The 55,892-nt window shown below is 62.3% G+C and carries 56 protein-coding genes, 1 tRNA gene, 2 rRNA genes and 2 pseudogenes (2 of these 61 only partly in view); 15 read left to right on the top strand and 46 right to left on the bottom strand.

Features of this window, described 5'->3' with window-relative positions:
• From F8A10_RS04050 to F8A10_RS04040, 3 genes are all read right to left on the bottom strand, one after another.
• A protein-coding gene (locus tag F8A10_RS04050) for an ABC transporter permease (RefSeq protein WP_152366759.1) crosses the window boundary here: on the bottom strand, positions 1-635 show its 5' portion. 373 nt of this gene lie to the left of the window's left edge; 635 of the gene's 1,008 nt are visible here — the first part of the coding sequence; it begins with the start codon at positions 633-635; its stop codon lies off the left edge, out of view.
• Entirely contained in the window at positions 632-2,116 is a 1,485-nt protein-coding gene (locus F8A10_RS04045; RefSeq protein WP_152366758.1) for an ATP-binding cassette domain-containing protein, read from the bottom strand. Before F8A10_RS04045 ends, F8A10_RS04050 begins: the two co-directional genes overlap by 4 nt.
• Before the next feature lie 71 nt (positions 2,117-2,187).
• On the bottom strand, positions 2,188-3,309 hold the full coding sequence (locus F8A10_RS04040) for a substrate-binding domain-containing protein (RefSeq protein WP_193668152.1): 1,122 nt from the start codon (positions 3,307-3,309) through the stop codon (positions 2,188-2,190).
• A gap of 676 nt (positions 3,310-3,985) precedes the next feature.
• Between F8A10_RS04040 and F8A10_RS04030 the strand changes: the two genes are divergently transcribed.
• Together F8A10_RS04030 and F8A10_RS04025 are read left to right on the top strand one after the other, a co-directional pair.
• Positions 3,986-4,375, top strand: coding sequence for an ABZJ_00895 family protein (locus F8A10_RS04030; protein WP_227493412.1), 390 nt, complete (start codon positions 3,986-3,988; stop codon positions 4,373-4,375).
• A gap of 149 nt (positions 4,376-4,524) precedes the next feature.
• Positions 4,525-4,740, top strand: a pseudogene (locus tag F8A10_RS04025) (transposase); the annotation flags it as partial.
• A 113-nt stretch (positions 4,741-4,853) separates the two neighbouring features.
• Here the strand turns inward: F8A10_RS04025 and F8A10_RS21325 are convergent.
• From F8A10_RS21325 to F8A10_RS03995, 7 genes and pseudogenes are all read right to left on the bottom strand, one after another.
• A pseudogene (locus F8A10_RS21325) lies at positions 4,854-5,063 on the bottom strand (hypothetical protein); the annotation flags it as partial.
• Between the two features lie 72 nt (positions 5,064-5,135).
• Positions 5,136-5,291, bottom strand: a complete 156-nt coding sequence (locus tag F8A10_RS21320) for a hypothetical protein (protein WP_227493411.1) — start codon at positions 5,289-5,291, stop codon at positions 5,136-5,138.
• Between the two features lie 156 nt (positions 5,292-5,447).
• Entirely contained in the window at positions 5,448-8,627 is a 3,180-nt protein-coding gene (locus F8A10_RS04015; protein WP_152366754.1) for an efflux RND transporter permease subunit, read from the bottom strand.
• A complete protein-coding gene (locus tag F8A10_RS04010; protein ID WP_152366753.1) occupies positions 8,624-9,883 on the bottom strand; it encodes an efflux RND transporter periplasmic adaptor subunit in 1,260 nt (419 codons plus the stop codon). Before F8A10_RS04010 ends, F8A10_RS04015 begins: the two co-directional genes overlap by 4 nt.
• A 478-nt stretch (positions 9,884-10,361) precedes the next feature.
• Complete coding sequence (locus F8A10_RS04005; RefSeq protein ID WP_152366752.1) at positions 10,362-11,900, bottom strand: multicopper oxidase family protein; 1,539 nt, start codon at positions 11,898-11,900, stop codon at positions 10,362-10,364.
• Positions 11,901-12,006: 106 nt separating this feature from the next.
• Complete coding sequence (copM, locus tag F8A10_RS04000; RefSeq protein WP_152366751.1) at positions 12,007-12,411, bottom strand: CopM family metallochaperone; 405 nt, start codon at positions 12,409-12,411, stop codon at positions 12,007-12,009.
• Between the two features lie 13 nt (positions 12,412-12,424).
• Positions 12,425-12,646: a heavy-metal-associated domain-containing protein gene (locus tag F8A10_RS03995; RefSeq protein ID WP_152366750.1), complete on the bottom strand. Its 222-nt coding sequence runs from the start codon at positions 12,644-12,646 to the stop codon at positions 12,425-12,427.
• Positions 12,647-12,806: 160 nt separating this feature from the next.
• On the opposite strand from F8A10_RS03995, the gene F8A10_RS03990 reads away from it, so the two are divergent.
• The 6 genes from F8A10_RS03990 (at position 12,807) to F8A10_RS03965 (ending at position 17,959) form a co-directional block, all read left to right on the top strand.
• On the top strand, positions 12,807-15,365 hold the full coding sequence (locus F8A10_RS03990; protein ID WP_152366749.1) for a heavy metal translocating P-type ATPase: 2,559 nt from the start codon (positions 12,807-12,809) through the stop codon (positions 15,363-15,365).
• A gap of 54 nt (positions 15,366-15,419) precedes the next feature.
• Positions 15,420-15,683: a glutaredoxin family protein gene (locus tag F8A10_RS03985; RefSeq protein WP_021586649.1), complete on the top strand. Its 264-nt coding sequence runs from the start codon at positions 15,420-15,422 to the stop codon at positions 15,681-15,683.
• An 11-nt stretch (positions 15,684-15,694) separates the two neighbouring features.
• The gene (locus F8A10_RS03980) at positions 15,695-16,711 is read left to right on the top strand and encodes a 2Fe-2S iron-sulfur cluster-binding protein (RefSeq protein ID WP_152366748.1); all 1,017 of its coding nucleotides are present in this window, start codon (positions 15,695-15,697) and stop codon (positions 16,709-16,711) included.
• A gap of 22 nt (positions 16,712-16,733) precedes the next feature.
• Positions 16,734-17,246: a Cu(I)-responsive transcriptional regulator gene (gene cueR, locus F8A10_RS03975; protein WP_152366747.1), complete on the top strand. Its 513-nt coding sequence runs from the start codon at positions 16,734-16,736 to the stop codon at positions 17,244-17,246.
• A gap of 2 nt (positions 17,247-17,248) precedes the next feature.
• Positions 17,249-17,455 carry a hypothetical protein gene (locus F8A10_RS03970; protein WP_152366746.1) on the top strand — a complete coding sequence of 69 codons (207 nt, stop codon included), beginning with the start codon at positions 17,249-17,251 and terminating at the stop codon, positions 17,453-17,455.
• Positions 17,456-17,557: 102 nt separating this feature from the next.
• Positions 17,558-17,959: a hypothetical protein gene (locus F8A10_RS03965; RefSeq protein WP_227493410.1), complete on the top strand. Its 402-nt coding sequence runs from the start codon at positions 17,558-17,560 to the stop codon at positions 17,957-17,959.
• A 140-nt stretch (positions 17,960-18,099) separates the two neighbouring features.
• On the opposite strand, the gene F8A10_RS03960 is transcribed toward F8A10_RS03965, so the two are convergent.
• From F8A10_RS03960 to F8A10_RS03870, 19 genes are all read right to left on the bottom strand, one after another.
• Entirely contained in the window at positions 18,100-21,390 is a 3,291-nt protein-coding gene (locus tag F8A10_RS03960; RefSeq protein ID WP_152366745.1) for a DEAD/DEAH box helicase, read from the bottom strand.
• A complete protein-coding gene (locus tag F8A10_RS03955) occupies positions 21,383-22,237 on the bottom strand; it encodes a hypothetical protein (protein ID WP_152366744.1) in 855 nt (284 codons plus the stop codon). The genes F8A10_RS03960 and F8A10_RS03955 overlap by 8 nt, the downstream gene beginning before the upstream one ends.
• Before the next feature lie 40 nt (positions 22,238-22,277).
• Complete coding sequence (locus F8A10_RS03950; protein ID WP_152366743.1) at positions 22,278-24,161, bottom strand: ATP-binding protein; 1,884 nt, start codon at positions 24,159-24,161, stop codon at positions 22,278-22,280.
• A gap of 102 nt (positions 24,162-24,263) precedes the next feature.
• Positions 24,264-24,386: a hypothetical protein gene (locus F8A10_RS03945; RefSeq protein ID WP_264675551.1), complete on the bottom strand. Its 123-nt coding sequence runs from the start codon at positions 24,384-24,386 to the stop codon at positions 24,264-24,266.
• 177 nt (positions 24,387-24,563) lie between these two features.
• Entirely contained in the window at positions 24,564-24,800 is a 237-nt protein-coding gene (locus F8A10_RS03940) for a DUF2274 domain-containing protein (protein WP_152366742.1), read from the bottom strand.
• A gap of 2 nt (positions 24,801-24,802) precedes the next feature.
• Positions 24,803-25,930, bottom strand: a complete 1,128-nt coding sequence (locus F8A10_RS03935) for a TrbI/VirB10 family protein (RefSeq protein WP_152366741.1) — start codon at positions 25,928-25,930, stop codon at positions 24,803-24,805.
• Complete coding sequence (gene trbG, locus F8A10_RS03930) at positions 25,927-26,925, bottom strand: P-type conjugative transfer protein TrbG (protein ID WP_193668150.1); 999 nt, start codon at positions 26,923-26,925, stop codon at positions 25,927-25,929. The genes F8A10_RS03935 and trbG overlap by 4 nt, the downstream gene beginning before the upstream one ends.
• The gene (gene trbF / locus F8A10_RS03925) at positions 26,922-27,611 is read right to left on the bottom strand and encodes a conjugal transfer protein TrbF (RefSeq protein WP_152366739.1); all 690 of its coding nucleotides are present in this window, start codon (positions 27,609-27,611) and stop codon (positions 26,922-26,924) included. The genes trbG and trbF overlap by 4 nt, the downstream gene beginning before the upstream one ends.
• Positions 27,608-28,969, bottom strand: a complete 1,362-nt coding sequence (gene trbL / locus F8A10_RS03920; protein WP_152366738.1) for a P-type conjugative transfer protein TrbL — start codon at positions 28,967-28,969, stop codon at positions 27,608-27,610. The genes trbF and trbL overlap by 4 nt, the downstream gene beginning before the upstream one ends.
• A 2-nt stretch (positions 28,970-28,971) precedes the next feature.
• On the bottom strand, positions 28,972-29,238 hold the full coding sequence (trbK-alt, locus tag F8A10_RS03915; RefSeq protein WP_152366737.1) for a putative entry exclusion protein TrbK-alt: 267 nt from the start codon (positions 29,236-29,238) through the stop codon (positions 28,972-28,974).
• A 14-nt stretch (positions 29,239-29,252) separates the two neighbouring features.
• Positions 29,253-30,035 carry a P-type conjugative transfer protein TrbJ gene (gene trbJ, locus F8A10_RS03910; protein WP_152366736.1) on the bottom strand — a complete coding sequence of 261 codons (783 nt, stop codon included), beginning with the start codon at positions 30,033-30,035 and terminating at the stop codon, positions 29,253-29,255.
• Positions 30,032-32,488 carry a conjugal transfer protein TrbE gene (trbE, locus tag F8A10_RS03905; protein ID WP_152366735.1) on the bottom strand — a complete coding sequence of 819 codons (2,457 nt, stop codon included), beginning with the start codon at positions 32,486-32,488 and terminating at the stop codon, positions 30,032-30,034. Before trbE ends, trbJ begins: the two co-directional genes overlap by 4 nt.
• 10 nt (positions 32,489-32,498) lie before the next feature.
• Complete coding sequence (locus F8A10_RS03900; RefSeq protein WP_152366734.1) at positions 32,499-32,780, bottom strand: VirB3 family type IV secretion system protein; 282 nt, start codon at positions 32,778-32,780, stop codon at positions 32,499-32,501.
• Positions 32,780-33,112, bottom strand: coding sequence for a TrbC/VirB2 family protein (locus F8A10_RS03895; protein ID WP_152366733.1), 333 nt, complete (start codon positions 33,110-33,112; stop codon positions 32,780-32,782). The genes F8A10_RS03900 and F8A10_RS03895 overlap by 1 nt, the downstream gene beginning before the upstream one ends.
• On the bottom strand, positions 33,109-34,041 hold the full coding sequence (gene trbB / locus F8A10_RS03890) for a P-type conjugative transfer ATPase TrbB (protein WP_454557384.1): 933 nt from the start codon (positions 34,039-34,041) through the stop codon (positions 33,109-33,111). Before trbB ends, F8A10_RS03895 begins: the two co-directional genes overlap by 4 nt.
• A gap of 194 nt (positions 34,042-34,235) precedes the next feature.
• The gene (locus tag F8A10_RS03885) at positions 34,236-34,679 is read right to left on the bottom strand and encodes a ribbon-helix-helix domain-containing protein (protein WP_454557371.1); all 444 of its coding nucleotides are present in this window, start codon (positions 34,677-34,679) and stop codon (positions 34,236-34,238) included.
• 28 nt (positions 34,680-34,707) lie between these two features.
• Positions 34,708-36,693: a conjugal transfer protein TraG gene (locus F8A10_RS03880; protein WP_152366731.1), complete on the bottom strand. Its 1,986-nt coding sequence runs from the start codon at positions 36,691-36,693 to the stop codon at positions 34,708-34,710.
• Positions 36,694-36,837: 144 nt separating this feature from the next.
• A complete protein-coding gene (locus tag F8A10_RS03875) occupies positions 36,838-37,728 on the bottom strand; it encodes a LysR family transcriptional regulator (protein WP_227493409.1) in 891 nt (296 codons plus the stop codon).
• Between the two features lie 92 nt (positions 37,729-37,820).
• Positions 37,821-39,287, bottom strand: coding sequence for an MFS transporter (locus F8A10_RS03870; protein WP_152366729.1), 1,467 nt, complete (start codon positions 39,285-39,287; stop codon positions 37,821-37,823).
• A 178-nt stretch (positions 39,288-39,465) separates the two neighbouring features.
• Here F8A10_RS03870 and F8A10_RS03865 point away from each other — a divergent pair, with 178 nt between their 5' ends.
• A complete protein-coding gene (locus tag F8A10_RS03865) occupies positions 39,466-40,032 on the top strand; it encodes a TetR/AcrR family transcriptional regulator (protein WP_227493408.1) in 567 nt (188 codons plus the stop codon).
• A 41-nt stretch (positions 40,033-40,073) separates the two neighbouring features.
• Here F8A10_RS03865 and F8A10_RS03860 read toward each other — a convergent pair whose 3' ends face one another.
• A complete protein-coding gene (locus F8A10_RS03860; protein ID WP_264675553.1) occupies positions 40,074-41,195 on the bottom strand; it encodes a DUF3363 domain-containing protein in 1,122 nt (373 codons plus the stop codon).
• A gap of 454 nt (positions 41,196-41,649) precedes the next feature.
• Between F8A10_RS03860 and F8A10_RS03855 the strand changes: the two genes are divergently transcribed.
• Positions 41,650-42,036, top strand: a complete 387-nt coding sequence (locus tag F8A10_RS03855; RefSeq protein WP_152366727.1) for a hypothetical protein — start codon at positions 41,650-41,652, stop codon at positions 42,034-42,036.
• Positions 42,037-42,364: 328 nt separating this feature from the next.
• On the opposite strand, the gene F8A10_RS03850 is transcribed toward F8A10_RS03855, so the two are convergent.
• The 12 genes from F8A10_RS03850 to F8A10_RS03795 all read right to left on the bottom strand — a co-directional run bounded on the left by F8A10_RS03850 (position 42,365) and on the right by F8A10_RS03795 (position 49,942).
• Positions 42,365-42,940 carry a hypothetical protein gene (locus F8A10_RS03850; protein ID WP_152366726.1) on the bottom strand — a complete coding sequence of 192 codons (576 nt, stop codon included), beginning with the start codon at positions 42,938-42,940 and terminating at the stop codon, positions 42,365-42,367.
• Positions 42,937-43,650: a lytic transglycosylase domain-containing protein gene (locus F8A10_RS03845; protein ID WP_264675550.1), complete on the bottom strand. Its 714-nt coding sequence runs from the start codon at positions 43,648-43,650 to the stop codon at positions 42,937-42,939. The genes F8A10_RS03850 and F8A10_RS03845 overlap by 4 nt, the downstream gene beginning before the upstream one ends.
• Before the next feature lie 132 nt (positions 43,651-43,782).
• A complete protein-coding gene (locus tag F8A10_RS03840; RefSeq protein WP_152366725.1) occupies positions 43,783-44,115 on the bottom strand; it encodes a DUF736 domain-containing protein in 333 nt (110 codons plus the stop codon).
• Positions 44,116-44,117: 2 nt separating this feature from the next.
• Positions 44,118-44,687 (bottom strand): S26 family signal peptidase, encoded by a 570-nt coding sequence (locus tag F8A10_RS03835; RefSeq protein WP_152366724.1) that lies wholly within the window; start codon positions 44,685-44,687, stop codon positions 44,118-44,120.
• Positions 44,684-45,202 (bottom strand): DUF2840 domain-containing protein, encoded by a 519-nt coding sequence (locus F8A10_RS03830; protein WP_152366723.1) that lies wholly within the window; start codon positions 45,200-45,202, stop codon positions 44,684-44,686. Before F8A10_RS03830 ends, F8A10_RS03835 begins: the two co-directional genes overlap by 4 nt.
• Positions 45,199-46,461, bottom strand: a complete 1,263-nt coding sequence (locus F8A10_RS03825; protein WP_152366722.1) for a DNA cytosine methyltransferase — start codon at positions 46,459-46,461, stop codon at positions 45,199-45,201. Before F8A10_RS03825 ends, F8A10_RS03830 begins: the two co-directional genes overlap by 4 nt.
• Complete coding sequence (locus F8A10_RS03820) at positions 46,458-47,486, bottom strand: replication initiator protein A (protein ID WP_152366721.1); 1,029 nt, start codon at positions 47,484-47,486, stop codon at positions 46,458-46,460. The genes F8A10_RS03825 and F8A10_RS03820 overlap by 4 nt, the downstream gene beginning before the upstream one ends.
• The gene (locus F8A10_RS03815) at positions 47,487-47,756 is read right to left on the bottom strand and encodes a helix-turn-helix transcriptional regulator (protein ID WP_152366720.1); all 270 of its coding nucleotides are present in this window, start codon (positions 47,754-47,756) and stop codon (positions 47,487-47,489) included.
• Positions 47,757-47,901: 145 nt separating this feature from the next.
• Positions 47,902-48,528, bottom strand: a complete 627-nt coding sequence (locus F8A10_RS03810; RefSeq protein WP_193668147.1) for a DUF2285 domain-containing protein — start codon at positions 48,526-48,528, stop codon at positions 47,902-47,904.
• Complete coding sequence (locus F8A10_RS21875) at positions 48,482-48,688, bottom strand: transcriptional regulator domain-containing protein (protein ID WP_152366719.1); 207 nt, start codon at positions 48,686-48,688, stop codon at positions 48,482-48,484. Before F8A10_RS21875 ends, F8A10_RS03810 begins: the two co-directional genes overlap by 47 nt.
• 265 nt (positions 48,689-48,953) lie before the next feature.
• Positions 48,954-49,244: a hypothetical protein gene (locus tag F8A10_RS03800; protein WP_152366718.1), complete on the bottom strand. Its 291-nt coding sequence runs from the start codon at positions 49,242-49,244 to the stop codon at positions 48,954-48,956.
• Between the two features lie 80 nt (positions 49,245-49,324).
• Positions 49,325-49,942 (bottom strand): DNA methyltransferase, encoded by a 618-nt coding sequence (locus F8A10_RS03795; protein WP_406611650.1) that lies wholly within the window; start codon positions 49,940-49,942, stop codon positions 49,325-49,327.
• A gap of 557 nt (positions 49,943-50,499) precedes the next feature.
• Between F8A10_RS03795 and F8A10_RS03790 the strand changes: the two genes are divergently transcribed.
• Entirely contained in the window at positions 50,500-50,802 is a 303-nt protein-coding gene (locus F8A10_RS03790; RefSeq protein WP_152366716.1) for a DNA -binding domain-containing protein, read from the top strand.
• Positions 50,803-50,814: 12 nt separating this feature from the next.
• On the opposite strand, the gene F8A10_RS03785 is transcribed toward F8A10_RS03790, so the two are convergent.
• Positions 50,815-51,045: a DUF6429 family protein gene (locus F8A10_RS03785; protein WP_152366715.1), complete on the bottom strand. Its 231-nt coding sequence runs from the start codon at positions 51,043-51,045 to the stop codon at positions 50,815-50,817.
• Positions 51,046-51,193: 148 nt separating this feature from the next.
• Here F8A10_RS03785 and F8A10_RS03780 point away from each other — a divergent pair, with 148 nt between their 5' ends.
• The 4 genes from F8A10_RS03780 to F8A10_RS03765 all read left to right on the top strand — a co-directional run bounded on the left by F8A10_RS03780 (position 51,194) and on the right by F8A10_RS03765 (position 53,872).
• Positions 51,194-51,391 (top strand): hypothetical protein, encoded by a 198-nt coding sequence (locus tag F8A10_RS03780; protein WP_152366714.1) that lies wholly within the window; start codon positions 51,194-51,196, stop codon positions 51,389-51,391.
• Between the two features lie 66 nt (positions 51,392-51,457).
• On the top strand, positions 51,458-51,712 hold the full coding sequence (locus F8A10_RS03775) for a type II toxin-antitoxin system prevent-host-death family antitoxin (RefSeq protein ID WP_036703366.1): 255 nt from the start codon (positions 51,458-51,460) through the stop codon (positions 51,710-51,712).
• 10 nt (positions 51,713-51,722) lie between these two features.
• Positions 51,723-52,148 carry a hypothetical protein gene (locus tag F8A10_RS03770; protein ID WP_152366713.1) on the top strand — a complete coding sequence of 142 codons (426 nt, stop codon included), beginning with the start codon at positions 51,723-51,725 and terminating at the stop codon, positions 52,146-52,148.
• Positions 52,149-52,174: 26 nt separating this feature from the next.
• Positions 52,175-53,872 (top strand): recombinase family protein, encoded by a 1,698-nt coding sequence (locus tag F8A10_RS03765; protein ID WP_152367322.1) that lies wholly within the window; start codon positions 52,175-52,177, stop codon positions 53,870-53,872.
• Here the strand turns inward: F8A10_RS03765 and F8A10_RS03760 are convergent.
• From F8A10_RS03760 to F8A10_RS03750, 3 genes are all read right to left on the bottom strand, one after another.
• Positions 53,829-53,905 (bottom strand) — tRNA-Met (locus F8A10_RS03760). The genes F8A10_RS03765 and F8A10_RS03760 overlap by 44 nt on opposite strands.
• A 33-nt stretch (positions 53,906-53,938) precedes the next feature.
• Positions 53,939-54,053, bottom strand: a 5S ribosomal RNA gene (gene rrf, locus F8A10_RS03755).
• Positions 54,054-54,158: 105 nt separating this feature from the next.
• Positions 54,159-55,892, bottom strand: a 23S ribosomal RNA gene (locus F8A10_RS03750); it runs 1,112 nt beyond the window's last position.

The following is a 55,892-nucleotide window of genomic DNA, read 5'->3' as shown; positions in this document are numbered from 1 at the left end:
CGCACTCTGCCAACGGGCACACCAGAATTGAATGCCCGAGCTGGATCAGAGCCGACGGCCCGCAAAAGCAACATGAAGCGACTAGCCGTCAGCACGCGCCACAACAGCAGCATCAGCCCCAGCGCGACAAGTGCGTTCGGGCAGCCCCAAGTGGCGCCATTCATCACCGCGACGGCTTCAAAAGCGACCGATCCTCCGGGAGCGGGCTGGATCTGCAAGGCCAGCCCCAGCAGGACAAACGACATGCTGAAAGTGGCAAGCAACGGATTCAGTCGCAGATATCCTACCAGCAGTCCATTTACCGTCCCGACGGCCAGTCCCGCCAACAGCACCAGCGCGATCACCGCAAGTGTCGAACAACCCAGCCCGGCCAATGTAACAGCGACCACATTCAAAAGGCTGATCGCGGCACCAACGGACAGATCAATGCTGCGCCCGATGATAACCATTGCCTGCGCCAGCACCGCGATCCACAGACCGATCTGCGATGCCGACCAGCCGATCAGCCCGAAAGGGGACAGAAGACCAGGATTCAGAACCAGCGCCAGTCCCATACTGATCGTCACCAGAACCAGTGCAGGAAAGGCGGAGTGCGCCCAGATGGGTGTCGGACGGATTGTCTCGGCGGGGATCATGCCGCTTGCTCCTGCGTCATATAGGCGGCGACAAGGTTGTCGACGCTGAGGTTGCCTTTGCGGCGGCTCAGCTCGGCCCGAACCGACTGTCCCTCCATGACCAGCACCCGGTCGCAAAGCTCGACCAGCTCCAGATCGTCCGAGGAGGTGACCAGAACTGCCGTTCCCCACTCTTGCGCCATCTCGCGCAGCAGGCGATGAACATCGGCACGCGCGGCCACATCAATGCCTTTCGTGGCATCCTCGGCGACCAAGAGGGCTGGCTGAGCCAGGAGGCAGCGCGCGACCAGAACCTTTTGCTGATTCCCGCCGGAAAGCGAGTTGATCGGGCGATCAAGGCCGGCATAACGCGTCGAGAGCCGGGCCAGCGCCCGCGTCAGAGCATCTCTGTTCGGGATGGAGGCGCCAGGACGGGCAAGGAATGGAGCAATCATATTCTCACGAATGCTGCGTATGCCCATCGCAGCCTCATCCCGATCGCCGGTGACAAAGGCCACACCTGCGGCCGCGCTGGCCACTGGCGACGCCAGCGGCAAATCCCTGCCATTTAGCTTTAGCTCAACAGGACCAGCGGGATTGCCAAGTCCGGCCAAAACACGCAGCAGCGCCTTTTGCCCCTGCCCCGGCAAACCGCCCAAGCCCAGAATCTCACCCTTGCCACAGTGCAGGTTCAACGGCGGGGAAACAGGATCCAGGCGCAGGTTCAGGACCTTCAGCGCCGTTTCTGCTTCGCGATCCTGTGTGACCGGAACCGGAGATGCTTGCTCTGCCCCTCCGGCCCATTCGATGAGCTGCCGGTCAGAGGCATCAGCCAAGGCCCCCTCAGCGACCAGTTCACCGTTTCGCAAAACCGAGATGGTCGAGCAAAACCGCCGCAGTTCATCCAAGCGGTGCGACACGAACAGCGCGCCGCCGCCCTGAACCAGATGCCAGCTCAGCAGACGAGAAAACAGCTCGACCTCAGAGGCATGCAGCGTCGTCGTCAACTCGTCAATGATTATGTATTTCGGGCGCAAATACAGAGCCTTGGCCAATTCCAACAGGTATTTCTGCCCGGTCTGCAACAGATCGACACGCAACGCTGCAAGACGATCCAGCCCGATAGGGGCAAGCTGCTCTGCCGCCCGTGCGCGCATCTTATCCTGATTGAGCAGCAGGCCCGCCCGAACCGGCAGATCACCCAACAAGGCGTTTTCGGCCCCGCTAAGCGCGGGCATCAGGCTAAGTTCCTGAAAGGTGATGCCAATCCCTAACGCCCGCGCGTATCGGGGAGTGACGGATTCTAGCGGCCTGCCGTCGATCTCGATTCGACCGCTGTCTGGTGCCACCACCCCGGCAACCATATTCGCAATCGTGCTTTTCCCCGAACCGTTGCCACCATATAGCGCCCGACACTCACCCGGCGCGACGGACAGGGACACCTCATTGACGGCGGTGACCGGGCCGTAAGTTTTGGTAACCTTCTGGATAATCAGCGACATGTCTCCTCCCTGTCGCAGCGGTTCACGATGCCGGTGCCGGAACAGAACTGCCCGTCACAGGCATCGGGCAATCAATTCTGGAAGTAGCGCGCGCGAATCTCCTCAGCCGACATGTAGCTGTCGAGAGAATGGCTGTCGGATTTGCCCTTGAGCAGCTCCAGCGCCTCGTCCAGCGAGATGCATTTCGTCGCCTCGCTACACCAGGACCGCTGGGTATTCGCCTCGCGCTCGATCACGTAGGGTTCAGAGATGACAAGCGCATTGGGCAGATCGGGATTCAGCGGATTGGGTTCAAGCACCCCATCCTTCAACTTGTTGCCGCGCAATAGCTCGGCTGTAATACGCACCGCATCGGCACCTACACCGGGTGGGTTCGCCACGACAATACTTTGCAGCTCCGGTGTTTCCTTCCACAGCTTTAGGAACGAATGGACATAGTCACCCGTCAGCGGCACCAAAGGCTTTCCGGCAACGGTAAAGGCGCGCAAAGCTCCTTCGTTCATCACCTCCTGGATCAGCACGCCATCAATGGCATCGCCATGCGCGGCCAGCAGGCCCGCCATCGCCTCACGCGCCTGCGCCTGATCCCAGCCCCCCGAAACCGAGGCCAAAAGCTTCACGTCGGGATGCCGCTCCAACACGGCATCACGCGCGCGCACACGCCAGTCGCTGGCTGTGGCTCCGGGCAGACCTTCGATAGCAACGATGTTGCCCTTGTCGCCAATGGTCTCGACCAGCCATTCCGTCTCGATCTGCCAATATTGCGTATGGTTCAGCGGCACGTTCAGCACCTGAGGCAAATCAATGGGGTTATCCACGACCACGACTAACACCCCCGCCGCAGCGGCGCGCGCCAGGATCGGCTTCAGCGGTTCGCCGGATACTGGATTGACGACCAGCGCATCGACCCCTTGAGCGATCAGCGAGTTGATCTGCGCGATCTGACCGCTGGTGCCGCTGGTCGAGTTCACGATCACTACACCCTCGAAGTCACCGTCAGCCTTGAGCTCACGCGAGACCTCCTCAATGTCGCTGATATGCTGCGCTCGCCAGGCATTGCCGATGAAGCCATTGGAATAGCCAATCCTGAACGGTGCCTCATGCCCGGCAGCTTGCGCAAGGAACGCGGCCTCTTGCGCAAAGGCTGGCAGCGTCGTGCACACCGCAAGCGCCAAGATAGAAATAAGCTTCATGATCTCTCCTCCCACCCCATATGATATATGATGCATCATAAATGTCTGGCAAGCCCTTTTTGAACGGCGAGCTGAATAGACCCAGCACGATCTGCCCCGGCTGAAGGGCACCCTGGCGGATCGCAAGCCCGGTGCCCTACGCGACGGCGCTCACTTGGTGGACCGGCAATTGCCTGAGGCCATGGACCGGATCAGGGCGCATTACGCAGCTGGCAAAGGCAGGGGAGGTAGCCGATCTGCGTCTGCCGGTCCAAGATCACGGGATCAAGGTGGTCGAAACGGCTTGTGCACTGGCAGAGGAACAAAATACCCTGCGCCTGCACACCATCTTTGAACCAAACCCCTTCATCACGGCCAGATCCAGCATTTGTTCGCCTGCGAATCTCGTTCGCTTCATTGTCCGTCTTCAAGCATGCCGAACTCTCCTCAACAGCAGAGAAAAGGTCCGGGACGGGCCACATCCACCTGCCCCAGATTCGCCTGCGCAAAATCATTCAGTATCTTGATCGAAGACGCATCTTGGCTTTGCCACAAATTTGTGCGCGTAGTTTTTACAGGTTTTCCCTCGTGAGGTTTTTCATGGCAACTGCTTCTGTGCCGCGCCCTACTTCCCTGTTAATGCTACTGGTCGTCTATCTGGGCACATTCATCGGGGGGGGTCAGCCTTTTTTATATCTTGGCCTATGTAGTCGAGGCCTATTTCGACACACCATTCCCGGACAACAATTCAATGGGAATTATCCTGATGGTGGTTTCGGCCGTCATCACCGGGACGTTCTGGTATAATCGGGAAAAGGCCGATCCTTCATCCGCACGAAAATGGAAGCTGGCTCTGCTGCTGACGATTGCAACCGTAGCCATTCAGCTTGGCATCGTCGCGCTGCTGGTATCGGCCCTGGAACAGGTGCAGCAACTCACCCGAGAGTTTAACGGAGGTGATCGTCCGATTATTATCGGGGCGGTTGTCGGTATCATCCTGCTTGAGTTCCTGCTCCTACGGGCCGGGATCTGGTGGGGGGTGCGCAACGGAATCAAGAGCCAGGCACGTATCATTGGGAAGGCTTAGGCACATATCAGTCAACCCGAAGCCGCGGCCCTCTTCCTGAAGGCATTACGCCAGCACGGGCAGGCACCAAGGCACTGACAAAGGGCGTTGTCTGAGAAGTCGCGCCCGATCAGGCTTCACAGGAGTAATCCACGGGTTAACGGTCTGAGATGACGGGACCTGCCCCTGCCCGCTCTCGAACGACGGACTGGAGGAGTTGCAACGAGGCCCTGAAGCGGCGCGGTTCCCTGCTGATCTGGCTGGACCGGGACATGACGTGGCCCGCGCCGAAGGTCGGTCGCAACGGCCGACCGCCGGTGTTGAGCGATGCCGCGACCCAATTCTGCCTGATGGTGCGGGTTCTGTTGGGGCTGCCACTTCGCCAGATCGAGCCAGGTTCCGCCACTGGTTCGGGGAACCCTGGCGAGGCGGGATTGCGAAATGCCAGGCGCTGGATATCAACGCTCGCATAGGCCGCATCGAGCGACGCGGAAGCACTTTCTTTTGCGCGACGATATTGCCCGAAGAAGTCGACAAGCCAACTGACGCCAAGTCCGCCGGCAGTGACGTTCTTCATGGGTTGATCGGCGTTGAACAGACTGCCCTCCTGCTCGCTGGTGGTGTTGCTGGCGGATGCTATCAGGCTGGGAAGAGATCCAGAGCCAGCAACAATGACATCGGCCTGTGCCTGATTGATCCTCTCGATCACCTGCTTCACCGTTAAATTCTGTTTCAGTCCCGGGGCGACGTAGCGATCGAGGCGCGTATCGCCGAATGCATTCTACCATGCAGCCAGCGCGACTTCGTCATTGCTGACCGTAGAGCCTTCCCCGAACGTTCCCGGCCAGGCAATCTGTGGTGTTTTATGATCGGGGCCGGTGACGCAGCCCGCAAGAAGTAACAATGCGAACGGCGCAGCATAGTTGATGGTTTTCACAAAGTTTCTCACTAGATCTACGCTAGGTTGAATATGGGCAGCGTGGCGTGTTCCGCTGTGATTAGTCTTCCAGCGCATCTGAATTGATTTTGATCCTGGGAGCGATCGCACTCGGTCATCCGGTCATGTGACCCGACTGAATGCGATCGCTGTTGTTTATTGTTGCTGTTCCAGGACCGCCCCGTCGCCGCTTTGGCCTTTCTCGCGTCGCTGCCCGAGTTTCCGCACGGCGACGTAGAAGACTGGCGTCAGGAGCAGGCCGAAGAGTGTGACGCCGAGCATGCCGGCGAATACGGCAATGCCCATGACATGCCGCATTTCGGCGCCGGCGCCGGTTGCGATGACAAGTGGAACGACACCGGCGATGAATGCGAGTGATGTCATCAGGATCGGCCGCAGGCGAAGCCGGGCTGCTTCAAGCACGGCATTCAATGGATCGACGCCTTCATCTTCCTTCGCTCGCGCGAACTCCACGATCAGGATAGCGTTCTTGGCGGCTAAGCCAACCAGCACCACAAAGCCGATCTGCGTGAAGATGTTGTTGTCGCCGCCAGTGAACCAGACCCCGGCGATTGCCGAAAGCAATGCCATTGGCGCGATCAGCAACACAGCGAACGGCAACGACCAGCTGTTGTACTGCGCCGCGAGAATGAGAAACGCGAGCAGAACCGACAGCGGGAAGATGTACATTGCAGTGTTTCCAGCCTGCTTCTCCTGATAGGCAAGCTCGGTCCACTCGAAGGCCATGCCGGGCGGCAACGTTTCCGACGCGATCCGTTCTATGGCTGCAGTCGCTTGCCCAAACGAGTAGCCGGGCGCCGGGCCACCGCTGATATCAGCCGACGGGAAGCTGTTGTAATGCATGACGCGATCAGGCCCCGAACTGTGCTTGATCGTCAGCAGGGTCGACAATGGGATCATTTCTCCCGCCGCGTTGCGCACCTTCAGTCGGCCAATGTCTTCCGGCTGCATGCGGAATGGCGCATCCGCCTGGACCACCACGCGATAGGTCCGGCCAAAGCGATTGAAGTCATTCACGTAAAGAGAGCCAAGGTTGACCTGCAACGTTTCGAAGATGGTGTTGAGCGGCACCCCCTGCGATTTGGCTTTCACCCGGTCGATATCCACCTGCACCTGTGGCGCATTCACCTGAAAGCTTGCAAGCATGCCAGCGAGTTCCGGTGTTTGCATCGCTTTGCCCATGATCGCGCCCTGCGCCGCGGCAAGTGCCTCGAAGCCAAGCCCCGCCCGATCCTCGATCTGGATCTTGAACCCACCGGTCGAGCCGAGGCCTGGAACCGGTGGCGGCGGGAAGATGCCGGCGAAACCATCAGGTATCTGGCTGAACTTGCCCATCAGGCGGCCTGCGATGGCGAAAGCAGACATCGAGGGGTCCTTGCGTTCGTCAAAGGGCTTGAGCATCGTGAACATAACGGCGGCATTGGGAATATTGACCATGCCGTTGACCGAAAGACCCGGGAAAGCGACGACACTTTCCACGCCCGGTTCGGCGAGCGCGATCTCCGACATTTCCTTGACGACCGCCTCGGTCCGGTCGAGGGATGCTCCGGTAGGCAGTTGGGCTATGCCGACGAGGTAGTATTTATCCTGGGCTGGGACAAATCCGCTGGGTACGGACTGGAACCCCATCCATGTCGTGCCCAGCAGACCAGCATAGACGAGCAGGACGAGCGCGCTCAGCCTCACAACACGTCGCACCGACCAGACATAGGCATTCGAAGCCATGTCGAAGAAGCGGTTGAACAGCCTGAAGAACCAGCCGAACAGACCATCAATAACCCGGGTCAGGAGATCACGCTTCACCTCTCCGTGGTGCGGTTTTAGGAGCACGCCTGCAAGCGCCGGAGAGAGAGTGAGGGAGTTGACCGCCGACAGGATGGTCGAGATTGCAATTGTGAGAGCAAACTGGCGATAGAACTCGCCTTGCAGGCCGGACAGGAATGCAGACGGAATGAACACCGCCGACAGAACGGACGTAATGGCAATGATTGGCCCGGTCACTTCGTCCATGGCCTTGCGCGCCGCTTCCTTCGGCGTTTCGCCAAGCGCGATGTGACGCTCGACATTCTCGACGACCACGATGGCGTCATCGACCACGATCCCGATCGAAAGCACGAGGCCGAACAGCGACAATGTGTTCAGCGAGAAACCGAACATGTACATAAGCGCGAATGTACCGACCAACGATATCGGTACCGCGACCAGAGGGATGATCGAAGCGCGCCATGTCTGCAGGAAGAGCACGACGACGATCACGACCAGTACGATGGCTTCAAGCAGCGTCATCACCACGGCCTCCAGAGAAGCCTTGACGAAGACGGTAGGATCGTAGGCGATGCGGTATTCTATTCCCTCGGGAAAGCTTTTCCGCAGTTCTTCCATGGTGCCGCGAACAGCACTTGCCACGTCGAGTGCGTTGGCGCCCGGGCTCTGGACGATCTGCATTGCCAGCGCCGGTTTGCCGTCGAGAAGACTGCGCAGCGCGTAGGCGTCTGCGCCGAGCTCGATACGGGCAACATCGTGCAAACGGGTAACCTGGCCATCGCTGCCCGTTTTGACGACGATGTCGCCGAACTGCTCCTCGTTGGAAAGCCTGCCGAGCGTGTTGACCGTGACCTGAAACGCGGCCGAGGCTTCTGGCTGCTGACCAACCGAGCCTGCGGCCACCTGGGCGTTCTGCTCCTGAATTGCCGCCACCACGTCTGAGGCGGTCAGACCGCGCGCTGCCACCTTGGCCGGATCGAGCCAGACCCGCATCGAATACTCGCCAGCACCCCAGACGAGCACGTCACCCACACCTGACAGGCGCGCAAGCTGGTCGCGTACCTGCAACGTGGCGAAGTTCGACAGGTAGAGAGGATCATAGCGATCGTCGGGCGACACGAGATGCACGACCATCAGGATGTCGGGCGAGGTCTTCTGCGTCACGACGCCGATACGCTGAACCTCCTGCGGCAGACGCGGAAGCGCGCGCGAGACGCGGTTCTGCACCTGGATTTGCGCCATGTCGGGATCGGTGCCCTGCTGGAAGGTCACCGTCAGCGTCATGCGCCCATCGGTCGCCGCCTGCGAGCTCATATAGAGCATGTTCTCGACGCCATTGATCACTTGCTCCAACGGCGCGGCAACCGTTTCTGCAATCACTTCGGGACTGGCGCCTGGATAGCTTGCGGTGACTTGTACCGTCGGCGGGGTCACCTGCGGATATTCGCTCAATGGCAGTTTCAGGAGCGTCAGGCCTCCGCCGATCAGCATCAACACGGACAGGACGACCGCGAAGATGGGACGGTCAACGAAAAAGCGTGGAATGTTCATCGATGCGCCTCCTGCGATGCAGCCGCCGCCCGGCCGCCATCGACGGATTGGCCCGGCAACATCGAAACCGTCTGTGGGTCAACTTGCATTCCGGGGCGCACCAGCCCCTTGATGATAATTTTCTCGCCTGGCTTGACGCCGCTGGAGAGAACGCGCAAACCATCGATCATCGGCCCCAGTTCAACCGGTCGGTACTCAGCCTTGTTCTCGGCTCCGAGAGCCAGAACGTAGCGGCGTCCCTGGTCGGTACCGATTGCCTGTTCGTCGATGAGTACGGTCTGAGCCGGTTCGGCGGTAACAAGCTTCACTCGTGCGAAGAGGCCAGGCGTCAGCCGGCCATCCGGGTTCTTGACAACCGCCCTGGCGCGGATCGTTCCCGTACTCCGGTCGACACGGTTGCCGAGAAAGTCGAGTTCGCCGGCGTGTGGGAAGCCCGTATCGGTCATCAAACCGACCTGCACCGGAAGCTTGCCGCCAACCCTCCCCGAGTCTGATGCGCGTGCACGAGCGACGAATCCGAGATAGGTGGCTTCGTCGATATCGAAATAGACATAGAGCGAGTCGGTCGAGACGATCGTGGTGAGCAGGGTCGCAGCCCCTGCATTGCCACCGGTGACGAGATTGCCTTCCGTGACAAGAACACGATCAACGCGCCCGGCAATCGGTGCCGTGACGCGCGTGAACGACAGATCAAGTTCCGCGGCCGCAACGGCAGCCTTGGCGATTTCCACCTGGGCTTGGCGCCGACGGCGTGCTGCCTGCGCGTCATCAAACGTCTTGCGTGACACGGCCCCATTCGGAACCAGCATCTCGGCACGCTTGAAATCGATCTCGGCCTGGTCGAGCAGAACCTTTGACTGCTGCAACTGTGCCTCGGCTGCGTCCAGGGCGACCTGGAAGGGTCTCGGGTCGATCTGGAAGAGAAGATCGCCCGGTCGCACAAGGCCGCCTTCTGGAACGCTGACGGCGTCGATTGCGCCGCCGACGCGCGGACGCAGTTCGATGGACTTGGTCGCTTCGAGATGGCCGGTGAACTCTGCGGACGGCGCGACATTGCGCGTGATGATTTCGGCGACAGTGACCTGTGGGGCAGGCGTTTGAGCCGACTGCGCAGCGGCTTGTGATACGGCAGTCGACGAAACAAGCGCCAGTAGATTTTCGGCGTAGGGTCTAACCTCGTCGCGATAGACAGTGCCAAGAGTACCACCGGCGATGACCGCTCCGGTCAGGAACAGGGTGGTGGCTTTGCTGCTCATTATCGTTCTCCTTCATAAGGGTACGCCACCGGACAGCGTGAGACGGCGGTGACTTTTTTTGGAAGGTGCAGCTTCCAGCCATGGGAAGGTCAAGGCCTGGGGAATATTTTTTCAGAAGGAGCTCTTGACGTGTTTCATCAAGGGTTTGATCCGGCCATCAGCAAAGCTGATTTCTCCGATGCGCTCGGGTCGGAAGGAGTTCGGCTCAGCTTAGTAGGAACAGCATGCGGAACGCCTCAGCTGCCGGAAATCCGCTAAGGAAGCGTGACCGGCGGCTTTCCCGAATCAAATAATCAATGGCTGTCGGCGGGCGCTAGGGCACGAGAAGGCAAGCCTTCGTCTCGGCGCCCCGCGGCGGAATATGTGCCCCTGAAAAGCAGGAGCCGGCGGTGCGACGCCACAACAGAGCCATGTAGCCAAATTAACGCGCCGCGATTATTTTCGCGGCGGGCCTTTGTTTCATGTGCCGATCCAAAACTTAGGCTCGAACGTCAATCGTACCCATCATTCCGAGCTGTTCGTGCTCGAGGATATGGCAGTGATACATGCGTGGTCCCGGCAGATCCTGGCGCAGCAGAATCCGAACCGTTTCTCCGGCCACGATGTTCACGGTATCCTTCCATGCGCGATAGGTTGGCCTGGTGACCTTTCCGTCCTTCTCGTGCTCGATTATCTGGAACTGCGTCCCATGCACATGGAACGGATGGTCCATATCCGCTTCGTTGACGATTTCCCAAAGTTCGACTTGTCCGACTTTCGAAACGACGTCTATGCGGTTCATGTCGAAGCTGGCACCGTTGATCAGGAACTTCATCTCCATGCTGTTGGAAGACATCGACATGTTGGAGTGATCCATGCCCTGCATCGACATGTTACTATGGTTCATACCGCCCATGGATTCAGTCAGCACAAAACGACGCGTGACAACCGGATTCTCAAGAGCTTCGATAGTGCGTAGCTTTGCCGGCAACGGAGGTATTACGCTTGCCAGCGCATCTGATACGTGTGTCGTCAACAGGGTCATGTCGGCCTCGTTCGGCTTACCCGGCCCCATCCAGCCGCGCTCATATTCGAGCGTCGTGAGCATGGCCATTCCCGGCTTGTCGAAAGAAACAATCAACTCAGCGCGTTCGGCCGGCGCGAGCAGCAGCTCATCGACGGCGACAGGGGCTTCGATTAGGCCACCATCCGTTCCTATGACGGTCATGCTCGCATTCTCGAACTTGAGCCGTAGGAATCGCGCATTCGTCGCGTTAAAAAGGCGCAAGCGACGCTTCTCTCCAACTGCAACAGCCATCGTCGGGTTCTTCTGCCCATTAACGAGCACATGATCGCCAACGCGACCGTTCATCAGATCAGCCATCGTGCTTTCTGGCATTGTCCCGTCGGCGGCGATCCTGAGATCGGTGAGCATGAGGATCGTGTCGCCATATTCCGACGGGATGGGATCGTCCTTTGGCTTGACCAGAAAGACACCAGCGAGCCCGCGGTAAACCTGCTCGGCGGTCAAACCATGAGGATGGGGATGGAACCAGTAAGGTGCCGCACTGCCTTCCGGCAGATCAAACGCATAAATACGGTCACCACCCGATGCTACGGGGTCCATCGGATTGCCATCCTGGTCGGCCGGCACCGGCATGCCATGCCAGTGAATCGTCGTAGGTTCGCCTGGAATTCCGTTCTTGAAGCTGATCTCGACTTTGTCACCCTCACGTGCTTCGATTACGGGATTGGTGCCGTTGTAGAGAAGCACCGGCGTATCGAGCCCTTCGGCGAACCGCATGGTGCCTGGTTCTGCTGCGAGCTTTGCCTTGAATACGCCCGGCGCAGCCGACTGATTGGACAGGCGTGGCAGTTCCTTGAGCGGATGTCCCTCCGGCAAAACCGGGTTGGCGTTTGTGGGGGGCACGGCATGATTACCGTGGCCATTCATGCCGCCCATATCGTGCTCTTGAGCTATTGCAGGACCGGCCGCGGCGAGGCCCCCAAGGCTTGCCAGAAAAGTACGCCTTTGCATTGATCGTCTTCCTTTCGGTCGTTTGACAGTCAACGGCGACGCCGCCCAACCATGTCGTATGCATTTTTCATGGAGGAAGGCGGCTCCTGAGAGCCGCTCCCGGTTGTCACTGACCGCGTTTTGCCAGCCATTCGCGCATCATGGCGATTTCGCCTTCCTGGGCAGTAATCACGCCCTCGGCGAGCTTACGGACTTCCGGATCCGTTCCATGTTCGAGCACGACGCGCGCCATATCGATCGCACCCTGGTGGTGCGGGATCATGCCGCGCATGAAATCCTCGTCTGCATCACCCGTGAGCTCTATGGCCATATCGGCGTGCATCTTGTCGCTGACATCTTGGTAGGCGCGAATGACAGGATTGTCGGAAGGCGTGCTTGCGCCGTGACCGGCATGTTCACTGCGTTTCATGGTTGCTCCTTGTTCTTGTTCGCCAATCTGCGATTGCGCGTAGGCGAGACCGCCGGCAACAGCTAGCGCGCCGGCGATAAAAATCGGGGTGAGTTTGTTCATGGCTCTGCTCTGATCATAAGGTTCTCAAGGCCGTGCCCGGCGTTTTTGTGGTCGCGGGATAACCGGCTTCATCAAGGACCTGCTGAAGTGCCGCCTGGGTAGCAGTCGTCTCGACCACGACCGTGCGCGCCTCGGGATTGGTCGTGACCCTCGCGTTCGGATCAATCGACAGGATTGCCTGTCTAACGGACTTTGCGCAGCCACCACAGGTCATGTCTTCGATTCTGAGTTCCATGAGAAATCTCCTTGTCTTACCTTAACGTTGCCAAATGTGGGGCTTCCAACCATGGGAAGGTCAATAGCGATTTTTCTCGTTCTCATCTCTTGACCTTCCCATGGTTGGAAGCCCCATCTTCTGTCCGAGCTGGAATTCAGGACAAGAAAAGGAGGCGGCTATGAATGCTCCCGTTCAAGCAACAGACCTGTCTGGAACGATATCACTCCCCATCGAAGGGATGACCTGCGCTTCCTGCGTGGGTCGTGTCGAAAGAGCCCTCAAGACCGTGCCAGGCGTCGCCGATGCGATCGTCAATCTGGCAACGGAAAAAGCGAGCATCACTACGAACAAGCCGGTTGATCCAGCCACGCTCGTCAAGGCCGTGAAGGATGTAGGGTATGAGGTTCCGGAAAGTTTCTCCGCGCCGGCGGCGGCCTCGCTCGAGGTGGCGATCGAGGGTATGACCTGCGCCTCCTGCGTGGGTCGTGTCGAAAAGGCCCTCCGGGCCGTGCCAGGCGTCACTAACGCCGTCGTCAATCTCGCAACCGAGAAGGCCACGGTCCAGGGAACTGCCGACGCCGCTGTAGTGGTGGCAGCAATCGAAAACGCGGGCTATGACGCCACGGTGATCGCGGCAGGATCCGGGGCCGCCCAAGTAGAGACCGATGATCGCGCCGCGAAGAAGGAAGCAGAACGCCGCGAACTGACCCGAGATTTCACCCTCGCAGCGGTGCTGACGGTGCCGGTCTTCATCCTGGAGATGGGCTCACACGTCATCCCGGGCATGCATGACCTGATCGCCTCGACCATCGGCATGCAGACGAATTGGTACATCCAATTCGTATTGACAACCATCGTCCTGTTCGTTCCGGGCATTCGCTTTTACGACAAGGGGCTTCCGGCACTTGGGCGGCTCGCCCCTGACATGAACTCGCTGGTCGCAGTTGGCACGCTGGCCGCTTACGGCTATTCGCTGGTCGCGACCTTCGCGCCCGGCTTACTCCCCGCCGGAACGGTAAACGTCTATTTCGAGGCCGCCGCGGTGATCGTGACGCTTATCCTGCTCGGGCGGCTGCTCGAAGCGCGTGCCAAAGGCCGGACATCCGAGGCGATCAAGCGTCTCGTCGGCCTTCAGGCAAAAACGGCACGTGTGCGCAGGGACGGCAAGACGGTCGACCTGCCGATCGGTTCGGTCGTTTCCGGCGATATTGTCGAGGTTCGGCCCGGCGATCGCGTCCCGGTGGACGGTGAGGTCATCGAAGGCGAGAGTTATGTCGACGAATCGATGATCACCGGCGAGCCGATCCCGGTCTCCAAGAAGCAGGGCAGCGAGGTGGTTGGCGGCACGGTCAACCAGAAGGGCGCCTTCGCCATCCGTGCAACTGCGGTCGGCGGCAACACCGTACTGTCGCAGATCATCCGCATGGTCGAGGAAGCGCAAGGATCGAAACTGCCGATCCAGGCGCTGGTCGACAAGGTGACCATGTGGTTCGTGCCGGCGGTCTTCGCCGTCGCGGCCCTGACCTTCGCTTCTTGGCTCTATTTCGGGCCGTCGCCCGCGCTCACTTTCGCGCTGGTCAATGCCGTCGCCGTGCTGATCATCGCCTGCCCCTGCGCCATGGGTCTGGCGACGCCGACCTCGATCATGGTGGGCACTGGCCGGGGGGCGGAGTTGGGCGTGCTCTTCCGCAAGGGTGAAGCGCTTCAATTGCTCAAGGACGCAAGGGTCGTCGCAGTCGACAAGACGGGCACTTTGACCGAAGGCAAGCCGGCACTCACCGATCTGGAACTGGCCATGGGTTTCGACCGGGCGGATGTCCTCGGTCTAGTGGCGTCCGTCGAGGCGAAGTCGGAGCATCCGATTGCCCGTGCGATCGTGGATGCGGCCGCAGGGGAGGACATTCCGCTGCCGGCCGTGTCGAACTTCGAATCGGTGACGGGTTTCGGTGTCAGGGCCTTGGCCGGTGGCAAGCGCGTCGAGATCGGCGCAGACCGCTACATGACCGAACTCGGCCATGACGTGGCAGGCTTCGCCAAGGTTGCCGAACGTCTCGGCAATGAGGGCAAGTCGCCGCTCTATGCGGCGATTGAGGGCAAACTCGCGGCGATCATCGCCGTGGCCGATCCGATCAAAGAGACGACACCTGCGGCGATTAAAGCGCTGCACGATCTCGGCCTCAAGGTTGCGATGATCACCGGCGACAACAAGCGGACGGCCGAAGCTATCGCCAAGCGCCTCGGGATCGACGAGGTGGTGGCGGAAGTCCTGCCGGACGGCAAGGTCGACGCGGTGCGTCGCCTCAAGGCTGAGCATGGCAAGGTTGCCTTCGTCGGCGACGGCATCAATGACGCTCCGGCGCTGGCTGAAGCGGATGTCGGTCTTGCCATCGGCACCGGAACGGACATTGCCATCGAGGCCGCCGACGTGGTGCTGATGTCGGGGAGTCTGCAAGGCGTGCCAAACGCAATCGCACTGTCCAAGGCGACGATTGGGAACATTCGGCAGAACCTGTTCTGGGCCTTCGCCTACAACGCGGCTCTGGTCCCCGTTGCCGCCGGGCTGCTCTATCCGGCCTACGGCCTCCTGCTGTCACCGGTCTTCGCCGCCGGCGCCATGGCCCTGTCGAGCGTCTTCGTGCTCGGCAATGCGCTCCGGCTCAAGACCTTCCGCCCCCCCGCGCAGGTGGAGAGCGGTGCTGCCCCGCACCATCGGCCGGAACTCGCACCCGCGGAATGAGATATGCGGGCCTGCTCCGGCAGGCTCGCCAGATCTGAAGAAAAGGAATGAACGATGACCAATACGAAGAGCCCATCGGTGGTGCTTTACACAACGCCAACCTGCCCCGACTGCCATGCTGTCAAGCGGTGGCTCGCAGACCAGGGCGTTCCATACGAAGAGCGGGATCTGTCAGATCCCCAGATAGCCGAAGAGGCGAAGGCGCGCACCGGTGTGCGTGTCGCCCCGATTACGATCGTCAACGAACAGGTCTTCTACGGAACCTTTGCCGACCAGAAGCCCCGCCTGGCGGAAGCCCTGTCATTGGGCACTGCCTGAGGGAGATTGCCATGGCGAGACAGATCGAAATTCGGCAAGCAGCGCGCACCATCACCGTCCCGGCTGGCCGCACCATTCTCGAGACGGCGCTGGAGGAAGGGATCGCATATCCTCATGGATGCCGCTCGGGCCGCTGCGGCTCATGTAAGTCCCGACTGCTCAGCGGCGAGGTTGACCTCCTGCCGCACACGCGGTTTTCCCTGACGGATGAAGAGCGAAACCAGGGCTTGATCCTAGCGTGTCGAGCGCAGCCGCTCACGGACTGTACGGTCGTGTGGCTAGACGAGGATGAGGAAAAGCTTGATCTTCCCGTTCGCACCTATCGGACCCGCGTTGTCGCCATCGATGACGCAACCCACGACATCCGCCAGATCAGGCTGGAGATTGAATCGGGCGAGACCATCGCGTTCAAGGCCGGCCAGTACGCGCAAGTAACGTTTGCCGGTGTGCCGGCGCGCGACTATTCGATGGCGAACCAGCCCGGCCGATCCTATCTCGAATTCCATATCAGGCATGTGCCCGGTGGAGCCACGAGCGAACACGTCGCCACGTCGCTCAAAGTTGGTGACGAGGTTTCGGTTCGCGGGCCGCTCGGCAATTCATTCTTGCGCGAACAGCATACCGGTCCAATTCTGGCGGTCGCCGGCGGGTCGGGCCTGGCTCCGATCAAGTCGATCGTCGAAATGGCGCTGGCCAACGGCCAGCGTCAGCCGATCCATCTCTATTTTGGGGCGCGGACGGAGCGCGATCTGTATCTGGTCGAACATTTCAGTCTTCTGGCGAGCACCTACGACAATCTCCAGTTCATTCCCGTGCTCTCGGAGATGAGCCGATCCGATCACTTCCGAACCGGCCTGGTAACGGATGCGATCATGAGTGACATTCAGGATCTCGATGGCTGGAAGGCATATATGGCGGGACCCCCCGCCATGATTGACGCTGCCGGCGTCATGTTTCGCGAACTGGGTCTGCGGAGCGAGGACATGCATGCGGACGTGTTTTTTACGCCCGAAGAAACGACCACATAAACCCTCCAGAAAGGACAGGATGATGAATATCGGCAAGGCTGCGGCGGCATCGGGCGTTTCGGCCAAGATGATCCGCTACTACGAATCGATTGGTTTGATCCCGGAGGCATCCCGAACAGATAGCGGCTACCGCGACTACTCCGAAAAGGATGTGCATACATTGCGCTTCATCAGGCGTGCGCGCGATCTCGGCTTCTCGGTCGAAAAAATGACCGAATTGCTCGCCCTGTGGCGAGATCGAAGCCGTGCAAGCGCTGACGTCAAGCGTGTTGCACTTGAGCATGTCGAAGAGCTTGAGCGGAAGGCATGCGAACTCCGGGAGATGAGCATGACGCTCAAGCATCTTGCCGAAAACTGTCGGGGTAATGCCCGACCGGACTGTCCGATCATCGACGAACTCTCGGCAGATGGTAATTCGGACAGGATACCCAAGGCTCGCCGTCGTTCTAGAGCGACGGGTAACAAGTTCGAGCACCTCGGGCCCGTTGTTTCGGCACAGGGAAAAAGAAACAGCTATGGCGCCAAGGATCAGTAGCTATGATCCTCGCCCACGAAATCCTGCACCTGATCAAACGTGCCTGTTCCGACGGCGACATGGAAGTTGCCGAGAAGCTTTTGCAGACCCTTGAGCTGATTGACGCGCGAGAGACTGGTGCCGCAGCTTCTCACAAACCTCTATCTGAAGCTTATCTGGCTATCGGTAAGCTTCCCGCGCATCGGAGAAAGTGCCAATGGTCTCATTAGGTTATGATCTGTGCATTGAGATCCAGGGATAGAGGAGCCAGAAACAGAATGGGCCATTGCCGACTCCGCAGGTCAACAACTGCCGATGCGTCGCGGATCACAATGCGGAAGGACAAGACTGCGCAGCTGGAAACCCGCAAGGCCGAGCTGACGGAGAAGCTGGCCAATGCGAACGAGCCACCACCCCTGCTGCACCCGAACATGGCGGCGCTCTATGCCCAACGGATCGCCGCGCTTTCCGAGAACCTGCGGCACGAGGACAGCCGCGCGCAGGCGGCGGACATCCTGCGCTCGCTGGTCGACCAGGTGACGCTGGTGCCGGAGGAGGGCGAACTGGCCATCGTGCTGCGCGGCGATCTCGGCGCCATCCTGGGCTTCGCCGCGGGAAAGAAGGATCCTGATTTCCTGTCGGAAGCCGAGGCGCTGGACAACCTGCTGGCGCAATCGGGCAGCTCGCGGAAGCCGCCGCCCGGACGGCAAAAAGCCTCCGCAGCCCGGGCGTAGAAACGCAAAAACCTCCGCGCATTATGCTACGGAGGTTTCGCAATTATCGTTGGTTGCGGGGGCGTGCAACTACCGATACCAACATTCACTACAAGTCACTGTCTGAAATGGAGCAATCGGCGCTTGGATTGTTTTGAGGCCTATTCCTCGTCGTCCAAATCCGTGAATGACTGGAGCAACATTGCCGTAGTAACCTCGTCTCGTACAACATCCATTTCTGCGGATGCACCCGCCTTGAATGACCCACGCAATGAAACATACGCTCCAAAAGTCTCAACCCGCGAGGCGTTTGTTGTCATTTGTCTTAAGGCCGTATGATGACGATCATGATCCCCAGCTCGTACCATCTGTGGCAACATGTCAACCACGGGAAGTGAAACCCCGCCCTCTTCAGCGGTCTTGTAAGCGGCGATCTGCCCAAGCACGCCACACAGAAAGCCGAGATCAGGGGCGATGCGTATGGCGAAGCGGCGAGCCCGTTGTGCTGTTGAGGATTGGTTTGCTCGCTGTTTGACCTCTCCTTCGTGCTTCCGAATGAACGCGAGAAGCCAAGCCTCGATCTCGACCAGCGTGCGTCCTGCGCACCACATTGAAACCAACGTCTTGAGCGCTCCCAATATCCGCTTAGCGGTGGCCTTAGGTTTTGTTGTATTCGTGTAGGCGCGGCCGAAAACGGACTCAAGAGCTGTTTCCCTGACGAAGATCGTCAAATCCAAAGGATGTTCGGCCACAATATCCAGCAGCCAGTTGATCCAGTCCTCGGTAGCCGTCTTTTCAACTGGCGCATGATCAAACGCCTCGACCAATCTTTCGATCAGTCTTGGCGGAACACCATTGCGGACAGCAATTTCCCGTTGCCAATCAAGAACGGGCGGATCTTCCAGTTGTTCCTCGGCAGCCCTGAGCGCGGTTCGGCGACGTTCGAGCCATTTGTCCGCCCCCAAAGCATTAGCTTCCCTACGCCGGAAAAACCCCAGCGAACGGCGAACGATATCGTCGAAGCCGCTCTCTCCTGCTGTGGTGACAGCAGACAAACGCCGGATTATCGACTGCACTTTTGGATCAGGGTTAGCGGATACCTCGATCCGATCAAGAAGCAACTCTATCGGATCATAAACCTCCTCACAGGCATCCTGCTCGGAGAAAACGGTCTTCAGAATTCCTTCGGACGGAAGAGAGAGGCTCCCTCTTTCCACACCGATGGGTTTTGCGGGAACAACGATTGCCAGACCGGTTGCAGCATACGCCGCGCGTCCAGCCCTCCCGAGCGCATTAAGTATCTCGTGAGGGCGCAAGTCCGTGCGGGGGTTGCCGCTTGGGTCATCAACCGCGCTCCTGTCGGTTCCTGCAAGAATCACGACATCGCACGGCAGATTCAACCCTTGCGCAATTGTGGATGTCGCGGCAACCACATCAAGGCCCAGATCCTCACTCTCAGAATCCCTGCGAACCCGAAAAACGCTTTCCGTCAACCGCCGCTCCAATGGCAGCAGATCACCATGATGCACCGCTGCTCTGCACCCCATGGGATCGAATGTGGCTTCGGCCGCTCCCACATCCCTGAGAACTGACTTGCGCATTTCCTCCTGCGTCTCATCCAGAGCGATGGTGGCCGGGGCCAGTAGTCCATTGATCTGATCCGCAACGCTCCCGCATGCTTTAGTATCGTTGCAGAAGACGATCACGCGCTTTCCTACGGCCGCATAGTCGGCCGCGATCCGCGCAGCGACTTCGTTCCTGTTCGATGTCAATTTCCCCTTGGCATTTTTCACGAGCGGCGGCCGTTGATCCGTGAGCGCCTGCACGACCAGCTTCTCCGACCTTTTGGGGTGCCATCCAGAAATCAACGAAAAGAGTCCAAGAGGCTGTGCGGGGACCCGACTCCGCGCGGACTGGGTCTTCGCCTTCGATGCCGCTTGCACAGCCTGAAGCACGTCAGAGCGATCATAGATGACGCAAGAGCGAAGTTGCCGTGTTGGCTTCCAAGGATCGTCAAACGCTTCGACCTCCCTTCCCGTCACGGCCCGCAGCCAACGAGCGATTTCGGCGCCGTTGGCGACCATAGCAGACAGCAGCAGCAGGTCTGCTTCCTTGCGATGGCGGAGAAACGTCAGGAGCGCTAACATCGCATCAATGGCGCGTGCGCTGATTTTCGATGACGTAGCCGGATCGTCGGCACTAATGAGATGGAACTCATCGAAGACGAGGAGGCCGACCTTGTCGAAAAGCTCAGGCGCGAAACCAAGGAGGGCAAGGCAACGCTCGGGTGTCATGACGGAGAATGGTGGCAGCTTGTCCCCAAGCTCTTCGAGCGCAACGTCTTCAACGACGCTGACCGCCTCTAGGCCTCCGATTTGTGCAGAGAGATCGGTCTCTACCTGATCTACGAGAGCGTGAGTAGGAGCCAGGTAGACGACGCTCTCGCCCGCGCATAGGGTTGCTGCGATTTTCAGGACGGATAGCGTGGTCTTCCCCGAACCAGTGGGCGATGTCATCACCATGGACCTGCCACGGTTCAGGTATCCCGTCCTGACAGCTTTCAGATGATTGATCCATAGAAATGGGCGCGATTGCGTCTGAGACAGGAGCCAGTCGGCCCATGCCTTAGCTTGCGCTCCAGATGGTGTTGGGAGTCGAACCAGCATCGCGGCCTGCATTCCATCAACAAGCCGACTCAACAGTGTGGCCAGATGATGTGGACCGGCAAACTGGTGGTGCACGGTTCCTTCCAGCGCTACGTTGATCTCCACCGCTGAGGCCTCGGACAAGCGGATAACACGCTTGAGCCTTGAGCGGATATCAGGGTCGGACACAGCGCTCCCGCGCGCCTCCTGTCCAAGTCCCTGAACCACGTAGGCACATTCCCTTAGAAGAAGGTCAGTGGCTACTTCTCGGCTATCTCCCGTCGCGATGGAGTCTTCGCCGAGGTCACGCTCTATCAGCGTCGTGAGATTGCCAGTTGCCAATTCCCGAAGGCTCAGGATCAGAGACCGTCTAACCGCCCGCCGTTCGCCCCTGGCCCGGAGCTGCCCCGCCACTTCCGCTGCGTCCGCCGCCCGATCAGCAATCAGGAACAGTAGCGTTGCGGAGATTGATGATCCAATAGCATCACTCGAAATAACGGTTGGACGATCCAATGCAGTTTCACGAACGCGGCTCAAGATCTGATGAGCACTAGCTGCGACGAAAGCTGCGGCACGCGTCTGCTCCGGTCGAAGATTGAGTGCAACATAGGCTTCAAAAGTCGAAGCAAGACGCCTTACCCGGTCGATCACTCCGCTTGCAGGCTCAGATTCACCTTCACGGGACAGAAGGCGAACTGTCGCCAACTCAATGTGGGCCACCGTCAACAACTCATCCAGCGTTTCAGGATCGAGACCCGGTAGATCAGGAGCCTCTCGTAGAAGAGCGCGAGAACTTGGATCAAACACCGGCGATCTCCTGGATTTTAGCCGCCACCTCGCCGGCGAGAAGAGCCAACCCTTTGCGCACGTCCTCGAAAGCCAGCACTCCGGCCGTGCGACTTTCGAGCTCACCACCAGCGACCGCTTCAAACCCAGCTATGATATGCAGAAAATTTCCGGCCTTGCGCTGATCTTCGCCGGTGGCCACGGCAACTCTGAACTCGCGAGCACCTTCCCAAAACATTTCGTCGACCGCTGCCTCAGCATCGATGTCAGGGACACTCTTCAGCAAGGTTACGAGGTCGGCGAGAATTTCATCATCGCGATCACCGCACAGAATAGTTCCGATCTCAGGCCATACGCTGGAGCTTATAAGGCTGCGCGGCGATTTCGAAGCCTTGTCCTCACAAAGCACAATGCGCTTGATCTCGCGCCCACCATCTTCCAGTTCGATTATAAAGCCGTCGAATCCCTTGTCTGCCTGTCGGACATGAGGCGATGTCATATAGCCGTTCGGAAGAGCTAGCCGAGCCGCAACCCAGGAGATATGCTGGAATAACAGTCCGTCCCGGTGAATAACGGACGTCCTTATCCGCTTTCTTGCCGCCTCCTTCTGTTCGTCGGTTCCCGACCGGAAAAGCTCAACGTCTTCAGCACGCGGAGCCGTCAGCTTCCTCACGACATTCTGAGCGACCCTGCCTTTTGAAACGCGCCGTCGCGGTTCCAAAGCATTGATCACTCGCTGAGCGTTTTCCTCCTGTCGCAAATAGAGATAGGCGATAATTTCGATCAGCTTGGCACGATTTTTTTTGCCAATTATCCATTCCGAAAAATTACATTCCGTAGTTGGAGAAGGATTTATAGACAGTGGCATATGATTTTCGCCCGAGGCAACCCGTCGCTAGCTAGAATGATTACGCAGCACCCGCGACCATCATTTGTGAAATCGTAGCAAGCCAACCTCTGATCTCATTCTGAGGGTCTGCTACGGCGAGCCTATCGACGGTCATCCGAGATATCGCCGTGTTGTTGAGATAGCGCTTCGCTGCGCTCTCCTTCTTCCGACGCTTCTCCTCGTCAAGGTTGCCCCAAGGGTCAGCACCATTAACCGCGTGGACCGCCTGCGCCACAATTTGGGGGACATCATCGAAATCGCCAAAGGGCACCCCAAAGGCGATGTTTATTTGGTTCAGGGCGTAGGCTTCACAAATAGCCTCATGGTGTAGGTAACTCTCCAACTCACGTTTTTGGGTTGCCACAGCACGACATCCGGCACGGGCGTTAATCGCATTCATATGATCCACATACTTTGGTTGACCTGGCGGTGGATTGTCACGATCACAAATGTGAAACTCTGGTCTGTTGAACGGAGCCAGCCGTGAAGCCCATAAAGCTAAATTACTGCCCCCGAGGGGCACGAAGATGAGTTCACCATCTAATTCGAGCTGTTCGAGGTCGGGCACATCTTCGCCTGCGGCGATGAGTACCCGCGACACACCTTTGAGAAATGAAATATCATGCGGACCTTCGACACCGATGAAGATCTTCACATTGTGGTCAGGAAGCACTCCAAGCGATTTTGCAATCTCAGCCGAGGTCGCTTCGCTACCTTCGCTGATCAAACGAATTCCATCTTCTCCCCGCTGGATGAAGCGAAGATCAGTCTCGTCCAGATAACGAGCCAACATGGGAGTATGCGTGGTGACTATGACTTGCTTGCCGTCCCCATCTGAGAGTTCTCGAAGAGCGTTCAATAACAGGCGTTGGTTTCTAGGATGCTGGCTGGTTTCGGGTTCCTCGATGGCATAGATCACCGAGGATGAGCTTTTTTCCGCTGCGGACTTCTCAGCTTTCGCACGAAAAAAATTGAGAAGGACGAGGCGCTTCACGCCGCTCCCACGTTTATTGAGAGGAATACCCTCATCACCCGTAATACTCGTAGAAAACAACGTATCCCATTTTTTAGTCGCTATGACTGGGTTTAGGGTTTCAGCAACGGATGCATCCATTTCCCGCAATTTATCTACAGTCGCAGCGGCAATTTTTTTCACCTCATTTTCAACATAATCTCGAACTTCTTGCAACTTCGGTTCGACGGCCTTGATCGCCTCTCTGATTGCGGCCTTCAGAGGGTCTTGAGCTTCCGCATCCTGATCCGTACTAGCTCGGTCTGACTTAAATAGCGCAAATGTCGGCAGGTATTGCTGTAACTCGGCCCAGACCTGTTTGCTTCCCTCTGCATCTAGCGACACCGCGGCCGTTGCTAGTTTGAGGTCGCCACAGCTCTGCCAGATCGCCGCTCGCACGAGAGCGTTCGCCCTCTTGTCCACGCCATCCAAATTTACACCTTGATCGGCCGCCCGCTTGGCAAGTTCGGCCTTTTTGAGAGTGAGAAGGTCGCTATACCCCGCTGCCGTCGGATGGTCCGCTAAGGCTTCAATCGCAGTAATCTTCGGCGTCCCTAGACTTCCATTGTAGGTCTTCCGAATGACGAGCGTTCCATTCGTACTCAGAAGATACTCACCAGAGAGCGTGGTAGGAAATTCAGCATCCACTACCAGCTGTTCAGGAAGCTGATCGAATTCGCATGTTATGCGCATCTGTTTCGGATCACCTGCCTTGCAGGCGTCGTCCTTATCAGGCGAAGCAGTCTCAAAGAAGATCGCCAGCGCGTCCATGAGGGTAGATTTACCTACGTCATTTCTACCAACGAGCGCGGTCAAGTTACCAAAGCGCACCGTGACAGGTGCTGAGTAACAACGAAAATTCTCAACTGTAAGACCAACTAAACGCATCATCTGCCCCCCGGAAACAACCACGAGTGTCTCTACAACTTCCAGTACGGTCAATGCTTTTGTGGCGGAACCCCCGATCGCGAAATGCCAAATACGACGGGCAGTTCAGCCATTGCCCGACATGAGCGAGATCAGGTCGGAAAGCTGCTGGCTTTGCGTAGCGAGAAGCTGGTTGCCGACCTGGGTCGCTTGCAGCGCGCCGGTGTCATTCTGGTTCTGGACAACCAAGGTCGACTCACACCGGGAGATGACCTGGGATACACAGTTGCCAGCGCCCGACCTTGACAAAGAGCGGAGCGCGCTTCGCGGCCCGACCGCCAGGAAATCTTGGCAACTGGCCCCTCGATCAACTTAACTGTTTGCTGGCCCGGCACACCGAGCAAACGTCATCATCACATATCATTCTTAAGCTGTCTTGGCGTGCTGTTGGACACGCCGAGCCTTGGCGAAACCGCGATCCGTGGCGATGAACCGCTCCAGCATGGGCACGATGAGCTTGACGGGATCGGCGACGGGCTGGCCGGTTTCACGGGCCAGCACCTCGGCGTAGGCGGTCAGATCGCGGTGAAGCGGCGCGGGCAGCTCCAGCGTGACCTTCACCGGCTTGTCGTCGGGCAGCGGGCCGAGTTTCAGCTTGGTCATGGTCAACCTCCTGCCGGCTCGAACACAAGGTCGCGGGTGACGATGATCCTGACCGGGAAGCCCGGCCGGATGGTCAGCGTCGGCGCAACCTGCAACTGGCGTTGGACGATCTGCTGGCCCGCCTGATTGACGGTATCCTGCGCGCCGTCGCGGATAGCCCGGATAAGCCGGTCCTCGTCGCTCGTCGCCAGCTCCGTGCCGACTGTGAGCAGCGTGGATAGCCCTGCGGCCTTCATCAGATCCCACCAATGATAATCGAAGCCATCCTCAAGCCCGGCGTAGCCGCTGGCGTCCGCGCCCGGCAGGCGCTCCAGAACGATGGAACGGCCGCCCGGCAGGATCAGGCGATTCCAGACCAGCAACACGCGGCGCTGGCCGAAGGTCACGCCGTCATCATACTGGCCGATGATGCGCGTTCCCTGCGGGATCAGGAGCAGGCTGCCGGTCGGGCTGTCATAGACGTTCTCGGTCACTTGAGCCGTGATCTGGCCCGGAAGGTCGGAACGGATGCCCGTTATCAACGCGGCCGGGATCACGGCCCCGGCCTGAAGGATGTAGGGCGATGCCGGCGGCGCGACACGATCCGGCGCGACGGTCTGCCGGTCCACGGGTCCATTGAGGAACGCGGCGTGCCGGTCCTGCGTCGCGGGCTGTCCACCAAGGCCAAGCCCGGCAAGGCCGGGCATGGCCGTTCCTGCCGGCGCACCCGTGCGCGGGCCGGACTGGAAGAACACATTGCTCAAGCGCGCGGCTTCTTCCTCGGCGCGGCGACGTTCTTCCTCTGGATCGACGGCGGGCGTCGCCATGACGGGCGGCACGACTGGTTGTCCCCGGTTCTGCGCGTCGAGAATGGGGCGGCCCAAATCTCCGGGCAGCGCGGGGCCGAGCACAGGCCCGCTATAGTCGCTCGGCAGGCCGGACAAGCCGTCGGCCGTGGGGCGGTTCTCGGTCGAAAAGAGTTCTTCGCCGCCCGGTCCTGCGTCGCGGGTCTGGAGCGCGTATATCAGTGCGCCGCCGATGCCGAGCAAGGTGACAGCGCCGACGCCTGCCAGCATCTTGCGGGACAGGCGGGTGACGCGCGGCGCCTCGGCGCGCAGGCGCATGGGGGCTGCGGTATCGGTATCGCTCATGAGGACGATCCTCCCGTGGTCGTGCTGGCTGGTTCTGCTGCGGCCTGCGTCGGGTTGGTGCGGACGATCCTGACGACCTGCTGGCGGTTGCCGCTGCCAAGGCGCAGCTCGGCCGCGCCGAACAGGCGGTCCACGATCAGGACGTTCTGGTGGATGCGGGAATTGACGATTTGCGGCTCGCCGTTCGCGCCAAGCACGAAGATCGGCGGCATCTCGCCCTGCACGATCCCGGCCGGAAAGACGACATAGACGCGGCGTCCATCGTCGAACACCGAAACCGGCCGCCACGGCGGGCTGTCGCCCTGCACTTGCAACCCATAGCGATAGTTCCGCGCCGCCTCGGCCGGGATGATCGGCGCGGCCGGAACGGTCTGGCGCTGGCCCGGCGTTGCTGGATAGGCCCATGCCACGGCCGGCATGTAGAGCGATTCCCGCGCGCGCAGCTCGAGCATGTAGGTGCGCCGGTCGGTGGTGACGACAAGGTTGGTGGAAATGTCCGGCCGTGTCGGCTTCACGAGGATATGGACACGGCGATTTGCACCGCTGCCGCTCTCGGTGTCTCCGATGATCCAGCGGGCGGTATCGCCCGCCGCAATCGGCCCCGCGCCTGTCAGGCTTTCGCCCGGCTCCAGCGCGATCGTCGTGATCTGCCCGACTGCGGCATAGACCTGATAGAGCGCACCTTCCGACCACGGATAAATCTGGATGGCGTTGTAGTAGCCTTCCCGGCGCGGCTCGACGCGGGCGGCGGCGTTGGCGTTCTCGACGCGGCCGGTCGGCGTGCCTGCGGCGGTGCCGCCGCGCGCCACGGTCCATGCCGGGGGCACATGCAGCGGCCGGGGCGTGTTGTCGATTGCCGCCGCCTGCACGGTCGGCAGCAGCGGCACGCTGGCGTCGTAGCTGAATTGCGGCGTCCGGTTGGTGGCGCAGCCTGCGAGCATGGTGGCCGAAAGCAGCACGGCCGCGATTGTCGGGGTGCGGGTGATCGTCCTCATTGGCTCATCTCCCGCGACCATGAAATTGCATTGACATATATTCCAAGCGGATTGGCGCGCAGGCGTTCGGCGTCGCGCGGCGGCTGGATGACGATGGTGAGGATGGCCGTCCATCGCTCCGTGGTGGAGAGCTGGCCATTTTCATAGTGCCGCTCCACCCACCCCACGCGAAAGCTGTTGGGGGACGCCCGGATGACACTCGAGAGCTCGACGGCGACCTGTTGCCGGCCGACCTTGCTAAACGGGTCATTGGCGCGGGCGTAATCGTTCAATGCCGCCGCGCCGCGATCCGTGGTCCATTCATAGGCGCGAAGCCAGTTCTGGCGGACAATGATCGCGTCGGCCGGGATCGCGCGGACCTGCTCGATAAAGCGGCCGAGATGGAAAGCGATCTGCGGGTCGGTCGGGCGATAGTCGGCGGCGGCCGGCGCGATGGTCTGCGCCTGTCCAAGATCATCGACCTGCACCACCCACGGCACCACGGTCCCGCGCGCCGACTGCCAAACCAGCGCGGACGCGAATCCGGCTGACAGGATCAGCGAGCCGAACGCCATATAGCGCCAGTTCTTAGCCTGAACGCGGGCCGAGCCGATGCGTTCGTCCCACGCCTGCGCGGCCTTCTGATAGGGCGTCTCAGGTTCCGGCGTCTTGCCGTAATGGGTTGTGGGTCGTTTGAAGATGCTCATGAGCGGTCGCTTTCGGAAAGGTTGATGGAGGAACCGGAGCCGTGGCTGTCGCCGGAGCGCACCGCATGGGCGGCCATGGTCGTGCCGTGGTTCATGGCCTGCGAGCGCCGCATCCGTTGCGCCCATGCGGGCGGGCTGCCGGCCGGGCCGGATGCTGCTGCGGCGGGATCGGCGCTCGCGCCGCCGACCGTGCCCATGGTCGAGCTGCCGCCCGACGCGCCGAATCCGGCTTTCGCGCCAGCGGAGAAGCTGGATTTGACGGATTCGCTGGCGCGCGCAGCGGCGCGTTTGAGCGGCGAGATAGCCGCCGATCCTGCGGCACGCGCGACGCCGCCGAGGCCGGAGGCGACGCCTGCCGCGCCGGACTGGCCGAGCGATCCGACGCTATAGGCGGCGGTCGCCGCGCCCGCGGTGGCCGCGCCGCCGCGGACGGCCGCGGCCCCGCCGGACAGGGCAGCGGCACCACCTTTGGCGGCGAGCATGGCCCCGCCGCCAGCGGCGACGGCTGCACCTGCGACCGCAAGCCCGGTTCCCACGGCGGCGCCCGCGCCAAGCTGCGGGCCGCCCGATACGATGCCGTTGGCGATGCCGGGACCGAAGATGCCGAGGCCGAGCAGCGACAGGGCTGCCAGCACGATTGCCATTGCGTCGTCGATGGTTGGGGTTGCCCCGCCGAAACCGGCCGTGAACTGGCCGAACAAGGTCGAGCCGATACCGATGATGACAGCGAGGACCAGCACTTTGATGCCGGACGACACCACGTTGCCTAAGACCTTCTCGGCCATGAAAGCGGTCTTGCCGAACAGGCCGAAGGGGATCAGCACAAAGCCGGCAAGCGTCGTCAGCTTGAACTCCAGCAAAGTCACGAAAAGCTGGATGGCGAGGATGAAGAAGGCCAGCACGACCAGCGCCCATGCGAACAGCAGGCACGCGATCTGGATGAAGTTCTCGAAAAAGGCGATCCAGCCCATCAGGTCGGAAATGGAATCGAGCAGCGGGCGGCCGGCGTCGAGGCCGGTCTGCGCCACGCGGCCCGGCCGCATCAGATCGGTGACGGAAAAGCCGGTGCCCGACGCCATGAGGCCGAGGCCGGCAAAGCTCTCGAAGACGATGCGAGCGAGGTTGTTCCAGTTGGAAATGATGTAGGCGAAGACGCCCACGAACAGGGTTTTCTTGACCAGCCGCGCAATAATATCGTCATCCGCGCCCCATGCCCAAAAGAGCGCGGCGAGCGTCACGTCGATGACGATCAGCGTCGTGGCGATGAAGGCGACCTCGCCGCCGAGCAGGCCGAACCCGCTGTCGATGTAGGAGGTGAATACGCCGAGGAAATTGTCGATGACGCCCGTGTTGCCCATGGTCAGCGCGCCTCGCTGCGATCACGGCCGAGGAAGCGGTCGCGGGATTCGGCCCATGCGGCGAGGCAGCCGGCATCGCTGGCGGCAGCCTCGCCGAGCTGCTGGCAGCGGCGCAGGGTTTCGCGCAGGGGATCGGCCGGGGGCTGGAAGGCCGAGGCCGGGGGCGGCGCGGAAGGTTCGTCCTTCCGCGCCATGTCTATTGCGGTCGCCGTGACGGCGATGGCGACGAACACCACGGCCCCGAGGCGGGCCAGCATCTTGCCGTCCATGGCGAGCCTCCCGGTCAGTTGTTGCCGTTGTTGAACATCTGCGCGTTGCCCGGCTGGTATCCGCTTCCCGGCGTGAGGAAGCGGCGGCGCTGCTCGCGGCCCTGTTCGGCGGCGGCTGCGCGCTCCGCCTCGGTCAGCGCATCGGCGCGGCCGTTCGCGGAGATGACCGCGATCAGGTCGGAAAGCTGCTGCGATTGGAGGGCGAGGAGTTGGTTGCCCGCCTGCGTCGCTTGCAGCGCCCCGGTCGCGCCCTGGCTCTGGCCGACCAGCGCGGCCATCTCGGCGCGGTTGCTGTCGATATTGCCGACTGCGCCCGCCTGAACGCGCATGGCGTCCTGCAAGCCGCCGACCGTGTTTTCCCACCGGCTGCGCGCATCGGCGACAAGCTGGGCATCGGTCGTCGAAAGCGAGACATTGCCATATTGCTGCTGGAACGCCTGGTCGATCTGGCCGACCTCGAAGGCGATGTTCTGCGCCTGCCCGAGAAGCTGCTGGGTGCGACTGACGTTCTGCTGGAGCTGCTGGAGCGAGCTATGCGGCAGGCTCGCCAGATTGCGCGCCTGGTTGATGAGCATCTGCGCTTCATTCTGGAGGCTGGTGATCTGGTTATTGATCTGCTCCAGCGTCCGCGCGGCGGTGAGCAGGTTTTGCGCGTAGTTGCTCGGGTCATAGACAATCCGGCCGAAGCCGAATTGTGCATGGGCCGGACTTGCCAGCATGGGCGAAAGCGCGACCGGCATGGCGAGAACCGCCGCCGCGACCAGCGCGGCGCGAGGGGTCGAGAAACGGATAATCATAGTGTCGTCTCCTGTTCAGGCTGGGGGATGAGATTGGTGAGGTTCGGGATCAGGTCGGCCGCCCAATCGACGCCGCGCTCGCGCAGCCATGCGGCGAGGAAACCGTCGCGGCCGTGTTCGGCGACGATCTGCGCAATGAGCGTCTGGTCGGATTTGGCGGATGCGGCGCAGAGCGCGAGGCCGACTTCGGACAGGCCAAGCTCGAACAGGCGATTGCCGCGCCGCGACTGGCAGTAGTATTCGCGTTTCGGCGTCGCGCGGGCGACAAGCTCGATCTGCCTGTCATTGAGGCCGAACCGCCTGTAGATCGCGGTAATCTGCGGCTCGATGGCGCGCTCGTTCGGCAGCAAGAGCCGCGTTGGGCAGCTTTCGATGATCGCGGGTGCGATGTTGCTGCCGTCGATGTCGGACAGGCTTTGCGTGGCGAAGATGACGCTGGCGTTCTTCTTGCGCAGCGTTTTCAGCCATTCGCGGAGCTGGCCGGCGAACCCCTCGTCGTCGAGCGCAAGCCAGCCCTCATCTATGATGAGCAGCGTGGGCCGCCCGTCGAGCCGGTCGCCGATGCGATGGAACAAATAGGCCAGCACCGCCGGGGCCGCGCCGGTCCCGACAAGGCCCTCGATCTCGAACGCCTGCACATCCGCTGCGCCGAGATGTTCCGTCTCGGCGTCGAGCAACCGGCCATAGGCGCCGCCGACGCAATAAGGCCGAAGGGCTTGTTTGAGGTCGTTGCTTTGCAGCAGGACCGCGAGGCCGGTGATGGTGCGTTCCTCGACCGGCGCGGACGCCAGCGAGGTCAACGCAGTCCAGATATGCTCCTTCACCTCGGGCGTGATCGTCATGCCCTCGCGCATGAGGATGGCGGCGATCCAGTCGCCAGCCCAGGCGCGTTCATAGGTGTCATGGATGCGGGCGAGCGGCTGGAGCGATACGGAAGTGTCCGAACCCTCGGTCAGCCCGCCGCCCAAATCATGCCAGTCTCCCCGCATGGCGAGCGCGGCGGCGCGGATGCTGCCGCCGAAATCGAAGGCGAAGACCTGGCTGCGTTGGTAGCGGCGGAACTGGAGCGCCATGAGGGCGAGCAACACGCTCTTGCCCGCCCCTGTGGGGCCGACGACAAGGGTGTGGCCTACGTCGCCGACATGGAGACTTAGCCGGAACGGGGTTGAGCCTTCGGTCCTGGCGTATAGCAATGGAGCGTCGCCGAAATGCTCGTCCCGTTCCGGCCCCGCCCACACCGCCGAAAGCGGGATCATGTGGGCGAGATTCAATGTGCTGATGGGCGGCTGCCGCACGTTCGCGTAGGCATGTCCCGGCAGGCTGCCGAGCCATGCGTCAACCGCGTTGACCGTTTCGGCCATGGCGGTGAAGTCGCGGCCCTGAACGATCTTCTCGACCAGGCGCAACTTCTCATCGGCAAGGCGGGGATCGTCGTCCCATACCGTCACCGTGGCGGTGACGTAGGCCATGCCCGCTATGTCCGCGCCGAGTTCCTGCAAGGCCATGTCGGCGTCGAGCGCCTTGTTGGCCGCGTCGGTGTCCACAAGCGCGGACGCCTCGTTGGTCATCACCTCTTTCAGAATCGCGGCGACGGACTTCCGCTTGGCAAACCACTGGCGGCGGATGCGGGTCAGCAGCCGCGTGGCGTCGGTCTTGTCGAGCAGGATCGCGCGGGTGTTCCACCTGTAGGGGAAGGCCAGCCGGTTCATCTCGTCCAGGAGGCCCGGCGTCGTCGCGGTGGGGAATCCCACGATGGTCAGGACGCGCAGGTGTGCATTACCAAGGCGCGGCTCCAGCCCGCCGGTCAACGGCTGGTCGGCCAGCAGCGCGTCCAGATACATCGGCACTTCGGGAACGCGGACGCGATGCCGGTTCGTGGAAACCGTCGAATGGAGATAGGTCAGCGTCGCACCGTCATCCATCCAACGGCACTCGGGCATGAAGCCGTCGAGCAGCGCCAGAACGCGGTCGGTGCGGTCCACGAAGCTGCGCAGCAATTCGTGCGGGTTTACCCCGGATTGCTCGCGGCCCTCATAGAGCCAGCTTTCTGCCCGTGCGGCTTCCTCGGCGGGGGGCAGCCAAAGGAAGGTGAGGAAATAGCCGGACACGAAATGCGCGCCCGCTTCCTCGAAACCGGCTTTGCGCTCTGCATCGACCAGCGCCGACGCGGGATCGGGAAAGATGCTGTCGGGATAGGTCGCGGCTTCGCTGCGCTGCGCCTCGACGAAGATGCTCCAGCCCGATCCGAGGCGGCGCACGGCATTGTTGATCCGGCCGGCGACGGCGACCAGTTCGGCCGCGACGGCGGAATCCAGATCGGGACCGCGAAACTTCGCGCTCCTCTGGAATGAGCCGTCCTTATTCAAGACGACGCCCGAGCCGACCAATGCGGCCCAGGGCAGATAGTCGGAGAGGCGCGCGGCGGTGCGGCGATACTCGGCAAGGTTCATCATGGCCGCGCCCTCACACCGCCAGAAAAGCCGGGATGCGCAGATGCCTGCGCCCGACCTCGACGAATTGGGGATCGCGCTTCGCCGCCCACACGGCCGCGAAATGCCCGATGGCCCATAGGGCGATGCCGACCAGCCAGAGGCGCAGGCCGAGGCCCACGGCCCCGGCCAGCGTTCCGTTCAGAATCGCGATGGAGCGCGGTGCGCCGCCGAGCAGGATATGTTCGGTCAGCGCCCGGTGGACCGGGACCGTGAAGCCCGGCACCGCGTCCAGTTGTTCGAGGCCGCCCGCCATCAGATGAGCGCCCCGCCGCCGAACGAGAAGAACGACAAAAAGAAGCTCGACGCGGCGAACGCGATGCTGAGGCCGAACACGATCTGGATGAGGCGACGGAAGCCGCCGCTGGTGTCGCCGAAGGCGAGCGTGAGGCCGGTGGCGATGATGATGATGACAGCGACGATCTTGGCGACCGGCCCCTCGATGGACTGAAGGATTTGCTGAAGCGGCTGCTCCCACGGCATCGACGAACCCGACGCATGGGCGGCCGGGGCGAGCATGAGGCTGATGGCAAGGGTGGATGCGGCGGTCGCGGCGAAGCGATAGCCGCGCGAAATCGTGCGGATCATGAAGATTCTCCTGTGTTGGGGTTGGCTTGGGTGATGCGATAATCGCCGTCCGGCCCCAGCCCTTCGACGCGGGCGAGTTCGGCCAGCCGGCGCGCGGAACCGCGCCCGGCAAGGACGGCAACAAGGTCGATGGTTTCCGCGATCAGGGCGCGGGGAACGGTGACGACAGCCTCTTGAATGAGCTGTTCCAGGCGGCGCAGCGCGCCGATGCCCGAACCGGCGTGGATGGTGCCGATACCGCCCGGATGGCCGGTTCCCCAGGCTTTCAGAAGGTCGAGGGCTTCGGGGCCGCGCACTTCGCCGATGGGGATGCGGTCGGGGCGCAGGCGCAGCGACGACCGCACAAGGTCCGACAGGCTGGCAACGCCATCCTTCGTCCGCATCGCCACCAGATTGGGCGCCGCGCATTGCAGCTCGCGCGTGTCCTCGATGATGACGACGCGATCCGCCGTCTTCGCCACCTCGGCGAGCAGCGCGTTGGTCAGCGTCGTTTTGCCCGTGCTGGTGCCGCCCGCCACCAAGATGTTGGCGCGGGACTGGACAGCGGCGCGTAGCATATCCGCCTGATCGGCGGTCATGATGCCGGCGGCCACATAGTCGTTGAGGCCGAACACCGCCACGGCCGGCTTGCGGATGGCGAACGCCGGCGCTGAAACCACCGGGGGTAACAAGCCCTCGAACCGCTCGCCGGTTTCGGGAAGCTCGGCCGAGACGCGCGGGCTACGAGCGTGAACCTCCGCGCCGATATGATGCGCGACCAGCCGCACGATGCGTTCGCCATCGGCGGCGGACAGGCGCTCGCCCGTGTCGGCCAGCCCTTCGGAAAGCCGGTCCACCCAAAGGCGGCCATCGGGATTCAGCATCACCTCGACCACGGCGGGGTCTTCGAGCAGGCGCGCGATTGCCGGCCCGAGCGCGGTGCGCAACATGCGCGCGCCGCGCTGGATCGCTTCTGATCTGTGATGGTTGGTGGTCATGTCGGCCCCGGCTTTCGGTGGGGACGCGACAGGCGATCCCCGGATCGGGGTCGATTAAGAGAGGCCGAAATCCGGCCGCTTCAACAAGTATTTAAGTCCGTGCGGCGCGATGCGGTGATATGCGGAAAATAGGATAGGCCGGGGATTCAGGAACGGTCGTCATCCTTCTCGGACTGCTCCGGCAAAGGAACGTCGCCCGACGAATCGACGTCGCGCGACAGTTCCTTGAGAAACCTGTCTCCCGTCGCCAGCCGCCGACCAAGCATCTGCATGAAGCCCTCGAACCGCTCGACGCCCTTGGCGCGCGCCGAGGCTTGCGCGCTGTCCGGCAGCGGCAGCGTGGACGCAAGCCAGAAATGGATGAACAGCGCGACCGTCTCGCCAAGCACGGCGAGATCTTCGTCGAGCGTGTCGATCTGGCGCCCGATCCTGTCCAGGCGGCGCGACATGGCCGCCTCCAGCCGATCCCCCGCGTCGCCGGAAAGGAAGGAGGCGACAGCGGCCTCGACGATGGCGGATTTCGACACCTGCCGGCGCAAGGCCAGCATCTCAACCTGTTCGAGCAGTTCCGGGTCGAAATAGACGTTCATTCGGGTTCTTGTGGTCATGGGCGGTCCTTCAAAGCTCAATGCCGTCATCGGGGTTCATGGCGACCTGCCGCGCCACCATCCGCATGCGCTGGCGCATGGCGCGGGCCTTGGCCGCGTCAACGTCCGGTTCGTCGGCCAGAATGTCGAACTCCTGCGCGGGCGACGGCGGTGGCGGGACGATTTCCTCATGCTCGGGCAATTCCGGCTCGCGGCGGATGCCGGCATTGGCTGGGTCGCCCTCGGCCTCATCTACTGCGTCCGTCGCAGGATGGCCCGTCGCCGCGACCACGCGGCTCGACCAATCATCCGATGACGGGTTCGTGGCGGGACCGGATGCCGGATCGGGCGGGGTCAGGATGCGTTCCATGAACCGCGCATCCTCGAAGTAGCGCGCCTTGATGGCCCGGATCGGCGGCGTTCCGGCGACCATGACGATTTCGTCGGATGGCGGAAGCTGCATCACCTCGCCCGGCGTGAGCAGCGGTCGGGCCGTCTCCTGCCGTGATACCATCAAATGCCCCAGCCACGGGGCCAGCCTATGCCCGGCATAGTTGGTGGAATCGCGCATCTCCGTCGCGGTGCCGAGGGCTTCGCTGATCCTCTTGGCGGTCCTCTCGTCGTTCGTGGCGAAGGCAACGCGGACATGGCAGTTGTCCAGGACGCTGTTGTTCGCGCCGTATGCCTTTTCGATCTGGTTGAGGCTCTGCGCGATCAGGAAGGATTTCATTCCGTAGCCGGCCATGAAGGCGAGCGCGGATTCAAAGAAATCCAGCCTGCCGAGCGCCGGAAACTCGTCGAGCATCAACAGCAGGCGGTGGCGCTTGCCGGACGTGTTCAAATCCTCGGTCAGCCGGCGGCCGATCTGGTTGAGGATCAGGCGAATGAGCGGCTTGGTGCGGTTAATGTCGGACGGCGGCACGACAAGATAGAGGCTAACCGGCTGGCGGCTGCCGACCAGATCGGCAATGCGCCAGTCGCAGCGGGCCGTGACGCGCGCCACCACGGGATCGCGGTAAAGGCCAAGGTAGGACATTGCGGTGCTGAGAACGCCTGACCGCTCGTTCTCGCTCTTGTTGAGCAGTTCCCGCGCCGACGACGCGATGACGGGGTGAATGCCGGCTTCGCCGAGATGCGGCGTTTCCATCATGGCGCGCAAGGTCGCCTCGACCGGACGGCGCGGGTCGGACAGGAAGTTGGCGACGCCCGCCAGCGTCTTGTCCTTCTCCGCATAGAGAACATGCAGGATCGCGCCGACAAGCAGGCTGTGGCTGGTCTTTTCCCAATGATTGCGCTTGTCGAGGCTACCTTCGGGGTCCACCAGAATATCCGCGATATTCTGAACGTCCCTCACTTCCCATTCACCTTGCCGGACTTCGAGCAACGGGTTGTAGGCCGAGGACTTCGCGTTCGTGGGGTCGAACAGCAGCACACGGCCATGCTTTGCGCGGAAGCCCGCTGTCAGCGTCCAGTTCTCCCCTTTGATGTCGTGAACAATGGCCGAGCCGGGCCATGTCAGCAGGGTCGGCACCACCAGCCCGACACCTTTGCCGCTGCGGGTCGGGGCGAAGCATAGGACATGCTCGGGGCCGTCATGGCGCAGATAGTCCTGGGGATGCCTGCCAAGCACGACACCATCGGGACCGAGTAGACCGGCGGCGCGGATTTCCCGATCTTCCGCCCATCGCGCCGAACCATAGGTGGCGACGTTGCGAGCCTCCCGCGCCCTGATGATCGACATCATGATCGCGGCGGCGATGGCGAGGAAGCCGCCCGATACGGCGATGATGCCGCCTTCCACGAAAATCGCGGGCGCATAGGCGTCGAATGAAAACCACCACCAGAAGAAGGCGGGCGGGTAGTAGATCGGCCAGCCGACCAGCTCGAGCCACGGATCGCCAAGCTGGGGTTGGAAGCCGAGGCGGAAGGCAACCCATTGCGTCGCCGCCCAGGTCATCACCAGAACGATGGTGAAAACCACCGCGATCTGGCCCCATAAGATTCGGCCACCACGCATCCAGGCTCCAGTCTGCAAAAGGGACGGAGCCGATCAGAGAGTAGGCAAAATCAGGGTGGGCAACAGGAAAGATGATGCGGGAGTGCTGCCGGATACTGGTGGCGGTAAATAGGACGGTTCGTGTCCGCGCGCCCGTCCGTCTCGCTACTGCTGCCGCGCCAACCGAAACGAATCGCTGGGACGGCTCATCTTGCCCGCGAGCGTGAGCATATTGCGCAGCGTCGCATTGCGGTTGAACGGCGACCAGACGGCCGAGAACGGGACCGGCTCCGGCTCGTCGGCGAACGGCGGGAACACGATGCCGGTTGTCGGCAACAGCGACGTGGCCGCTCCGACGATGGTGATGCCGAAGCCCTGCCCGACCATCGACAGCAACGTGCCGCGCCCCACGTCGAAGCGCAGGATCGACGGCGCGAGCCAGCGCCCGGCGAGGCGCAGCAGGATATGCTCGTGGACCTGCGGGCCGGTGCCGCCGTGCCGGACAAGGAACGTCTCCCCTGCAAGATCGGCCCAGGTGATGGCGGGCTGCGCGGCGAGCGGATGCTGTTCCGGCAGCACGGCCAGCAGCGGTTCGGTCCAGATCAGGCGGCTATGGCAGTCGGGCAGTTCCGGGCTTCCGGCGACGAACGCCACGTCCAGCCGGTCGGCGCGAAGTTGCATGACCGCATCGCGCGCCGTGCCTTCGGTGATCTCGACCTCGATGCCCGGATGGGCTTCTCGATACTGCGCGATCAGTTCAGCGAGGAAGCTGCGGGGGATCAGGGCATGGATGCCGATGCGAAGCCGGCCGCACTCGCCCGATGCCGCCATGCCGACAGTCTTCACCGCATGATCGAGTTGATCGACACCCGCCGATACCCGTTCAACGAACAAGCGCCCGGCTTCGGTGAGCCGGACGCCCCGTGTGTTGCGCTCGAACAGGCGGACGCCAAGATCTTCCTCCAGCGTCCTGATCCTTGCGCTGACGCTGGGCTGGCTGACGCCGAGTGCTTTGGCGGCACGGTGGAAGCTCAAGTATTCGGCGACGGCGAGCATCTGGATCAACGATGCGAGGGGGATGCGCGAGCCGAGTGAGGCTGGCATCCCCCCTTGACGATCAATCGTAGGTGCTGATCGCCGCCGCATCGCTATTCCGGCAGCTTTCTCGGCAGCCAGAGCCACGCGACGATGCCGACGATCAGCGTGAGCAGCCCGCCGACGCCGACCGCGATATGCAGGCCAGTAAGGAACGCTTCCTTCGCCTGTGCGGCGGCTTCCGGGGCAATGCCCGCATGATCGAGCGTTTCGTTGAGGGTTCCCGCCACGCCGGGGCCGAGCAGCCGGAAGCTCAAAGCGGCCAGTGATCCGAGCAAGGTGATGCCGAGGGCATTGCCCAACTCGTTGCTGGTTTCCGCGATTGATCCGGCCGCACCGGCTCGCTCGGCTGGAACCGCCGAAACAGCGACCTCGGCCACAAGGCTGAACGACAGGCCGTAGCCGATGCCTGCAATCATCGTTGACGCGATGAAGGCCGGGACGCCGACCTCGGTGCTGGTGAGCAGCAGCATGAAGACGCCGGCGCTTATCAGCAGATGCGTCGCCACGAGGGCGGTCTTGCGGCCGATCCACTCCACGATCCGCGCGGTTCCCACGCATGTCGCGGTCAGCACGATAGCCCCCGGCAGCGTGAGCAGCGCGGTCGTGAACACGTCGAAGCCGAGGACGGTTTGCAGATAGATGCCGGACAGGTAGCTGGCGGCGGACCAGACCACGAGGGACAGAAGGCCGGTCAGGATCGCAATGGAGAATATCCGATCACGGAACAGGTTAAGGTCGAGCAGCGGATAGTCGATGCGGGTCTGCCGGCGCAGGAACAGCGCGACGGCAATGATGCCGATGATCCCGCCCGCCGACTGCATCGCCGTAAAGCCTTCGGCGGCGGCGGTCTTGAGCGACCATGTGAATAGCAGGATACCGACGAACGATAGCAGCAGGCTCGGCATGTCGATCCGCCCGTAAGTCGTCGAGCGGACTTCGCGCAGCAGGATCGGCGCGACGATCAGGAAGGCAAGCACCACGGGGACATTGATGAGGAAGACGACGCCCCACTCGAATTGCCGGAGCAACATGCCGCCGATCAGGGGACCGATGGCAAAGCCGGCCGCGAAAGTCGCCGCGAAGATGCCGATAGCGCGGGCGCGCATACGCGAGTCGGGAAACAGGGCGCTGACAATCGCCAGCCCGGACGGCAGCAATGTCGCGCCGCCCAGCCCCATGAGCGCCCGCGCGGCGATCAGCATCAATGGCGATTGCGCATAGGCTGCGCCGAGCGATCCCACTCCAAAGATCACCGCGCCGACCATCATGAGCTTGAGCCGCCCATAGCGGTCGCCGATATTGCCGAAGGCGATCAGCAGCGAACCGACCACGAAGCCATAAATGTCGAGAATCCATAGCGCCTGGTCGGCGGTCGGCCGCAGCGCGGAGGTGATGTGCGGCATGGCGAGGTAAAGAATCGAACCGTCCATGGCGACTAGCAGGACAAGCGGCAGCACGGCCATGAGGCCAAGCCATGCCTTTCGATTTGCGGAGGTTGGGAGCTTCATATCGGTCATCGGGCAAAAGTCCTCTGCGAACGGCGCGCGCGAGCACGCCGTTTCGGCCGCCGGAGCGGGGTCCGGCAGGTGGTTGCGTTTGGTGAGCAGTCTCTATATACTTCAGGTAAGTTACCTTTGGTATATAGAGATGTCAAGCATACCCGATGACAGTCAGATCGCCGCGAAGCGCGTTCGTTTGAGCCGTGAGGACCGGCTTCGCCAGCTCCTCGATGTGGCGTGGCGGCTCGCGCGCGAGGAAGGCACCGACGCGCTGACCTTGCCGCGCATGGCGGATGAGGCGGGCGTCACCAAGCCGGTGATCTATGACCATTTCGGCACCCGCACCGGATTGCTGACCGCGCTTTATCAGGATTTCGATGCGCGGCAGACGGCGGTGATCGACGCTGCGCTTGAGGCCCGCGAACCAACCCTGGAAGGAACCGCGAGGGTCATCGCCTCGTCCTATGTCGAATGTGTGCTGGCCCAGGGCCGCGAGATTCCCGGCGTTCTTGCCGGGCTTGCCGGCTCCCCCGAACTGGAGGCGGTGAAGCGCGACTATCAACAGGCGTTCATCGAAAAATGCCGGAAGGCGTTGGCCCCGTTCTCGGGACCAGCAGGCATTTTGCAGTCCAGCTTTTGGGCGATGCTCGGTGCGGCCGATGCGTTGTCCCATGCCGCCGCAACCGGCGAGATCACCGCCAAGCAGGCGCAAGCCGAACTCTACGAGATTATCATAGCAATGATCGGCAGAAGCCTTCGCTAGAACGCGAGCAACAGCGTGGTCAGGCGGCCGAATAATCGGGACTACAATCCCAACCCCCTCTGCCGCCCCAACTGCCACGACACCGATCCGCCCTGCACGACGCCAACGACCTCGCGGCCGAGCTGGCGGTCGATGACGGGCCGCCACGGGACAAGGGTGAACTCGTGGCTCTTTTCCACGATGGCGAATTTGCCGCTGGTTAGCTGGACAGTCCCGGTGAACTTGCCGCTGACACTCTCGCCATCCTTGGCGGCGCGGAACGGCAGCGCCTTACCCTCGGCCATCTCCGCACCGGCGCGGGCAACTTCCCGCTCGCGTAGGGTGGCGAGAAGATTGCGCCGATAGAAGATTCGACCGTCCCGGCTGCGCGTGGCGTCGCCTTGGTCGATGTGATGTTCGCGGCGCTGGTCCATCGCCTCGCGGACCTGTTGGCCGAAACCGGCCGGGGCGAGATCCGATGCATCGGCGGATAGCAACCGCCTGTCGAGCCAGGTCGCGCCGTCCGCGCCGATCTGCTTTTCGAGATCGAGGGCCGACAGGACGCGAACGCTGGCCTGCCGGTTGCGGCCCGCATCGTAGGCGGTGGCGCGGCTCTCGAAATCGTCGGGGATGCGCCATTGGTCGGCGTCGATCCGCTCGACGATCCCGGCGCGGCGCAATGCCTCCAGCCGGCGCACATGGGCATCGACATATCCCTCGTAATCGCTCCCCGGAACACGGCCCTCGAACTTCGCCTGCTCCAGATGACGGCTCGGCCGATAGACGCCATCCTCGGCGATGGCGGCAATGGTCCGGTCGGATGGCCGCTGCGCGATGTCGGCCGGGCCGATCTCGATGACGCTGCCGATACGCGCATCCTCGACGCGGGCCGGGTCGATGCCGGCGACATGGTGCGTCCGGCCGTCGATGCCATCCACCACAACGGTCAGGTTCTCCCCCAGCTCGTCGGACAGGTATTTATCCACGACGCGGCCAACGATGGGAGCCTCGGGCGGCCCATCATGGATATGGAAGGTCGTGGGATCGCGCTCCATGCCATCGGCCTTCAGCGCCTTGTGCATGTTGCGGATGATGTCGCCGCGCTCTCCCATCTCCCGCAGGGTCGGTTCCATCTTCTCGCTTAACTCCCAAACGCCCGGCGCGTGTTCGGTCGCCAGCCCCATCTTCTCCAGCCTGGCGAGACGACGCAGGCGCAGCGCCCGGTTGAACTGGCGGCGCGGTTCGTCCGGCTCATGGCGCAGGTCGAGAAACCTGTCGTCGGCTTCCTCGGTCATCGCCCGGTCGATCCGGGTGAAACGGTCCTGGTCGATTTCGGCCGACAGCTTGCGGGCCTGCTCGATCTCGGTCACGGGGCCAAGCTCCAGCGTGGTCAACTCGCTGGCGCGTTCGCGGATGCCGTTGGCGAGATAGTCGCCATTGATGACAAGGTTCTCGCCGAGATCGTCCTTGCCGCGGACGATGACATGCACATGCGGATGGCCGGTGTTGTGGTGATTGACCGCCACCCAATCGAGTTTCGTGCCAAGGTCGGCTTCGATCTGGCATGAGGTCGCGCGTGTGCGCTGTCAGGTCCATGAGGTCGGCGCCGTCCTCCGGCGAGATGATGAACCGGAACTGATGCCGATCCTCCTTGCCGCGCTCGACGAAAGCATCGCCATCGGCGCGGTCCTCGGTCGCCGAATAGAGCTGACCGCGCTCGCCATCGCGCGACGTGCCGTCACGCTGGATATAGCGCAGATGGGCGGCCGATCTGCCGTTCCTGCCGGCGTCCTTGACGTAGCGGGTTTTCACGATGACGCGGCGCATTCCCGGCGCGCTGTGACGCCAGCCGCCCGACAGGGTGCGGGCGCGAACGAAGGCTGCGCCGCGACCGCGCCGGACGCCCGGCCCCTTGGCCGAACGAGAACCCTTGCCGCCCTTCGCCGCCGTGCGGGATTCCAGGCGCGGCGCGTATTTGGGATTGGCGGTTCTGTGCTGCCGGGCGAGCTTCTTGGCCTGGGTTAGAAAACTCCTGGTCCTGCCCGCCTTTGGCGTGTCGGATCGGATGCGTCCGAGCTTCGGACGGAAGCGGTTTTCGTCGTCGGCGCTCATGGACGCGCCTCCAGCCAAAACCGCCGAAAACAGGCCGATATGGGCCTATAGTGCCGGTCAAAACCCTGCAAAGCTAAGGCTTTGCGCCAGATCGCGGCACGCGGGGTCCGAAAACAGGGTGCCGCTCGCGGCTCCCCTAAACAGTGTGCAGACAACAATAAATTCGAGAACTGGCCCGACATGGTGCCATGTTCCTTTATCTTGCCCTCGTAAAATCCCGCCCTTTCCGCCCCTCCGGTCCTCATGATCCCGCCCCGTCCGCCTGCCGTTCCTGCACACCGCGAGGCGCGACGCGCGCCGCCGGCTCGTCCGGCAAAGCGAATTTGAGACGCCATGTGCGCCACGCTTCCGCGACCGCGCCGGTGCCGGGGAAGAGGTCGTCGAGCGTGTCGTCGGGGCGCGCGGCGACCATCTCGAACGCCCAATGGCAGACCGCTTCCGGCTTCGCGCCGGTGAGGCCGCGGCGAAGCGTGATGCTCTCCTGAATCCAGTCCCGCATCACCAGCCGCTTGCTGACGACAGGCTTTCGCGCCGCCTTCACGATGACCGGCTCCCACGCGAAAGCGACGGGGATATTGCGCTTGAACGCGGCAAATCCCTTCACCCATGCCATCCACCGCGCGCCCGTCCGCTCGACCAGCGGGGCGAGCGTTGCGATGGAGCGCGGTGTCGCGGCGGCGTGTAATATCCAGCCGTCATAGTCGCGCTCCAGCCGCTCGATCAGGCGCGCATGATCGACCTCGCCGGCATAGTCGGGATGGTCGCGATAGAGATGCGCGCAGCCGATATAGGGCGGGTCGGCATAGGCGATCTTCATCGGCGATCCCGCTCCGAGACGGACGCGAACAGGTCGCCGGATTGGGCGTCGGACGGCGGGGTGACGGTCGCCCGGCTGTCGTCCTGGCGCTGGACGAACAGCGGCGCATCGCGCCAATCGCGCGGCGGCGGCGGTTGCCGGGACGGCGCATCCGATGGAGCCGCGCCGCCAAGGATCGGGGCGAGCGCGGCGACATAGGCGCGGGTTTCGGCGGGAAGCTGGCGGCCCGTTGCGCGGTGCTCGTCGTAGCGACCGGGGCCGGCATTGTATGCCGCCAGCATTGCCGCGACATTGCCGTATCTGTCGAACATTTCGCGCAGGTAAGCCGTCCCTGCCATGATGTTGTCGCGCGGGTCGTAGGGATCGCGGCCGAGGCCATGGCGGACGCGCAGGCCCGCCCATGTGTCGGGCATTACCTGCATCAACCCCATCGCCCCGGCAGACGAAACCGCGCGCATGTCGCCCGCGCTTTCGGCGCGCAGCACGGCGCGAATCCAGTGCTCGGGGATGCCGAAACGCTGCGACGCCTCGGCGATGTGAGCGGCATGGGGATGGGCGGCTGCCGGGCGCTCGACCGACGCGGATTGCGCGACCGCGACGCTCGATCCGGCGCAGACGGAAAGCGCCCCGGCGAGCAACAGGACGGCAAGACGCCATGCCGCCCTGTCTCCGCAATGGCTCCAGCCTGCCATCGTCCTCGCTGCGGTCAAGGGCGAGGCGCAAGCGCCGGCCGGGGGCCGCCCCTGACCTTCGCTGCGGGCGCTGGCCGTCCTGCGCCCGAGCGGGACGAAGGGATGAGACGGATTTCCCGCGAACAAAGGGATGACCGGAACGCGCACCGATCAGCCCCGATCCTCGCGCGCCCGTGGCCGCTTCCATGCGAGCCGGAAGGTGCGCCCCTCGTCGTCGGCCTGGAACAGCGCCGGACGAAACAGCGCGGGGAAAAGCGGACTGTCGATCTCCAGCGCGATATAATTCCCTGCGCGTTCGCCGACACGTTTCCACGCACCGCCGATGTCGGGGCCGTCCTCGTCATCGAGGTGGACGCGATAGGCTGGCGTGTTCTCGCCGTCGCCCGGCTCGATGGCGACAAGAACGATTTCCTCGTCGATGCCGAACTGTCGGACGCGACCGGCATAGCCGTTGGCGGTGGGTTCAAAGATATTGGCTGGCATGGTCAGTCTCCTTCTGGTTGGGGGAAATCAGTGGTCGGCACGCGCCACTCGTAGCGGCCGACGCCTTCCTCATCGGTCCAGAGCGGGACCGCCCGGCCGATGACGGAGCTTACGGGGATGGGTCCGAAATACCTGCCGTCGAGGCTGTCGCGGACATCCCAATTCATGAGGAAAATCTGGTCGTCGCCGATGGTCCGGCAGCCTTGCCAGATGGGCAGTTCCCGGCCGATCCGGTCACGGTCGAGCGCATCGCCCATCTCGATCCCGTCAACCGTGATCGTGCGGCCGGTGCGGCAAACCCGCTGTCCCGGCAGGCCGAGGACGCGCTTCAACAGCGGAACGCCGCGCCCGACATAGCCGCGTCCGACCATGAAGGCGGCGAGCGGTTCGGGCGGCTGGACTGCGACCAGCTCCGGCACGTCGAGCGCGTCGGCCGGCTCGACCGTGTAGAAGCCGACCGGCGCGCTGGCGGTGGCGTTCCAGATGAATTTCGTCGGCGTCGCGACGGTGTTTGCGGCGGCGATGCCGATTGCGGCCAGCGCCGTGACCGCGAGATAGCGGCGGCGCGTCATGGGTCGATCCTCCGGCGTCCGATCCATGCCGCATGACGTTCGGGCGTGTAGGCGCTCGGCTCCAGATTGGCGGTCAGGCGGTTGTGCGCGTGACGCCAGTAGTCCGGCGATACCTCGGCCGGGTCGAGGCCGAGCGATTCCACGGCGTCGATCACGGCCAGCGCGCGCTGCACCTTCGGCCAGCCGTCGAGCCGCAACAGGATTTCGCCACCGGGGCGCACGAAGGGCAGCGTTTGATATGGTTCGCCGCGCCCGATGGCCCGCACGATGTCGATGCGCGAAACGACCGTGCCATGCTCGCCGCTCGCCCATCGGACGAAGGCGAAGATGCTTTCCGGCGCGAAGCCGACGGTGCTGCGGCGGCGGTCGATGATCTGTTCGTAGCTCTTGCGGCCGAACCTGATCCAGTGCTCGACCTTGCGTTTCTCGAAGGTGAGTTCGACCAGGGTGGTGAAAGGCGCGGGTCCGTCCGGCAGCGGACGGCCGTGCGCGCTGCGATGGGCGCGGCGGGTCATGATTCGTCTCCGGGAATCTCGGGGGTGGAGCGCACCAGCACGGCGTCGAGCGCGGCTTCGGTGCGCAGGATGGCGCGGCCGATGGCTTCGGGGATTTGCGGAAGAACGGCGTCGCCGAAGGCTTCGACGATCAGGCTGGCCGCAGCCGTCCCTTTGCGACTGCCGAGCGCAATGCGCATGTCAGCCACCCAGGCGGAAAGCCCATCATCCAGCCGTAGGTGATGGGCAAGGCCGCCGTTCCAGTCAGCCCATGGTTCCGCAACATCACCGCCAGCGCCCGCGCGCCCGCCCATTTGTCCGGCGCGCGATCCGTCATCGCGCCATCCATCACCGCGTCCATCGTCGGGGATTTCCTGCGGTCGTAGGCCGGACTCCAGCCGTCCATGCGGCTGTCGCGCTTCGTCGGCGTCGGCAGGATTTCCGCCGCATGGCGCAACAGGTTCGGCGTGTCGATCTGCGCCTTCGCGCCATTCGCCCGGCGTCCCGTCTCGATCTCCTGCGCGCTCAACCTGCGGCCGCCATTCGGCTTCACCGGCGTCGGCATCATGCCCGCATGGCGGCTGGCATGGCCCTGCAACTGGCTCAACACGTCGCCCCTGCCACCGCGATCCGCATCCGATTTCCTCGGCGTCGCGAGGGTCTGCCTGCGGAACAGGTCGTAGAGGCCCGATTCCTTCATCGCCCTGCGCGCGCCAGAACCACCCTCCAGACGGATGCCACCCTGCTGGGATTGCGACACGGGTGTCGGCAAGCTGGCCGGGGTCATAACCGATGAGCCATGACCGCTTGCGGACATGGTTGGCGCCAACGCTGTCAGCACCCACCACGCACGGCTCGACGGCGTAGCCGAGCGTTTCCAGCTCATCGAGCAGCCGGTCAGCGCCGCGAGTTCTGAGATTAGGGCTATTCTCAAAAGCGAACCAGCGAGGGCGGCAATCTCCGACCAGGCGGACGGCTTCGAGATAGAGGCCCGATCGCTCGCCCTCGATGCCTTTGCCCTTGGTGTTGGCGCTGGAGATATCCTGGCAGGGTGGGCTGCCGACGATGATGTCGGGCAGGATTCCAAGGTCGGAAACAAGGCGAGCTGCCGTGAGTCCGCGCACGTCCTCGTAGAGTCTGACATGGGGATTGTTCTCTGCGTAAAGGATGCGCCGCCATTCGACGATTTCGCAGGCGGCGATGGTGACGAAGCCGGCGCGGTGCAGGCCGAGCGACCAGCCGCCCGCCGCGGCGCTGAAGAGGTCGAGCGCACGCATCATGGCGCACCTCGCGGCACGGCACCGGCACCACGCCTCGCGTGTGCGCGCGTCAAAGAAGAAGAGTTAGATTCTTTGTTAGATTCTTCTATAGAGTGCGCGGCGAGATTTGCGCCTAATGTCCCGATACTTCGTGCGCCTAATGTCCCGATAGGATTCACATGGTTATCCACAGGCACTGTGGATGGATTTTCGGGAAGGAAACGCAGCAGTTCGCGCCCGTCCTCCCGCTCGATCTGGAGCCGATAGCCGGGCAGCGATTGGCTCGCCGCGATCCGGCGCAAGTCGAGCGCGAAGTCGGACGGTCGCGCGAGGCTGCCGGATTTCTGGTGAAGGTGGGAAACCTCGAACACCCAGCCCTCGGGCTGGCGTCCGGCGTGTTTGCGGGCGACGCGATACAGCCATCGCTCGATACCGCCTGTCAGCCGGAAATAGGCCGGGTCAATGGTCAGGACCAGGGAACGGTCCAGGACGCTGGCGTAGAACCACTCGGGCAGGACGAACTCCATGCCCTCGACGCGGCCGCCGCGTGTCGTCAATTCCTCCCATTCGTTGATCCATGAGAATTGCCGCCGCCGCCAATGCGCGCCGTTTCGGATAGTCGTGGCGATGACGGTGGATTGCAGCCGCGCGAGCGCGGCCTTGAGCAGCAGGTAATCCCGGTTGCCCGTCGCCCGCCCGATAGCGCGCAGGAGCTGATAGGGCATGAAGCGGAAGAAGCGCGACGTGGTGAAACCGTTGTTCTCGGCCGCGACGATCTGCGAAGCGGCCCATATCAGAACGTCCGCGTCCCAGATCGTCGCCATGCCGTGTTCGGGCATGGCGAAGACCTGCACCTCTACATCGGCGGCCCGATAAAGGATCGGCGTGGTACGCGGGCGCTTGGCCAGCGAGAAGAAGGGCCGTTCCATCAAGTCGCGCTGGTCGCGCGGCGGCGCGTCGCCGGTCGCCACGATGAACGGGTCGAGACAGCTGCGCTCGCTGGCGCCCTCCGGCCGGGCGGGGCTGTCATCGTCGTCCCGCGACATTCAGTGCCGGTCCCGTTCTTCGGGTGTGGGCCGATGCGGGGGAAAGACCGTGCCGGCCTCCTTGTCCCGTGTGCATGTGCGGGCGCCGGCCTCGGTCCAGGCTTCCAGATCGCGGATGGCATAGAGGACGCGGCCACCGACCTTGCGGTAAACCGGGCCGGTGCCATAGGTCCGATGCTTCTCAAGGGTTCGGCGCGAGAGGCCGAGGAAATAGGCGGCTTCCTTGGTGTGCAGGAATCTCGGCGGCAGGTCCGCCAGCGGGTCGGGCATGGGATCACCTCGGGTTCGTTCAGGCTGCCGTCAGCGGCGGCAGCGGGCTGAAGCGAACCGTGGCGAGGGATCGGCGATCCGTGCAGGGCTGTAGTTGCGACTATACTTTGACGGCCCGGTTGTGCGGGCTTCAACGAGGTGGCGGTTATTCGTGCCGACGCTTGATCGGATAGTGCAACAGCAGCCGGTAGCCGCCTTTCATCATGGCAAGACCATGGGCGACCAGGCGGCGGACCTTGTTGCGGCGCGGATCGCTTTCCCAATCGATATTGTCGCCGCGAAACCCGAGCAGCACTTCGCCGATGGTGCGATGGCTTTCGCCATGTAGTTTGGCGTCAAGCGCGCGCAGGGAGAGAATATGAAACTGGCGCATCTGCGACGGCATGGCGCGGAAATCCGGGCCAGGCGTGCGACCGTTCAGGGATCTCCACAAGCGCCGCGCCGCATGGGCGCGCAGCTCGAGAAAGGAATCCATCGGCAAGGTGACGGCATAGAACGCTGCGGCGTCGGGGACCGCCTCGGGAAGCCAGAACTGATGCGCGACGCCATCCACCCGCCAGAGTCCATGCCAGCCATCATCCGCGCGGCGCAGATCGAGGCCGTCGAGATGGGCCAGCGTGAATGTCGGCGCCTCCGGGCTGGTAGGCTCGGGGGCTGGCGACAACATGACGGCCTGGGGCTGAAGGCTCGGAATCCAGAATTGGGACTGCCGGTCGGCGAGCGTTTCAGGATCGCAGGGGAAATCGCAACCCCCAGCGTCGTGTGAACGCATCGAGCCGGGAGCCTGTCGGATTCTTCATGCGCGAAATAGCCCGGAAGTCTTGATGATATTCATCATCGCGTCTCAGATATTCCCAGGCGAAACCGGCGGCGGGGATTGTCTTTGCGTGCCTGTAGGCCACCGATGCACGCCAATCTATGCCTGACAGCATGGCGTCACCTCTTTATCCGGGCGCTGAAAGCCTGCGCCAGAAGTAAAGAGTCAGGGAAACGCCAGAATAAAACTAGCAAGGCTGGCATTATATAGTGAGAGTCCGGCCTTATCAGCGCCAGCTTCTTTTTCGGCTCTGGCAAGAGCCGGCGAGCCGGGCGCGAGGCCCGGCGAGCGCGATTTTTTCGGCGCGGCGGCGCCCGGACACGCGAAGGCCGCCGGTCCATCTGGATCGGCGGCCCTAGTGTTTCGGTCTTGCGGTTATCCTACGGGCGCAGCCAGCGCCACGGCTCATCCGTCCCCGCGCGCCGATAGGACAGGCGGCGGCAACGGAACGGCTGCCATAGGTAATTCAGCGGCTCGAAGCCATGCCACCAATCCGCATCAATGTCGCCGCAACGGCCTTCAAAGAGAAGATTCCCGCTTGCTTCGTATAGACGGAACTCCATCGGCAGGGCGTCGCCCTGCTCGGGGGCGCCACGGGTAGGAACGCCGTCCGCGTCCTCTCCCATGCCGATGCAGCCGCCATGATGGTCAACCGTAACAATCCAGCGCATATCATGCCCTTTCATATTAATGGTGAGGGTGATGCGCCCGCCGCTCAAACGGGCGCATATGTCCGGGGGAAAGGGGCGATCTAAGCCGCCGCCCGTTCGCGCTGCTGCTGCATCCAGGCAAGCCGCTTGCTGGCCGTCTGGTGGTGTCGGCTGTCCAGCTCGATGCCGGTCCAGTCGCGGCCGAGCTGCTGCGCCGCCGCCAGTGTCGAACCGCTGCCGCTGAACGGGTCCAGCACCAGGTCGCCGGGCTTCGTGAAAGCCTCGATCAACGGGCGCAACGCCTCGACCGGCTTTTGCGTCGGATGCAGCTTGTTGCCCGCATAGGGGAAGTCGATCACGTCCGGGATGGGGTTTTCGGGAAGGGAAACATTGCCCTTCGCCAGCAAATAAGCCTGTTCGTGCTGGTAGCGCAGGAACTTCGCCGACGACGCATAACGCTTGCGGAAAACGATATGCCCGACAATGCGGAAGCCGGCCGCCTTCCATGCGTCCATGAACAAATCCACCTTGTTCCAGCCGTAGAAGGAAACGGCGAAACCTCCATCCTTCAAAACGCGGTGCATCTGGTTGAAGGCGGGGCGAAGCCAACGGGAATTGTCGTCGTTCGCCACCTTCCTGCCGTCGCGGCTGCGATAGTTCACAAGATAAGGCGGATCGGTCAGGATGAAATCAACCGCTCCCCTGTCGAAAGACCGCATCACGTCGATGCAATCGCCATTGAAAATCATATTGCGGGGGGTGTTGGCGTTGCCGGTCATGTCTCTGTCCTTTGGATTTTGGGTTCAGAGCAGCGAAGCGCCGCTCCTGAACCCTTGCCCGGCGGCGAGCCAGGGGTAGCAAGGCGCAAGAGAAGTCTTTGGTTCGTGGAATAAATGGAGGGGACCCGCTTGCGGGGAGCAGGCCGTTTATGCCGCGAAAGGGCAAAGAGTTTTCTTGCGGTGCGCGAGGGCAAAGCCCTTAGCTCTTGCCTTCACAAACCGGGTTACTTTCGGCCTCCGACCGGATAGATTGAGCGCAGAGCAGACGCGCTGCTCCGGGGCTTCGAAACCCCTCACGAATGGCTGGTGCTGGCCAGAACGGCACCACACTCCTTGACCTTATGGTCGGGGAGCCCGTGGCGCATGTCCAGGGCTACCCGCCTAAAGGCCACGGGGCCGTTTCGTGACGGTTTCGAACTCCCCGATCACCAGGGTGACAAGGATGGTTTGCGGGGGCGCACCGCGGACACCATTCCGAGAAGCAGGGAGACGAACCGATGCGTGTCCAGCCGGAACTGGACCCCGATGTCGAGGACGAAGCACCGACCGGCCCCGACATCACGACCTACGACGAAGAGCATTTCGTGACCTATCTGCGCCTGCTCGACGCGGATGCGGAAGGCGCGGACTGGACCGAGGTGGCGCAGATTGTCCTGCACCGTGATCCTTCCAACGATCCGGCGCGCACGCGGCGCTGCTGGGAAAGCCATCTGGCCCGCGCGCGATGGATGACGAAAACCGGCTACAAGCGGATTCTGGAGCAGGCGGTCGCGGAGCAGACCCGGCTCAATCGGCATTGAAGCCCGTCAGGTTCACTTCTCGACCGTGAACATTTCGCGGAAGAGCTGCTCCGATCTGGCGATCCCCTCGTCGGTGAGCCAGACGGATTTCGCCTTGTTGACCGGATCGCCGATGAAGCCTTTCTCGTGCAGCCGGTTCATCGCGCTCCAGTCGAATCCCTTCCATGCGCGGCCGTCCCGGTCGAGCGTCAGGTAGAGCAGCGCGAGAATCGCATCGTCGATCTTGTCCTTGTCGATCTCCATTGCGCGATGCTCTCCCGATTACAGACCGTCCCTATTTTACGCTACAGTATCCCATATGCCGCACGGCTACGATGCGGGGCTTTTCTTTCATGCGCGAGCGGTTCTTCGATGGCCCCTGCCCCTTCCGGGCAAGGGAATTTCGGAGACGATGGCGCTCAAACGCGACAGGATCAGCATCGAGGTCATAGGACCGGAAGCAGGCCGGAACGAACCTGCGCGCGCCGATGCAGCCATCCGCTCCCTCGCCCGGCTGATCGGCCGCCAGATCGCCCGCGAGCAGTTCGAGCGCAAGATCGCGCTGGAACGCAGGGCGCAGAAGAAGCGCCCGGCAGGCGAGGATGCGTAACTCCATCCTTGTAATAACACGAATTACACGTATAATTCAGGTATCCCAATCGAAAGGATGCCAGCCATGCCGACAGTCGGTTCCCTCGAATTCCAGCGCAAGTTCGGCGAGTTCCAGCATCAGGCGCAGCGCGAGCCGGTGGAGATCACCCGGCACGGCCGCCGCGAGTTCGTGCTGATGACCGCCGACCACTACGACTGGCTCCGCGCCGCCGCGCAGCGGACGCACCGCACGGCGGATGCCGCCGATGTTGTCATCGACGCCGTGGAGCGGGCCGAGATGGACCCCGAACATGCCCACCTCGACGACCTGTTGAAGTAAGGCGGGCGACGTGGCGATCCCTGAACCGAAGCCCGGCCTCGTCCTCCGCTACGATTACCTCTGGACGCATGAGGCTGCCGCCGGCCAGGATCAGGGCAAGGACCGCCCGGCCTGCCTCGTCGCCGCGACCGATGCGCTTGTGCGCCCGCGCCATGTGGTGCTGCTACCGATCACCCACACGCCGCCTTCCGGCGATACGGTCGGCATCGAGATCCCGGCGAAGGTGAAGCAGGCCATCGGCCTCGACGACGCGCCGAGCTGGGTGATCGTCTCGGAGCATAACATCGACGAATGGCCCAATGGCGGGCTGTCGCAGGTTCCCGGCAGGCGGGGCGAGTTTGCCTATGGTTTCATCCCGCCGGGGCTGTTTGCGAAGATCAGGGCCAACTTCCTCGAACTGGCCCGCGCAAAGAAGAGCGGTGCCGTGCGCCGCTGACCATGGAGTTTTGAAAGGATCGACCGATGACCCGCGTTGCCCTCTATGCCCGCTATTCCTCCGACAACCAGCGCGAGGCGTCCATCGACGACCAGCTACGCATCTGCCGCGAGCAGGCCAAGCGCGAGAAGTGGAAGATCGTCGGCACCTACAAGGATGCGGGCATTTCCGGCGCAAGCATGATCCTGCGGCCCGGCATCCAGGCGCTCTTGCAGGATGCGCAGGCGGGCCAGTTCGACATGGTGCTGGCCGAGGCGCTGGACCGTATCTCGCGCGATCAGGCCGATGTGGCGACGCTGTTCAAGCATTTGAAGTTCGCCGGCGTTCCCATCGTCACGCTGGCCGAAGGTGAGATTTCCGAGCTGCATGTCGGCCTCAAGGGGACGATGAACGCGCTGTTCCTCAAAGACCTTGCCGCCAAGACGCATCGCGGCATCCGTGGCCGCGTCGAGGACGGCAAGTCGGGCGGCGGGCTTTGCTATGGCTACAAGGTGGTGAAGCAACTCGATGCGCGCGGCGATCCGATCCGGGGCGACCGTGAGATCGACGCAGCCGAGGCCAATGTCGTGCGGCGCATCTTCCGCGAGTTTGCCGCAGGCATCGGCCCGCGCACCATTGCCCGCACATTGAACGAGGAAGGCGTCCCCGGCCCCGAAGGACGGCTCTGGAGCGACACCACGATCCGGGGCCATGTGAAGCGCGGCACGGGCCTCGTGAACAACGAGCTTTACATCGGCCGCCTGATCTGGAACCGGCTGCGCTATCTCAAAGACCCGTCGACCGGCAAGCGCGTCTCGCGGCTCAACCCGGAATCGGAATGGATCGTCAAGGACGTTCCCGACCTGCGCATCGTCGACGACGAACTCTGGCAGGCGGTGCGCGCGCGTCAGGGCGAAATCGCCGAGAAGTTCGCCAATGTCACCGAAGCCGTCCGCGCACACCACAAGAAGAACCGGCTGAACGGCGCGCGGCGTCCGAAGTCGCTGCTGTCGGGGCTGGTGTTCTGCGGCTGCTGCGGCGGTCCCTACTCGCTGCGCGGCGCCGACCGCTTCGCCTGCTCGAACCATATCAGCAAGGGCTCCTGCTCCAACAGCCGCGGCATTGCGCGCGAAGACCTGGAACGGCGTGTGCTTGCCGGATTGAAAGACCGGATGATGGCGCCGGAGATCGTCGAGGACGCCATGCGCGCCTATGCGGAAGAGACGAACCGGCTGAACAGGGAACGCCGCTCGAACGGCGATTCCTGGAAGGCCGAACTGGTGAAGGTCGAGAAGCAGATCGCGCAGATCGTCGAGGCCATTGCGGACGGCATGTATCATCCGTCGATGAAGGAGAAGATGACGGGACTGGAAGCGCGCAGGGAGGAACTGACGACCCTGCTCGCCGATGCGCCGGCGGACACGCCGGACATTCTGCCGAGTGCTTCGGCCATCTACGCAAAGAAGGTCGTCGCGCTGACGAAGGCCCTCAACCGCAAGGAAGAGCGGCAGGAAGCGTCGCAGGATTTGCGCGCCCTGATCGAGAAGATTGTGCTGACTCCCGGCCCGGAACGGGGGGAACTCTACGCCACGCTGCATGGCGAATTGCGGACCATCCTCGAATGGACCGAACGGCAAGCTACTGGAAAGACAGCAAAAATGACAAAACCCGCCGCTGGTGCGACGAGTTTGTTGGAATATTTGGTTGCGGGGGCAGGATTTGAACCTGCGACCTTCAGGTTATGAGCCTGACGAGCTACCGGGCTGCTCTACCCCGCGGTAGTTTGTTGAGAGAGTTACGCTTCTTTCCAGGTCTGGCGGTGACCTACTCTCCCACGTCTTTTGACGCAGTACCATTGGCGCTACGGCGCTTAACTGCCGAGTTCGGGATGGGATCGGGTGTTTCGCTCGTGCTAAAGCCACCAGACCGGGAAAGGAGCGTATCGGCGTGACCCATTCGGGTTGGTTGTCCAAGGATGCTTTTTGGAAGCTGACGTGCAGGTAGTTTTTTCTGGTCTGTCTTCTTCCGGATCAAATCAAGCCAATCGAGCGATTAGTACCGGTCAACTGAACGCATTGCTGCGCTTACATCTCCGGCCTATCGACGTGGTGGTCTTCCACGGCTCTCAAGGGATACCTTGTTTTGAGGGGGGCTTCACGCTTAGATGCCTTCAGCGTTTATCCTTTCCGTTCATAGCTACCCTGCACTGCGGCTGGCGCCACAACAGGTCCACCAGTGGAACGTTCACCCCGGTCCTCTCGTACTAGGGGCAACTCCTCTCAAGTATCCTACACCCACGGCAGATAGGGACCGAACTGTCTCACGACGTTCTAAACCCAGCTCACGTACCTCTTTAAATGGCGAACAGCCATACCCTTGGGACCTGCTCCAGCCCCAGGATGAGATGAGCCGACATCGAGGTGCCAAACGATGCCGTCGATATGGACTCTTGGGCATCATCAGCCTGTTATCCCCAGCGTACCTTTTATCCGTTGAGCGATGGCCCTTCCACTCGGGACCACCGGATCACTATGGCCGACTTTCGTCTCTGCTCGACTTGTCAGTCTTGCAGTCAGGCTGGCTTCTGCCATTGCACTCGACGAGCGATTTCCGACCGCTCTGAGCCAACCTTCGCGCGCCTCCGTTACTTTTTGGGAGGCGACCGCCCCAGTCAAACTACCCACCACGCAGGGTCCCGGACCCGGATAACGGGCCGCGGTTAGACATCAAGAGTGCGAAGGGTGGTATCTCAAGGGAGGCTCCACCGGAACTGGCGTCCCGGTTTCAGCGCCTACCACCTATCCTGCACATCACAATCCTGATGCCAGTGCGAAGCTATAGTAAAGGTGCATGGGGTCTTTCCGTCTAACCGCGGGAAGTCTGCATCTTCACAGACAATTCAATTTCGCTGAGTCCACGTTTGAGACAGCGGGGAAGTCGTTACGCCATTCGTGCAGGTCGGAACTTACCCGACAAGGAATTTCGCTACCTTAGGACCGTTATAGTTACGGCCGCCGTTTACCGGGGCTTCAATTCAAGGCTTGCACCTCTCCTTTTAACCTTCCGGCACCGGGCAGGCGTCAGACCCTATACGTCGCCTTACGGCTTCGCAGAGCCCTGTGTTTTTAGTAAACAGTCGCCACCCCCTGGTTTGTGCCCCCCGCCGGCAGTTGCCTGCTGACGGGGCCTCCTTCTCGCGAACTTACGGAGGTATTTTGCCGAGTTCCTTAAACGTGGTTCTCTCAAGCGCCTTGGTATTCTCTACCAGTCCACCTGTGTCGGTTTAGGGTACGGTCTGATGGAGGGCTGTTTCCAGGGACCGCTCAGCTGCCCGGCCAATCCGATAAGGCCGAACAACACTTGCGATCCGTCACCATCTCCTGGCCCAGGAATATTAACCTGGTTCCCATCGACTACGCCTTTCGGCCTCGCCTTAGGGGCCGGCTTACCCTGCTCAGATTAGCTTTAAGCAGGAACCCTTGGACTTTCGGCGACAGGGTCTCTCACCCTGTTTGTCGCTACTCATGTCAACATTCTCACTTCCGATCACTCCACCGGATGGCTTACGCCCCGGCTTCACAGTAAAGCTCGCGCCTCCGCTGACCCACCCTCTTGCGAGGGAGACAGGTCAGAAGAGGCAAGAGCTTATATCACGGAACGCTCCGCTACCGCGCACCATAAGGTGCACCCAAAGCTTCGGCTCGTGGCTTGAGCCCCGTTACATCTTCGCCGCAAGACCTCTTGACTAGACCAGTGAGCTGTTAC

It is taken from the genome of Paracoccus kondratievae (assembly GCF_009301415.1).
In the GTDB taxonomy this organism is placed as follows: Bacteria; Pseudomonadota; Alphaproteobacteria; order Rhodobacterales; family Rhodobacteraceae; genus Paracoccus; species Paracoccus kondratievae.
This window is presented reverse-complemented; position numbering and strand designations above follow the sequence as displayed.

Coding starts and splice junctions, on each gene's coding strand:
- trbF (WP_152366739.1), bottom strand. CDS start 27,611: ATGAGCATCTTCAAACGACCCACAACCCATTACGGCAAGACGCCGGAA.
- F8A10_RS03900 (WP_152366734.1), bottom strand. CDS start 32,780: ATGGCGGGCGGCCTCGAACAACTGGACGCGGTGCCGGGCTTCACGGTC.
- trbE (WP_152366735.1), bottom strand. CDS start 32,488: ATGATGAACCTTGCCGAGTATCGCCGCACCGCCGCGCGCCTCTCCGAC.
- trbB (WP_454557384.1), bottom strand. CDS start 34,041: ATGTTGCGCACCGCGCTCGGGCCGGCAATCGCGCGCCTGCTCGAAGAC.
- F8A10_RS03765 (WP_152367322.1), top strand. CDS start 52,175: ATGACCCGCGTTGCCCTCTATGCCCGCTATTCCTCCGACAACCAGCGC.
- F8A10_RS03935 (WP_152366741.1), bottom strand. CDS start 25,930: ATGAGCGATACCGATACCGCAGCCCCCATGCGCCTGCGCGCCGAGGCG.
- F8A10_RS03820 (WP_152366721.1), bottom strand. CDS start 47,486: ATGTCGCGGGACGACGATGACAGCCCCGCCCGGCCGGAGGGCGCCAGC.
- trbG (WP_193668150.1), bottom strand. CDS start 26,925: ATGAGGACGATCACCCGCACCCCGACAATCGCGGCCGTGCTGCTTTCG.
- F8A10_RS03950 (WP_152366743.1), bottom strand. CDS start 24,161: ATGATGCGTTTAGTTGGTCTTACAGTTGAGAATTTTCGTTGTTACTCA.
- F8A10_RS03980 (WP_152366748.1), top strand. CDS start 15,695: ATGGCGAGACAGATCGAAATTCGGCAAGCAGCGCGCACCATCACCGTC.
- F8A10_RS03850 (WP_152366726.1), bottom strand. CDS start 42,940: ATGAAGATCGCCTATGCCGACCCGCCCTATATCGGCTGCGCGCATCTC.
- F8A10_RS04040 (WP_193668152.1), bottom strand. CDS start 3,309: ATGAAGCTTATTTCTATCTTGGCGCTTGCGGTGTGCACGACGCTGCCA.
- trbL (WP_152366738.1), bottom strand. CDS start 28,969: ATGGGCAACACGGGCGTCATCGACAATTTCCTCGGCGTATTCACCTCC.
- F8A10_RS04010 (WP_152366753.1), bottom strand. CDS start 9,883: ATGAGCAGCAAAGCCACCACCCTGTTCCTGACCGGAGCGGTCATCGCC.
- F8A10_RS03995 (WP_152366750.1), bottom strand. CDS start 12,646: ATGGAACTCAGAATCGAAGACATGACCTGTGGTGGCTGCGCAAAGTCC.
- F8A10_RS03860 (WP_264675553.1), bottom strand. CDS start 41,195: ATGGGGCTGGCGACCGAACACGCGCCGGGCGTTTGGGAGTTAAGCGAG.
- F8A10_RS03990 (WP_152366749.1), top strand. CDS start 12,807: ATGAATGCTCCCGTTCAAGCAACAGACCTGTCTGGAACGATATCACTC.
- F8A10_RS03825 (WP_152366722.1), bottom strand. CDS start 46,461: ATGATGCGTGCGCTCGACCTCTTCAGCGCCGCGGCGGGCGGCTGGTCG.
- F8A10_RS04015 (WP_152366754.1), bottom strand. CDS start 8,627: ATGAACATTCCACGCTTTTTCGTTGACCGTCCCATCTTCGCGGTCGTC.
- F8A10_RS03985 (WP_021586649.1), top strand. CDS start 15,420: ATGACCAATACGAAGAGCCCATCGGTGGTGCTTTACACAACGCCAACC.
- F8A10_RS03870 (WP_152366729.1), bottom strand. CDS start 39,287: ATGACCGATATGAAGCTCCCAACCTCCGCAAATCGAAAGGCATGGCTT.
- F8A10_RS03885 (WP_454557371.1), bottom strand. CDS start 34,679: ATGAACGTCTATTTCGACCCGGAACTGCTCGAACAGGTTGAGATGCTG.
- cueR (WP_152366747.1), top strand. CDS start 16,734: ATGAATATCGGCAAGGCTGCGGCGGCATCGGGCGTTTCGGCCAAGATG.
- F8A10_RS03835 (WP_152366724.1), bottom strand. CDS start 44,687: ATGACGCGCCGCCGCTATCTCGCGGTCACGGCGCTGGCCGCAATCGGC.
- F8A10_RS03780 (WP_152366714.1), top strand. CDS start 51,194: ATGGCGCTCAAACGCGACAGGATCAGCATCGAGGTCATAGGACCGGAA.
- F8A10_RS03955 (WP_152366744.1), bottom strand. CDS start 22,237: ATGCCACTGTCTATAAATCCTTCTCCAACTACGGAATGTAATTTTTCG.
- F8A10_RS03940 (WP_152366742.1), bottom strand. CDS start 24,800: ATGACCAAGCTGAAACTCGGCCCGCTGCCCGACGACAAGCCGGTGAAG.
- F8A10_RS03800 (WP_152366718.1), bottom strand. CDS start 49,244: ATGCGCTGGATTGTTACGGTTGACCATCATGGCGGCTGCATCGGCATG.
- F8A10_RS03895 (WP_152366733.1), bottom strand. CDS start 33,112: ATGATCCGCACGATTTCGCGCGGCTATCGCTTCGCCGCGACCGCCGCA.
- F8A10_RS03840 (WP_152366725.1), bottom strand. CDS start 44,115: ATGCCAGCCAATATCTTTGAACCCACCGCCAACGGCTATGCCGGTCGC.
- F8A10_RS03810 (WP_193668147.1), bottom strand. CDS start 48,528: ATGCGTTCACACGACGCTGGGGGTTGCGATTTCCCCTGCGATCCTGAA.
- F8A10_RS03775 (WP_036703366.1), top strand. CDS start 51,458: ATGCCGACAGTCGGTTCCCTCGAATTCCAGCGCAAGTTCGGCGAGTTC.
- trbJ (WP_152366736.1), bottom strand. CDS start 30,035: ATGATTATCCGTTTCTCGACCCCTCGCGCCGCGCTGGTCGCGGCGGCG.
- F8A10_RS03875 (WP_227493409.1), bottom strand. CDS start 37,728: ATGCTCGCCGTCGCCGAATACTTGAGCTTCCACCGTGCCGCCAAAGCA.
- F8A10_RS04005 (WP_152366752.1), bottom strand. CDS start 11,900: ATGCAAAGGCGTACTTTTCTGGCAAGCCTTGGGGGCCTCGCCGCGGCC.
- F8A10_RS03795 (WP_406611650.1), bottom strand. CDS start 49,942: ATGCGGTCTTTCGACAGGGGAGCGGTTGATTTCATCCTGACCGATCCG.
- F8A10_RS04045 (WP_152366758.1), bottom strand. CDS start 2,116: ATGTCGCTGATTATCCAGAAGGTTACCAAAACTTACGGCCCGGTCACC.
- copM (WP_152366751.1), bottom strand. CDS start 12,411: ATGAACAAACTCACCCCGATTTTTATCGCCGGCGCGCTAGCTGTTGCC.
- F8A10_RS03880 (WP_152366731.1), bottom strand. CDS start 36,693: ATGCGTGGTGGCCGAATCTTATGGGGCCAGATCGCGGTGGTTTTCACC.
- F8A10_RS03815 (WP_152366720.1), bottom strand. CDS start 47,756: ATGCCCGACCCGCTGGCGGACCTGCCGCCGAGATTCCTGCACACCAAG.
- F8A10_RS03965 (WP_227493410.1), top strand. CDS start 17,558: ATGCGGAAGGACAAGACTGCGCAGCTGGAAACCCGCAAGGCCGAGCTG.
- F8A10_RS03855 (WP_152366727.1), top strand. CDS start 41,650: ATGCCGATCCTCCTTGCCGCGCTCGACGAAAGCATCGCCATCGGCGCG.
- trbK-alt (WP_152366737.1), bottom strand. CDS start 29,238: ATGGACGGCAAGATGCTGGCCCGCCTCGGGGCCGTGGTGTTCGTCGCC.
- F8A10_RS03790 (WP_152366716.1), top strand. CDS start 50,500: ATGCGTGTCCAGCCGGAACTGGACCCCGATGTCGAGGACGAAGCACCG.
- F8A10_RS21875 (WP_152366719.1), bottom strand. CDS start 48,688: ATGCTGTCAGGCATAGATTGGCGTGCATCGGTGGCCTACAGGCACGCA.
- F8A10_RS03785 (WP_152366715.1), bottom strand. CDS start 51,045: ATGGAGATCGACAAGGACAAGATCGACGATGCGATTCTCGCGCTGCTC.
- F8A10_RS03830 (WP_152366723.1), bottom strand. CDS start 45,202: ATGACCCGCCGCGCCCATCGCAGCGCGCACGGCCGTCCGCTGCCGGAC.
- F8A10_RS03970 (WP_152366746.1), top strand. CDS start 17,249: ATGATCCTCGCCCACGAAATCCTGCACCTGATCAAACGTGCCTGTTCC.